Annotated in this window: 39 protein-coding genes; 35 read left to right on the plus strand and 4 right to left on the minus strand. The window is 53.2% G+C overall.

The features are described 5' to 3' along the window. Positions 1-771 precede the first annotated feature (771 nt). The 6 genes from CGZ75_RS20425 (at position 772) to CGZ75_RS20450 (ending at position 8,064) form a co-directional block, all read left to right on the plus strand. Positions 772-2,505, plus strand: a complete 1,734-nt coding sequence (locus tag CGZ75_RS20425; protein ID WP_089526128.1) for a DUF4127 family protein — start codon at positions 772-774, stop codon at positions 2,503-2,505. A 4-nt stretch (positions 2,506-2,509) separates the two neighbouring features. After that, a complete protein-coding gene (locus CGZ75_RS20430; RefSeq protein WP_089526129.1) occupies positions 2,510-3,220 on the plus strand; it encodes an N-acetylmannosamine-6-phosphate 2-epimerase in 711 nt (236 codons plus the stop codon). Further along, positions 3,198-4,037, plus strand: coding sequence for a MurR/RpiR family transcriptional regulator (locus tag CGZ75_RS20435; protein ID WP_089526130.1), 840 nt, complete (start codon positions 3,198-3,200; stop codon positions 4,035-4,037). Before CGZ75_RS20430 ends, CGZ75_RS20435 begins: the two co-directional genes overlap by 23 nt. 42 nt (positions 4,038-4,079) lie before the next feature. Then, positions 4,080-5,021: an ROK family protein gene (locus CGZ75_RS20440; protein ID WP_089526131.1), complete on the plus strand. Its 942-nt coding sequence runs from the start codon at positions 4,080-4,082 to the stop codon at positions 5,019-5,021. Beyond that, on the plus strand, positions 5,018-6,775 hold the full coding sequence (locus CGZ75_RS20445) for an FAD-dependent oxidoreductase (protein ID WP_089526132.1): 1,758 nt from the start codon (positions 5,018-5,020) through the stop codon (positions 6,773-6,775). The genes CGZ75_RS20440 and CGZ75_RS20445 overlap by 4 nt, the downstream gene beginning before the upstream one ends. A 98-nt stretch (positions 6,776-6,873) precedes the next feature. Continuing rightward, positions 6,874-8,064 carry a hypothetical protein gene (locus tag CGZ75_RS20450; RefSeq protein WP_089526133.1) on the plus strand — a complete coding sequence of 397 codons (1,191 nt, stop codon included), beginning with the start codon at positions 6,874-6,876 and terminating at the stop codon, positions 8,062-8,064. Between the two features lie 102 nt (positions 8,065-8,166). On the opposite strand, the gene CGZ75_RS20455 is transcribed toward CGZ75_RS20450, so the two are convergent. Next, positions 8,167-11,997 (minus strand): DUF7507 domain-containing protein, encoded by a 3,831-nt coding sequence (locus CGZ75_RS20455; RefSeq protein WP_425436530.1) that lies wholly within the window; start codon positions 11,995-11,997, stop codon positions 8,167-8,169. A gap of 345 nt (positions 11,998-12,342) precedes the next feature. On the opposite strand from CGZ75_RS20455, the gene CGZ75_RS20460 reads away from it, so the two are divergent. From CGZ75_RS20460 to CGZ75_RS20485, 6 genes are all read left to right on the plus strand, one after another. Beyond that, positions 12,343-13,992 (plus strand): copper amine oxidase N-terminal domain-containing protein, encoded by a 1,650-nt coding sequence (locus CGZ75_RS20460; RefSeq protein ID WP_089526135.1) that lies wholly within the window; start codon positions 12,343-12,345, stop codon positions 13,990-13,992. A gap of 183 nt (positions 13,993-14,175) precedes the next feature. Continuing rightward, on the plus strand, positions 14,176-14,637 hold the full coding sequence (locus tag CGZ75_RS20465; RefSeq protein WP_089526136.1) for a hypothetical protein: 462 nt from the start codon (positions 14,176-14,178) through the stop codon (positions 14,635-14,637). 434 nt (positions 14,638-15,071) lie between these two features. After that, positions 15,072-15,797, plus strand: a complete 726-nt coding sequence (gene pdaA / locus CGZ75_RS20470; RefSeq protein WP_245851063.1) for a delta-lactam-biosynthetic de-N-acetylase — start codon at positions 15,072-15,074, stop codon at positions 15,795-15,797. A 92-nt stretch (positions 15,798-15,889) separates the two neighbouring features. Next, a complete protein-coding gene (locus CGZ75_RS20475) occupies positions 15,890-16,318 on the plus strand; it encodes an SRPBCC family protein (RefSeq protein WP_089526137.1) in 429 nt (142 codons plus the stop codon). A gap of 4 nt (positions 16,319-16,322) precedes the next feature. After that, entirely contained in the window at positions 16,323-16,694 is a 372-nt protein-coding gene (locus CGZ75_RS20480) for an ArsR/SmtB family transcription factor (RefSeq protein ID WP_089526138.1), read from the plus strand. 119 nt (positions 16,695-16,813) lie between these two features. Next, positions 16,814-17,548, plus strand: a complete 735-nt coding sequence (locus CGZ75_RS20485; RefSeq protein WP_089526139.1) for a DsbA family oxidoreductase — start codon at positions 16,814-16,816, stop codon at positions 17,546-17,548. A gap of 118 nt (positions 17,549-17,666) precedes the next feature. On the opposite strand, the gene CGZ75_RS20490 is transcribed toward CGZ75_RS20485, so the two are convergent. Then, a complete protein-coding gene (locus CGZ75_RS20490) occupies positions 17,667-18,437 on the minus strand; it encodes a ZIP family metal transporter (RefSeq protein ID WP_089526140.1) in 771 nt (256 codons plus the stop codon). Between the two features lie 189 nt (positions 18,438-18,626). On the opposite strand from CGZ75_RS20490, the gene CGZ75_RS20495 reads away from it, so the two are divergent. The 21 genes from CGZ75_RS20495 (at position 18,627) to CGZ75_RS20595 (ending at position 38,947) form a co-directional block, all read left to right on the plus strand. Further along, positions 18,627-19,250, plus strand: coding sequence for a TVP38/TMEM64 family protein (locus CGZ75_RS20495; RefSeq protein ID WP_245850998.1), 624 nt, complete (start codon positions 18,627-18,629; stop codon positions 19,248-19,250). A gap of 184 nt (positions 19,251-19,434) precedes the next feature. Beyond that, positions 19,435-21,075 carry an MDR family MFS transporter gene (locus CGZ75_RS20500; RefSeq protein ID WP_089526141.1) on the plus strand — a complete coding sequence of 547 codons (1,641 nt, stop codon included), beginning with the start codon at positions 19,435-19,437 and terminating at the stop codon, positions 21,073-21,075. Positions 21,076-21,295: 220 nt separating this feature from the next. Then, positions 21,296-22,456, plus strand: coding sequence for an MFS transporter (locus tag CGZ75_RS20505; protein WP_089526142.1), 1,161 nt, complete (start codon positions 21,296-21,298; stop codon positions 22,454-22,456). Between the two features lie 396 nt (positions 22,457-22,852). Continuing rightward, positions 22,853-23,632 (plus strand): DeoR/GlpR family DNA-binding transcription regulator, encoded by a 780-nt coding sequence (locus tag CGZ75_RS20510; RefSeq protein WP_089526143.1) that lies wholly within the window; start codon positions 22,853-22,855, stop codon positions 23,630-23,632. A 2-nt stretch (positions 23,633-23,634) separates the two neighbouring features. Continuing rightward, positions 23,635-24,633: a histidinol-phosphatase HisJ family protein gene (locus CGZ75_RS20515; RefSeq protein WP_089526144.1), complete on the plus strand. Its 999-nt coding sequence runs from the start codon at positions 23,635-23,637 to the stop codon at positions 24,631-24,633. Positions 24,634-24,640: 7 nt separating this feature from the next. Next, a complete protein-coding gene (locus CGZ75_RS20520; RefSeq protein WP_245850999.1) occupies positions 24,641-25,402 on the plus strand; it encodes an MgtC/SapB family protein in 762 nt (253 codons plus the stop codon). A gap of 79 nt (positions 25,403-25,481) precedes the next feature. Further along, on the plus strand, positions 25,482-26,132 hold the full coding sequence (eutL, locus tag CGZ75_RS20525) for an ethanolamine utilization microcompartment protein EutL (protein ID WP_089526521.1): 651 nt from the start codon (positions 25,482-25,484) through the stop codon (positions 26,130-26,132). A gap of 17 nt (positions 26,133-26,149) precedes the next feature. Beyond that, positions 26,150-26,536: a BMC domain-containing protein gene (locus CGZ75_RS20530; RefSeq protein ID WP_089526146.1), complete on the plus strand. Its 387-nt coding sequence runs from the start codon at positions 26,150-26,152 to the stop codon at positions 26,534-26,536. Between the two features lie 50 nt (positions 26,537-26,586). Next, positions 26,587-28,068: an acetaldehyde dehydrogenase (acetylating) gene (locus tag CGZ75_RS20535; RefSeq protein WP_217900092.1), complete on the plus strand. Its 1,482-nt coding sequence runs from the start codon at positions 26,587-26,589 to the stop codon at positions 28,066-28,068. Positions 28,069-28,094: 26 nt separating this feature from the next. After that, positions 28,095-28,382, plus strand: coding sequence for a BMC domain-containing protein (locus tag CGZ75_RS20540; RefSeq protein WP_089526147.1), 288 nt, complete (start codon positions 28,095-28,097; stop codon positions 28,380-28,382). A 6-nt stretch (positions 28,383-28,388) separates the two neighbouring features. Continuing rightward, positions 28,389-29,144: a phosphate propanoyltransferase gene (gene pduL, locus CGZ75_RS20545; protein ID WP_089526148.1), complete on the plus strand. Its 756-nt coding sequence runs from the start codon at positions 28,389-28,391 to the stop codon at positions 29,142-29,144. 23 nt (positions 29,145-29,167) lie between these two features. After that, positions 29,168-29,998, plus strand: a complete 831-nt coding sequence (locus CGZ75_RS20550; RefSeq protein ID WP_089526523.1) for a hypothetical protein — start codon at positions 29,168-29,170, stop codon at positions 29,996-29,998. Between the two features lie 5 nt (positions 29,999-30,003). Continuing rightward, positions 30,004-30,276, plus strand: a complete 273-nt coding sequence (locus CGZ75_RS20555) for a EutN/CcmL family microcompartment protein (RefSeq protein ID WP_089526524.1) — start codon at positions 30,004-30,006, stop codon at positions 30,274-30,276. A gap of 12 nt (positions 30,277-30,288) precedes the next feature. Further along, complete coding sequence (gene eutS / locus CGZ75_RS20560; RefSeq protein WP_089526149.1) at positions 30,289-30,624, plus strand: ethanolamine utilization microcompartment protein EutS; 336 nt, start codon at positions 30,289-30,291, stop codon at positions 30,622-30,624. Then, entirely contained in the window at positions 30,625-31,086 is a 462-nt protein-coding gene (locus CGZ75_RS20565; protein WP_089526150.1) for a EutP/PduV family microcompartment system protein, read from the plus strand. Positions 31,087-31,089: 3 nt separating this feature from the next. After that, a complete protein-coding gene (locus CGZ75_RS20570; protein ID WP_089526151.1) occupies positions 31,090-32,505 on the plus strand; it encodes an ethanolamine ammonia-lyase reactivating factor EutA in 1,416 nt (471 codons plus the stop codon). 11 nt (positions 32,506-32,516) lie between these two features. After that, on the plus strand, positions 32,517-33,887 hold the full coding sequence (locus CGZ75_RS20575) for an ethanolamine ammonia-lyase subunit EutB (RefSeq protein ID WP_089526152.1): 1,371 nt from the start codon (positions 32,517-32,519) through the stop codon (positions 33,885-33,887). Between the two features lie 15 nt (positions 33,888-33,902). Beyond that, complete coding sequence (gene eutC, locus CGZ75_RS20580; RefSeq protein ID WP_089526153.1) at positions 33,903-34,814, plus strand: ethanolamine ammonia-lyase subunit EutC; 912 nt, start codon at positions 33,903-33,905, stop codon at positions 34,812-34,814. A 156-nt stretch (positions 34,815-34,970) separates the two neighbouring features. After that, the gene (locus CGZ75_RS20585; RefSeq protein WP_089526154.1) at positions 34,971-35,903 is read left to right on the plus strand and encodes a manganese-dependent inorganic pyrophosphatase; all 933 of its coding nucleotides are present in this window, start codon (positions 34,971-34,973) and stop codon (positions 35,901-35,903) included. A 176-nt stretch (positions 35,904-36,079) separates the two neighbouring features. Then, positions 36,080-37,078 (plus strand): ABC transporter substrate-binding protein, encoded by a 999-nt coding sequence (locus CGZ75_RS20590; RefSeq protein ID WP_089526155.1) that lies wholly within the window; start codon positions 36,080-36,082, stop codon positions 37,076-37,078. Between the two features lie 192 nt (positions 37,079-37,270). Further along, positions 37,271-38,947, plus strand: coding sequence for an AraC family transcriptional regulator (locus CGZ75_RS20595; RefSeq protein WP_089526156.1), 1,677 nt, complete (start codon positions 37,271-37,273; stop codon positions 38,945-38,947). 20 nt (positions 38,948-38,967) lie between these two features. On the opposite strand, the gene CGZ75_RS20600 is transcribed toward CGZ75_RS20595, so the two are convergent. Further along, positions 38,968-39,366, minus strand: coding sequence for a helix-turn-helix domain-containing protein (locus CGZ75_RS20600; RefSeq protein WP_176444941.1), 399 nt, complete (start codon positions 39,364-39,366; stop codon positions 38,968-38,970). 177 nt (positions 39,367-39,543) lie between these two features. Between CGZ75_RS20600 and CGZ75_RS20605 the strand changes: the two genes are divergently transcribed. Both CGZ75_RS20605 and CGZ75_RS20610 read left to right on the plus strand, forming a co-directional pair. After that, the gene (locus CGZ75_RS20605) at positions 39,544-40,368 is read left to right on the plus strand and encodes an imm11 family protein (RefSeq protein ID WP_089526158.1); all 825 of its coding nucleotides are present in this window, start codon (positions 39,544-39,546) and stop codon (positions 40,366-40,368) included. Positions 40,369-40,473: 105 nt separating this feature from the next. Then, entirely contained in the window at positions 40,474-40,995 is a 522-nt protein-coding gene (locus CGZ75_RS20610; protein WP_089526159.1) for a hypothetical protein, read from the plus strand. Between the two features lie 64 nt (positions 40,996-41,059). On the opposite strand, the gene CGZ75_RS20615 is transcribed toward CGZ75_RS20610, so the two are convergent. Beyond that, the gene (locus tag CGZ75_RS20615; RefSeq protein ID WP_245851001.1) at positions 41,060-41,530 is read right to left on the minus strand and encodes a helix-turn-helix domain-containing protein; all 471 of its coding nucleotides are present in this window, start codon (positions 41,528-41,530) and stop codon (positions 41,060-41,062) included. Positions 41,531-41,897: the final 367 nt, after the last annotated feature.

Below are 41,897 nucleotides of genomic sequence, written 5' to 3' on the forward strand. Positions count from 1 at the left end.
GGTTTGGAGCGGATCAAGTAAGTTTGACTACTTGGTTGCAGCTGCGAGGCTGGTTTGGAGCTGATCAAGTAAGTTTGACTACTTGGTTGCAGCGGCGAGGCAGATTTGGAGCGGATCAAGTAAGTTTGACTACTTGGTTGCAGCTGCGAGGCTGGTTTGGAGCGGATCAAGTAAGTTTGACTACTTGGTTGCAGCGGCGAGGCTGGTTTGGAGCGGATCAAGTAACTTCGACTACTTGGTTGCAGCGGCGAGGCAGATTTGGAGCGGATCAAGTAAGTTCGACTACTTGGTTGCAGAGACAAGGCTGGTTTGGAGCGGATCAAGTAACTTCGACTACTTGGTTGCAGCGGCGAGGCTGGTTTGGAGCGGATCAAGTAAGTTTGACTACTTGGTTGCAGCTGCGAGGCTGGTTTGGAGCTGATCAAGTAAGTTTGACTACTTGGTTGCAGCGGCGAGGCAGATTTGGAGCGGATCAAGTAAGTTTGACTACTTGGTTGCAGAGACAAGGCTGGTTTGGAGCGGATCAAGTAACTTCGACTACTTGGTTGCAGCTGCGAGGCTGGTTTGGAGCGGATCAAGTAAGTTTGACTACTTGGTTGCAGCGGCGAGGCAGATTTGGAGCAATGCAAGTAAGTTTGACTACTTGCATTCACCGACGAGGCTGATTTTAAGCCAATTAAGAGAAACAAGCGAGTTTCGCTGTTAGTTTGAGTTGGTTCGCGCAGCGAGTTTCGCTGTTAAATTTCCATCGAAGCTAGAAAGGAGAGTACCATGAGCAAGCCGAAGCGATCACGAGCCAAAGTGGTTTATCTGCCTTTAGACGAACGGCCGTGCAACTATGACTTTCCGTGGCTGCTAGCCCAGGATACCGATCTGGAGCTGGTTCGACCGCCGCGAGAGTGGATGGGGGACAAAAAAAGGCCAGGCCGCATAAGAGAGCTGTCCGACTGGCTGGAGCAAGAGGCAGCAGATGCAGAAGGAGCTATCGTGTCAATCGACACGCTGCTCTACGGCGGCATCGTTCCGTCCCGGCTTCACCGCCTCGGAGAGCATGAAGCCGCAGCACCGCTGGAAAGGCTGCGCAATATGCGGAAAAACAACCCGCGTCTGAAGCTGTACGCCTTTCACCTCATTATGAGATGCCCGCAGTATTCCAGCGCTGACGAAGAGCCGAGCTACTACGCTGACTGGGGCAGGGAGTTGTTTCGGCTGGGCTGGCTTAGTCATCGAGAGCAGCTTGGCCTCGCCATTACGGAAGAGCTGCAGGAGCTGGCTAGAATCCGCATGGAGCTGCCGGAGGATGTGCGAGATGACTACTTGGAGCGGCGCGCCGTCAACGCTGCGGCGAATCGTGCGTCCCTAGAACTGGCTGCTGATGGAACACTCGACTTTTTAGCGCTGCCTCAAGACGATGCGGCTCCCTACGGTTGGACTGCGCTGGATCAGCAAGGAGTCCGCCAAAGAATCCGGGAGCTCGGTGCGGAGCTCCAGACGCTTATGTACCCCGGCGCAGATGAGGCGGGCTGTACACTGTTGGCGCGACTTATAAACGAACGTCGAGGCGTGCAGCCGCTTGTATATGCAAGATATTCTAGTGTGTTTGGTCCACAGGTGATACCGCTTTATGAGGACCGGATGCTTGGTGAGAGTGTAAAATCTCAACTGCTGGCAGCCGGAGGCCTTCTGGTAGAGAGCGCATCCGATGCCGACCTGATCCTGCTCGTGAACTCTCCGGGAGGGCGAATGGGCGAGGCGAACGGCCAACTGCAGCCAAATGCCGATTATGATGTGCAACGTAACACACAGGAATTGGTGGAATACGGGAGTTACGCCTTGAACCGGCTCGGCAAGCCAGTGGCGCTGGCGGACGTCGCTTTTGCTAATGGTGGAGACCTGCAATTACTGAGGCTACTGCGTCGCAAAGGCATGTTACCGAAGCTCGCCGGATTGGCCGGCTGGAACACAAGCGGCAACACGCTTGGCACAACGATTGCGCAACTGATGATTTACGGGCAGTTTGGTCAAACGAAGGGGCAGCTGGATTTTCTCGGCTTGCGCATTGCAGAAGACTACGGTTACTGCTCCGCGATCCGGCGCAGACTTGCTGACGGCCCGGTGAAGGCGCTTGGCATGGACTATTTTTCAGTGGATGGTCAGCGAGGCCGGGCTGCTGGTATGGTGCGGGAAGCGATGGAGCATTTCTTGATGGAACAGACCGCTGGCTCGGGCATAAACATCGTTGTGGAAGATTGCTGGATGCCATGGAGCAGGATGTTCGAGGTGGGGCTGAAGGTTCAGTGTGAGCTGAGCAAGCTGAACAAGCAGGGCAATCAGGTCCAGCAGGTTGAGAAAAGCCAGAAGAGCAAGCAGGGCAAGAGGGCCGAGCAGGATGAACGGACAGACCGGTTCATACAAGAAATCGCGCAAGCTGGACATTCAACGGAAGCTGGAAATGAAGGATGCTCTAATGCGGATGCGGCCGACAACAGGAAAGACAGGAGTTGAAGCCATGGCTACAATCTGGGAGAAGACGCAAGGGGGGCTAATCGTCTCCTGTCAGGCGCTGCCGAATGAGCCATTGCATGGAGCGGGCATCATGGCGCGCATGGCGCTTGCGGCGGAGCAAGGCGGAGCTGCGGCGATTCGGGCGAACGGAGCAGACGATGTGCGGAGCATCAAGGCGCAGACTGGACTGCCTGTAATCGGAATCGTAAAAAGGGATTACCCCGGCTATCCAATTTATATCACGCCTACGCTTCGGGAAGTAGATGAACTGTTAGATGCGGGGGCAGATATGATTGCCTTTGACGCGACGCTGCGCAAGCGGCCGAATGGCTGCACGGCTGAGGAACTGATTCAGCGCATGCACAGCCTGGGCGTTCCCGCCATGGCCGATGTGTCCACGCTCGAAGAGGCTGAGCAAGCAGAGCGGCTCGGTGCCGACTGTGTTTCCACGACATTGTCGGGGTATACACCTTATTCGGTCAGTCGGACTGGACCCGACTATGATCTAGTGGAGCAGGCCGCTGAGCGGCTGCGTATTCCGGTGTTTGCGGAAGGGCGAGTAACTGAGCCGGAGCAGGTTGCGGCGCTGCTGCAGCTTGGCGCTCATGCGGTCGTAGTTGGATCAGCGATTACGCGCCCTCAGCTGATTGCGGAACGTTTTGCCGCTGCGGCGGGAAGGAGATGGCAAAGGGATGGATTTAAAGCTAAAGGTTAGCTCGTACTACCCCTCGCTCACGAAGTCGGAACAGAAGGTCGCTGACTATATGCTCAACGCTTCGGAGGATATTATGTATCGCTCCGTGACGGAGCTTGCGGATCTGTCTGGCGTCGGGGAGACGACGGTGATGCGTTTTTGCCGGGCCATCGGCTTCAAAGGATACCAGGATTTCAAGCTGGCGCTTGCCCAGGATTATAGTCCGCGACGCCAGGCGGGCGGAAGGGATGCCCAAGGTGCGGAAGATGATGGCGATTACCCGGCACTGGTGTACCGTGAGCTGACCTCGATTTTGTCGGACACGATGAGCCTGATTGATCGTTCCAAGCTTAATGAAGCCGTGCGGCGAATTCATGAAGCGTCTTATCTGCAGTTTTTTGGAGTGGGGACGTCGGGACTCACAGCACTGGACGCCAAAAACCGCATGCTCCGCATCGGGCGCCGGGCAGAAGCAATTACAGATGCACATATCCAAGCGATGATGGCCGTTACGATGGGACTGGGCGATGTAGCAGTAGGCATAAGTTTGAGTGGCAGCACGCTGGACACGGTTGATTTACTGACGAAGGCGCGCCAGCAAGGTGCGTATGTCATCGCGTTGACGAATTACGCCAAGTCACCGATTACATCGGTCGCCGACCTGGTGTTGCTAACCGCAGGCAAAGAGTCACCGCTCGAAGGCGGTTCAATCGGGGCGAAAATGTCCCAGTTGCTCGTTATCGATCTTATTTGCGAAGGACTGGCGCGCCATGATCTTTCCTACACGCGGGAGATGCGGGAGCGCACCGCCAAGGCGGTCATCGAACGAATTTATTGAGTGGGCCACGGTCAACGGGTGCGAGTGGAAGGGAGAGTGGCGATGCAAGCGGTAGGGCCGACAATTGGAGTGGACATTGGTGGGACGGGCATCAAGGGCATCGTGTTGGATGAGGAAGGTTATATTTGGGCAAAAGCGACCGTGCCAACGGAAGCGTCCCGTGGCAGGGAGGCAGTACTGGCTTCCGTGGAGGAGCTCGTAAGTGACCTCCTGGAATGCTGCCCTTCAGCCGGGGCAATAGGACTTGCCAGCGCCGGACGTATTAATGCCGACTCCGGAGAGGTCGTTTATGCCACGGACAATTTGCCCGGCTGGACGGGACTGCGGCTTGCTGAATGGGCAGGTCTACGCTTCGGCCTGCCGAGCTGCGCTGATAATGATGCCAATGCCGCGCTGCTCGGTGAATGCCGACTCGGCGCAGGCCGGGGCTTGCGCAGCGCCGTCTTGTTGACGCTCGGCACCGGAGTTGGCGGTGCGAATATGGCAGAAGGCCGCATACTGAGGGGCGCCGGCTGGAGCGGCGGCGAGTGGGGACATAGCGTGCTCGTGCCAGGCGGCCTTCCCTGCAATTGCGGGCGCAGGGGCTGCGCGGAGCAGTATCTCTCCGGCACAGCTCTGATGCGGACAGCGTCTCAGGCGATGGGCCGTGCGGGTTTGTCCCCGGCTGAGCTGATGGAATGCGTGCGCAGCGGAGACTCTCAGGCTGTTCAGGTGCTGCGGGAGTATGCTGGATGGCTCGCTTTGTTCGCTGCCAACCTGAGGGTAGGCCTCGACCCGGAGGCGATCCTGCTCGGTGGCGGGGCAGCGGATTCGCTGGAGGTATGGCGTCCGTTGCTGGAGGAGGCGCTCGCGGCTGAAGGGGCAGCAGCATTTCCCATGATGAAAGCGCTTCTTGGCAACAACGCCGGCTGCATAGGCGCTGCTATGATGGCGGCTGATTTGCTGCATAGAATTTCTGCCAACCAGGAGGAGGAAACAGCATGAACGAGATTCGAAAAGAAGAACTAGAAGCTTCGTCCCAACCGATCCAGCCGGTAATCCAGCCCGATGGCCGGCTGGCGTCCGAGCCGGCATCCAAGCTCGATGGCCAACTAGCGTCTGAGCCGGCATCCAAGCTCAATGGTCATCCGGTGTCCCAGCCGGCATCCGAGCTAGAGGCCGATGTCATCATCATCGGCGGCGGGCTTGGCGGCACAGCTGCGGCGCTGGCTGCGGCGCGCGAAGGACTGAACGTCATCATGACGGAGGAAACCGATTGGATCGGTGGCCAGCTTACCTCGCAAGCGGTGCCGCCGGATGAGCATCGCTGGATTGAGTCGAGCGGCTGCACCGCCTCTTTTCGCGAGCTGCGAGAGCGCATCCGCTCGTACTACAAGGAAAACTACCCGCTCACACCGCAAGCGCAGGACAATACGCTGCTCAACCCCGGCAATGGCTGGGTCAGCCGCCTCGCTCATGAGCCGCGCGTTGCGTTGGCAGTGCTGCAGGCGATGCTCTCGCCCTATGTAAACAGCGGACGGCTGCGCCTGCTGCTTGAGACGGTCCCTATTTCCGCGGAAACAGTCGGCGACGATGTTCGCTCGGTGACGGTGTCCGGCCGGAATGGCCGTCTGTTTCGCCTTTCCGCTCCCTATGTGCTGGACGCGACGGAAACCGGAGATCTGCTGCCGATGACCGGGACGGAATACCGGATCGGAGCGGAGTCCCGAAGCGAGACGGGAGAGCCTCATGCTCCCGAGGAGGGAATTCCCGAGGATGTGCAGGCGTTTACGCATGTCGCTGCAATGGAATACTTGCCAGAGGGGAACTTTATCCCATCGCGGCCTCCGGAAATGTATGAGTATTGGAGCCGTCTTGTGCCGCCTTTTTCCCCTTATCCGCTGCTGAGCTGGTTCGCTACCGATGCCAATGACACCACCAAAAAGAAAGAGTTCACCCTTCTCCCGAACAAACGAGGCGTTACTTCGCTGTGGGATTACCGACGCATCCTCGATCCGCGGCATCTGGCCGTACCCTTGTATGAGGGGGAGCTGTCGCTTCTCAACTGGGCGCAAAATGACTACTATCTCGGAAGTATTATGGACGTTCCTGAACATGTGCGTCGAGACAGGCTCTATGCGGCTCGTCAGCTGACGCTGTCCACGGTGTACTGGCTGCAAACCGAAGCGCCTCGGCTGGACGGCGGCAAAGGTTATCCCGGTGTGCGGCTGCGCGGCGATGTGCTTGGTACGGGGGACGGTCTTGCCAAGTCGGTGTATATTCGCGAATCGAGGCGCATTTGCGCGTTGCAGACGATTACGGAGGCGGATGTAAGCAAGGAGCTGCGCGGTGAAGCCGGGATTAAGCGCTACGAGGATAGCGTCGGCGTGGGCAACTATCATTTGGATTTGCATCATACTACGGTGACGTACAGGAGCTTTTACATTCCAAGTTATCCCTACGAAATTCCGCTGGGGTCGTTGATTCCAATCCGCATGAACAACCTTCTGCCCGCCTGTAAAAATATCGGAACAACCCAGATTTCCAACGGCTGTTATCGGCTGCATCCGACGGAATGGAATATCGGGGAGGCTGCGGGCATGCTGGCCGCTTATTGCCTCCGCACAGGAAGGCTCCCCCGCGAAGTCCACGGCGACGCTGCTCTGCGAGCAGGCTTCCAGGAGCTGCTGACGTTGCGCGGCGTAGAGTTTCATTGGTCGGAAGAAATCGCGAAGGAGGTGGTGGGGGCGCCGAAATGAGGGGAGCATTTCGTTCAGCGTGACGCGCTGAAGGAAGGACAGCACAGCGCGGAGCAAGTGGATGAGTCTGCATTGGAATCCGATGAGGAGGAATGATGATGGGCAAAAGGATTAATAGGCTTGTGCCGGCCGCAATTGCGGCTGTGCTGTTAGTTGGCGGGACAGTCGCAGCTTCACCGAATACGGTGTTGGAAGCGGGAGGCTCGCCGCCGTCTGGAGCTGCTGCGGGCGGTTCGGTGAGCTCTTCGCTGCAGGCTGAGGCAGCGTCCGGGCTGCAGACGGCGGCTCTGACAACGCCGGATCTGGTCGTGCCGATCGCGACGCTGAAGCCGGCCGTCGCTATGGTCAAGCCAGTGCTGACACCATCGGGAGGCACGCTCGTGTTGAGCAACTCCCCCGAGTCGCCGACGACAACGGGAGGTTTTTACCGAGATACGGTCAGCGGTTCTTTTCGCGTATTTTCCCATCAGGCCAATCTGACAGGTGCGGGGCTCAATGTGGCGACCGCCGTGACCAACACGAGCGGTTACAAAGTGAAGCTGTATCTAGAGGGAGCGGGAGCAGGCATCGATTATTATCCTGATGTAGCAGGTCAGAACGCGTTGGACGCTTTCTTGAAATCTCGTGGATCGAAGCGGCCTATTGCTGTATTGCAACCGGGAGAGACGTACTGGAAAATCCATGCCGTACCCGCGAATGATACGCTCACGGGATACTTGCAGCTGCGGGCGGAAACGATGTATGGCGGCAGCGCGCCTGTGACTGTCACAACGCTCGGTTATGCGGCTAAACGACCGTCGGACCCACTTGTAGAGCCGATTCTTCCACCCGACAAACATGTCCGGGGTACGTTTCCGAATTTTGACCGGACCGGCACCCTCGTCTACAACACCTCCGCCGGCAACTCCTTGATTCGTGTTTCATCCGCTCCGTCCGGCCAATGGGCAGACTTTATGCCGGGCGAATACGAGCAAGGCCGGGACGCCATAACGGGAGCAACGGTGGCCAACAGCGGCAACTACGGCGTTATTTATGATATGTCTGTGCAGATTAATAACCAGAGCGATAGTAAGCGCACGATTGGCGTGTACCTCAATCCATCCGGCGGCGCAGGCCACTATACGATTGGCTGGGGAGGCAAGCTGCTCAACTCCGGCTTCTTGAACTATACGATGGCGTGGCAGTTCGCGGAGCTCAAAGTTGGCCGCAAAGGCAAAACGGTTCCGTCCCGGCTCAGTTTGACCGGAGGTTCCTCCGGGCCGCAGACGCTTTATTTTACGAATAATTGAAGCTTTGCTACTGCAATAGAATAAGCCATAGCGGAACAGGACGGGGATCCTAGTTCCGCTATGGCTATTTTTGCTACTTGTTTCAATTGACCAAGCAACCCCTTACTCTTCCTCTTCCGTAACGATAACACGCGATATATTCGATAGGGCTTGCACCGTTACATTACGTCCTGATGGCGACAGGACATGAAAGGTGACGACGGCCTGGTTGAGCAGCACTCCGCTTTGCGGATCAGCCGATTGAGTCAAGCTGGACCCGGTGGAACGCGGGATAGACAGATTTTTGACGGTAAAGCGGACGACGACCCGCTGTCCCGGTCCGATGGTGCCGAGCTTAACTCCGCTTCTAAGCGAGCTGTCCGGCTGGACGACGTCATTAACGGTAACGCTGCCGGGTACAAGCGCAACGGAAGGAGCGAGCACATCCTGCAGGACGCTGTTTACCGCGTTGAAGATGCTGCTGTTTTCGACGAGAATGGTAAAACGGATTGTGTCGCCCAAAAAGCTTTCTTTTTTGTTCGACTTTTTGCTCACATCCAACACGCGCAAAACCTTAACGGAGGCGCTTGCCTGCTGAGCTACGCCAGAACCTTCAAAGAAAGCGGTGTTGGTAATTGTGGCTCCGTTCAATGTCTCCGGTGGAATGACAAACGGTACCGAAACAGTAAACCTGTTTTGAGGGGACAACGTGATCGGGCCAATCGCCAGCTGCAACAGCGGGTCGGTTAATACACCCGTTAAGACGGTATTTCCTATGTTGACAGCTTGGATTTTGAAGCGAACCTTCTCGCCGGGGACCGCCTCCGGAGCTCTGACCGTTTTGGAAAGTGCAAGCACAGGTGCGGGCTGCACGATGACAAGCACTTGCGCGGCGGTAGTCGGTGTTTGATCCGTGTTCAAAATGGCCAAGCTGGACAACTCCGTGCCTGCCGGCGTCCCAGCCGGAATAAGCACCGTTCGAACGATGGAAAAGGAACCCCCTGGCGCCAGTGACGGCACAGTGATATTGATGCCCAAAAAATCGTTGACGAGCACAAGATTGGTCAAGGTCACACTCGATGGATTGGTTACGGTAACGGTCACCGTTACTTCTCCTCCTGACAACCCGAATGCCGGAAAGGGTGATACAGTCACCGTCGCTTGCGGCGGTGGCAGCACAAACACCTCGGCGGAAGCCTGCACTGGAGAGGTTTGATCGCTTGTTGCGGTAGCCGTGTTCGTAAAGACGGACCCCGGAGCAAGGGTGAACGGCAGCTGGAACGGAATAGACTGGCTGCGGGATTGCCCGGGTTGCAGCTGGCCAACCGGAATGGATAACGAGAGAGTTGGATCGGACACGGTCGTATTGGTGAGTACGGTGTTGCCGGTATTGGTGACAGTGATCGTATAGATCACAATTCCTCCCGCAGACGTGGAACCAGGCGTTGCCGATTTGGTAATGGACAATGACGTCCCCACGGCTACGGTGACGCTGACAGAATCTGATGCGGGCAAGGTCGTCGGGGATCTCACTGTCGCCGTGTTCGTTATGATCGTCCCTGCCGGAGTACCGGCGGGAACGGTGAACGACGCAGGAACATTGACGGAGTCTCCGGGGCCGAGGGTGCCGATAGCTACCGATAAGCCCAGTACAGCGTCTGTGAGTTGAATACCGTTAATGGTGCTCACTGAAGAATTGGTCACCGTAATTGTATAAAAAATCGTTTCTTCCGGCGCGGCGCTGGAACGGTCGGCGGTTTTGGTAATGGCAAGTACAGGAGCCGACAGAACGGATACCGAGGCGGAGCTTTGCGTAGGACTTGTTAACGACGAACTGGCCGTTGCCGTATTGGTTATAATCGTTCCGGCCGGGGTGCCGAGCGGGATAGTGAACGATCCCATCACAACTTGACTGCCGCCGATGGCGAGCGGAGCTGGCGGGGTGGAGATGCCCAGCAGCGGATCCATTACGCTAACATCCGGAAGAACAACATTGCCCGTGTTTTGCACGGTTATCGTATACGTAATGGTATCTCCAGGCGCTGCGCTTGCTGTATTGGCTGTTTTTAAAATAGATATTGCCGGAACAGAGTTTACGGTCACTGTAGCCGAAACTTCCTCCATGACGCCGTTTCCCGTTAATGTCGCCGTATTGGTAATAACCGTTCCTCCAGGCAAAGCGGGGATTACAAACGTTGATGTATCGGAAGCAAAGCCGCCAGGATTCAAAAAAAATCCAACATGAACATCCAAAAGTTCGTCGTCAAGCTGCACAAAAAAATTAGGTTCAGTTCCGAAATAATTTATCGTTATCATAAAAGTGACGGTGTCTCCGGGATTGGCGCTGCTATGGTCTACTGTTTTAGTAAAATCGATGATAGGTCTGTTAACGGTCAAAGTAGCCATGGCCTGAGCCTGGACGGTTGTCCCGGAAGCATCGCCGGTTACTGTGGCCGTATTTATAATCGTAACGAGCGCATCCATAGGGACGACAAAGTCAATCATCTGGGTATTGGAAGCTCCAACATCCAGGTCAGGAATATTGAGCGAAATACCGAGTGTTGGATCTGTTAACATGATGCCTGTGAGCGGCACATTGCCGTTATTGGTTATGACAAAAGTGTAAATGACGGTATCGCCGATGGAAGCGGAGGTCGGCAATACGCTTTTATCTAAAGAGATGGAGGGGGCAGCCTGCACGGTGACCGTCGCAGACGATTGAATCGGAGCCAGTTGATCGGTTGTCACCGTCGCTGTATTCGTAAATTCGGTGCCTGGGAGTGAACCAGCAGGAATAGTGAATTCATCAAGGAACTCGAGTCCAAAGTCCATTCCGGGTAGAAGGGTCTCTATGGACTGAGCAATTCCCAGTGTCGGATCGGTCAAAAAAACATTCGTTAATGTGATATTCCCGCTGTTGAAGAAATTAAACGTATACGAAATAGAGTCGCCTGGAGACGCCAGCGTTTCGGAGGCTGTCTTCATAAAAGTCAAGCTGGCAGATGGAGAAATCATCACTACTCCAGATCCAAAACCCTCTGCTCCCTGATCGCTAGTAACAGACGCATTGTTGGTGAATGTACCCGCAGGCGTTCCGAATGGAATCATGAAGTCTGCCGTTGGCTGGACACTCATCCCGACGTCCAAGCTGCCGATCGGAATAGAAACTCCAATATCAGAATCCGTCAAAACGATTCCGGTAAGCGGTAGATTACCTATATTCGTAATCGTGAAGGTGTACTGGACGATGTCTCCGGGCACAGCAGTGCTAACGTCCGCATCTTTTTCGAGCAAAATTTCTGCTTCGGCACTCACTGTTACCGTCCAACTGCTCTGCGACGTCACACCGTTAGCGGTAGCGGTAGCCGTATTGGTGATTAATGTTCCTGCAGCAGTTCCAAACGGTACCTGGAAAAGGACAAGTTGAGTTGTAGATTCGCCGGCAGGGAGGTCGATTGTGGCGCTGAAGCCCAAGGTTGGATCACTGACAACGACTGAGCCAAGATCCGTCGTTCCGGTATTGGAAACAACGAGTGAATATTCCACGATTTCGCCTGGCGGTGCGGTAATGTGGTCTGCGCTTTTGGATATGCTGATTCCAGGGACAGAGTCATTAATGTCGATAAATACATTTGATTCGGCAGCTACGGAGGAGAGGGGGGCATTGGCAGTAAGAATATTGTTCAGAAAACCAGCAGGAGGCGGATCCGGGATCGTATAGGCAATCTGTTGGCTATTCGTTACTCCAGGGGGCAGGCTGTCAAGCGTAATGTCCAAAAGAACCCCGCCTGGGTCCAGTACATCTTTGACCTCAATTTGGGTCAATGTCGTATCTCCTGTATTGGTGACTAACAACTGAAAGTATATGGTTTGGCCCGCCATTGCAGTAAAGCCTTCTGCTCCGTTAACAAATTTCTCTGCTGATAGGGAGGGACCTAGATTAAACCTAGGCACAGTAACGATACCTGCCAGCTAAATACCAGTTGGAACTACTGTTTGCTTCATATACACTCATCCTAGACCAGCCCTCCTTACAAGCTCATAATCATCATCTTAAATATATGGAAGGAAGACTTGTCATTATTCCCTCTATTAAATTGGAATATAATATCCAATATTTTTTAATCTTGATAGATAAAAGAGTCAAATTACCCATCCAGCTCCCCCTTTGAAACACCAAAAATAATATATTTTCTTTTTTATAATTTTGTAATCCAACTCGTAGAACCGCGCGTTTCACTTACTGAAGACAGGATGAATATTCCTTACAATCCCCCCATTCAGAAGGAGTGAACGTTTATGAATATCAAAAAAGTTCTAGCACCAGTATTGACTCTGGCCCTCGTGGCTCCTGCCGGCATCGTAGCCTCAACACCTGTTTCTGCAAAGGCTGCTGCAATGGCAACGGTTAATACGCCAGCCGCTGAGCTCAGAGCTAGCCTAGATTATCTACTGTCTGAGCATTTCGCACTCGCTGTAGTAGCTATGACTAAGGCTTATGATGGAGCGAAGGACGCTCCAGCGGCGCTTAAGGCATTGGATCAAAACGCAGTTGATATGCTGCCAGCCATTGAGTCCCTGTACGGTAAAGCCGGAGCAGACGAGTTCGGACGCATCTTCCGCGCTCACAATCAGTCCACGGACGAACTCGTGAAGGCCGTTAAGATGAATAACGGAGACGCAAGAAAAGCAGCGGAAGCCAAAATCAGTACCTTTGTTGACGAGTTCTCCAGCTTCCTGGCAACAGCAACAGGCAACAAACTTCCTAAAGCCGCAGCGATGGAAGCACTTCGCCTTCATGAGGATCAAGTGCAGCAAGTATTCAATGAGTATGTAGCAGGCGACTATGCTGATGCTTACAAGGCTTACCGCGAAGGTTACAAAACGATGTTCACCGTGAGCAAAGTATTGTCCGGAGCAATCGTTGCCCAGATGCCGGAAAAATTCGCCAACACGAAGCCGGACACCAAAGCAGCTGATCTGCGCTCTGCCCTGAATATGCTCGTCTCGGAGCATGTGTCGCTGGCCGTGCTGCAAATGCAGAAGCAATTTGACGGCGGTAAAGACTCCGCATCGCTGATAAGCGTGCAAGCAATGAATACAGCCGATTGGAAGGCTGCAATCGTCTCCCTGTACGGAAACGCTGGTGGAGAAGGCTTCGAGAAACTTTGGACGCCAGATCATATCAACGCGCAGGCCGACTATGTGACCGCCGTCAAAAACGGTGATGCAGCTGCCAAACAAGCCGTTCAAGCTCGAATCAACAAATTCACGCAAGACTTTGGTGCTTTCCTCGGCACTGCGACCGGAGGCAATCTGCCTGGCGCAGCGGCAAGCGATGCGCTGAAAAAGCATGAAGGCCAGATCCAAATGACGCTGGACCAATATGCTGTTGGCAACTATGATGCTTCTTACGCGTCAAGCCGCGAAGGGTTCAAGTTCGTATTCGGTGTAGGGCAAGCGCTCGGTGGAGCGATCGTGACGCAAATGAACGATAAATTCCAAGAGACGCCAGCTCCGACACCTATGCCAACACCAACTCCAACGCCAGTTCCATCCGAACCAACGATGACGACGGTATGGATGAAGCTGAACAGCAAACAGCTTAAAGTGAACAACTCGACGATTCAAATGGACACAACGCCAGTTATGTGGAAGGGCATGACGTATATCCCGCTCCGCTTCCTGAGCGAAGGTATCGGTGCTACGGTTTCTTATGAAAACAAAACTAAAGCAGTATGGGTCATGGCCGGCGACAACAAACTCGGCTTTTGGGTCAACAAAAACAGCTACTCCATGAACAATGTGACGAGCAAAGCTCCAGCTGTACCTGTCATCGATAAAAACGGACGTACGCTTGTGCCTATGCGCTTCATTGCCGAGCTGCTGAACTGGAACGTCATGTACAACGCGAAAGATGGTTCCATTACGCTTACTTCCGCTAGCTAAACCGTCCCATAATTGTAGACAGACAGACGGAATACAAACGGAATGCCGCAGAGAAAGTAGCTGAAGCGGGAGTGTCCCCGCCATCATTTAGATGGCTTCGGCGGGCACCCCGTTTTTTTGCCGCATGGTAAATGGAACTATTGGGCTTGGCAGTTCGTTATATAGGGTGGAGGTGTTACTATCATGAACAAGCGTACATCCAAAAATCGAATCTATTCGCTATCCAGCGCAGTGTTGCTGCTCGTACTCGCCGGTTGCTCCGGCGCATCCGATCCTAAAAATGGAGCGTCACCAACACCGAGTTCCAGCCCGGCACCAAGTATGTCTCCAGCACCGAGCATGAGCCCATCTCCATCCGCTTCTACTTCGCCTACACCAGCTCCGACCGCCGAGGCATCAACGCCTCCGGCAGAATCCGAGGTTAAGAAGGCTGAAGGCAAATTTGTCGGATTGGCAGATTCCCATACGGTAGAGATTGAGATCGACGGACAACCACAATCGTTTCAGCTAAGTGAAGCTACGCAACAAGTAGCGGGTGAGCTAGAATCCGGAGTTTCAGTGGAGTTCGAATATACGGAAAAAGCGATAGAAGGAGATGCTTCTGCGAAGGAGCTAACATTAATAACCTTGGTTAAGGCCAAGTAACAGCGCAGCGCCATAGCGGAGGCACTATCCGGACAGCATACCAGCTGTTCGGATTTTTTTATGCGCCAATTAGGAGTTATACACAGAGTTATCCCCACTATAAACAGGCCGAATCGGGCTAAAATAAAGAATTTGAAAATGTTGCTCACTTATCCACAGGCTAAGTTATGCACATGTAAACAACTTAATTCGTTTTTCCAGTCTCAGGAAACGCATAAAATTCCTCCCTGCCGAGCATACCAAGGTGGATTGTGTATAGACAGGGCAGGAGGTAATCAACGATGAATAAAAGCATTTTGGCAGCCGTTAGCTGCTTGTTGCTGACAGGCGCCCTTGCTTACTCCGGTGCGCCGGGAATGTCGGCGCTTTCCGCGCTTGATGATGTGGTAGGACGGGCGAACAAATCTGCACATGCCGCGTTGCCTGTCCACGATATGCAGGCGGCGGCTTGGAGTAAGCCGTACCACTTTGGCTTCAAAAAAAGCAAAAACGGAGTGCTGCCATCCATCGCGGAAGAGGGCTTTCAGCCGCTAATGGAGAAACATGGCGCGGTATTCCTCGGCGATACGGCCATGAAGGAGTTGTATCTGACCTTCGACAATGGTTACGAGAAGGATGGCTTAACCGGCAAAATTCTTGATGTGCTCAAGGAAAAGCAGGTACCGGCGATATTTTTCATTACAGGGCATTATGTCAAAACCGAGCCTGAGCTTGTGAAGCGGATGACCACAGAGGGGCATCTGGTCGGCAATCACTCCTGGAGCCATCCGGACATGAGCACGTTGCCGCAGGAGAAGGTGAAACAGGAGCTTGCGGATGTTAAAAAAGCGGTTGCTGATTTAACTGGTGTACAGAAGATGGATTATTTGCGACCGCCGCGGGGAATTTTCAGCGACAGCATGCTTGCGGCAAGCGCCTCAGAAGGCTACCGCAATATATTCTGGTCGATTGCATACAGGGATTGGGACACCTCTGCCCAAAGGGGAGCGGACTACGCCTATCAGAACGTAACGACTCAGCTTCATCCTGGCGCGGTTATTTTGCTGCATTCGGTATCCAGCGACAACGCGCAAGCTCTGGGCCGGATCATCGATGAGGCGCACAAACAGGGTTATACGTTCAAAAGCTTGGATCAAATGGGTAAGCGGACGTACCGCTAATAGGATGTGTTGTCAAATTAGGATACCATATGGTATCCTAATTTTTGTCTTGGAAGAGCATTTATAAACTCAATCTACAGGAGGATTCCATCATGAGTACATCATCATCCCGGTCGCTGCCGGAAATTCGCCAAGTTCAGGTGATTAAAGCTCCGATTGAGAAAGTTTGGCAGGCAACCGCGACTTCAGAAGGAATTGCATCCTGGTTCATGCCTAATACATTCCGTCCCGAGGAAGGCGCGGAGTTCGTCCTGCAATCCGGCCATTTCGGCGATTCCCCTTGCCTCGTAACCGAGTTCTCACCGCCGAACAAGCTGCAGTTCAACTGGGGCAAGGATTGGTCGGTCACATTTTTGCTGAAGGAGCTTGAGCCTGGTGTGACAGAATTTACGCTGATTCACTCTGGATGGATGGAAGATGGCTTGACTGAGTTTGGACAGCCGCATAGCGAAGTGCGCGGAAACATGAACGGCGGCTGGACTGGAATCGTGAAAAAGCTGGCTGCTGTTCTGGAGAACTGACGTTATGGGGCTGCAGAAGCCGAAGCATGATGTCTACCAGGCAATAGCCGATCCGACGCGACGGCAGCTGCTGCTGTTGTTGCAGGATGCTGGTGAGCTGCCGCTTAAGGAGGTTACGCCGCATTTTGCGATAACGAGAGCTGCTGTGTCCAAACATCTGCATGTTCTGACGGATGCTGGACTCGTCCGCGAGCGCAAAGTGGGCAGGGAAACTCGCTACAGGATGGACCCCGACCCGCTGCTGGAACTGAGGCGGTGGTTAGCTTTCTTCGACCTCTATTGGGAGAACAAGCTTTCCGCGCTGAAGTTGCTCGTTGAGGAACCGGAAGGTGAAGGGCCAGCTGAGATCGGATCGGATGGAGGCAGCTCGTCTTGACTATTATTCCATGGGTATGGGTACAACGGGTTTGCTCCTGCGACGCTCGCTGTGATAAGATGTAACCATTATGGTTACAGTTTATTGGCGGCCCGCATGCTGCCGGAAAGAGGTTTAAAATGAAGGTTGAAATTTGGTCTGACTATGCTTGTCCGTTTTGTTATATCGGTAAGAGAAAATTCCAAGAGGCTTTGGAATCTTTTGAGCATAAGGATGATGTAGAGGTCGTTTATCGGAGCTTTGAGCTCGACCCTGGAGCGGAATATGCGCCAGGCACCAGCATTCATGAGCTGCTATCCCGTAAATATGGCATGTCTGTAGAGCAAGCCATCGCGAACAATAACAATTTGGGGCGCCAGGCTGGCGAGATGGGTCTGAACTTCAATTTCGATGCGATGAAGACCGGCAATACGTTTGATTCTCACCGCCTGATGGCTTGGGCAGTCGAGCAAGGCAAGGGAGATGAGCTGTCGGAGCGTCTGTTCAAGGCCTACTTTACAGACGGTCTGTTGCTGCAGGACCGTCAGGTGTTGGTGACTCTGGCTGGCGAGGTCGGCCTGTCGGCCGAGGAAGCGGAGCAAGTACTCGTTTCCAACCGTTATAGCGAGCTGGTGCGCGCCGAGGAGCAGGTCGGCTCCGAGCTGGGCATTCGCGGCGTGCCATTTTATGTAATGGACCGCAAGGTAGGCGTATCCGGCGCGCAGTCGCCTGCCTCGTTCCTACAAGTGCTGCAGCAGGCATGGGCAGAGAAGCAGGCAGGTGCTAATGCTCCTGCAACGGCTGAGCCCGGCGCGAACACAGCCGCAGGGGACAACTGCGCTGACGGTTCCTGCGAAGTGCATGCGCGGGATTAACGAGCTCTCACCCACGGAAATGCCGGAACGTGATTGTTCCGGCACTCTGTATCCAGCATAGCCTAGTAAAGGGACGTCCTTCATTCCGCGAGCTGCGGTGGAGGGCGTCCCTTTCATTTTAAGTCAGAGTATGCGTCATCGCGATCATCACAATTAGGCCGACAATGAAGGAGAAGGTCGCCGCTCGTTCGTTGCCGTCCCCGTGGCTCTCCGGAATCAACTCCTTGTAAACGACGAAGAGCATAGCGCCGGCTGCGAAAGCGAGGCCATAAGGCACGATTGGATCTATAACAGCAACGAAGCTGACGCCGACAAGAGCTGCAAGCAGCTCCAGTAGTCCGGTGCCGACCGACATTAACACGGCGTAGCCCCGGCGCATTCCTTGCGTAATCAGGAAAAGTGCGGTTAAAAAGCCTTCCGGAATGTTCTGCATACCGATGCTAACGGCCACGATGGGACCGAGCTGAGACTCGCTGCTGCCGTAGCTGACGCCAACAGATAGACCTTCTGGCAAATTATGCAGCGCCATGGCTGCCAAGAAGAGCAAGGAGTTGCGATCCATCCCCAGCCATCCCCGTGAAGCTGCCGCCGAGCCAGACGAAAGATCAACCTGAGACTCATGTGAGGGATCGGTATGGGGGATGATGAGCTCCAGCAACATGAGCACGACGGTGCCTAGCAGGATGCCAACGGTGAGCGTGAAAAGATTCGACAGCTTAAGAGCGCTCGGGATGAGCCCATATATTGATGCGGCAACCATAATGCCCGCTGTGAAGGCGAGCAGGATATCTTTGCCTCGATGGGTAATATTAGTGAAGAAGAAGGCGGGCAGGGCGCCGATGACCGTGCATACCGCCGTTGCCAAGCTGCCGAGAATGATTGGATTCATATAAGCTCCTCGCTTCGGAGCGGACTCCGGTTATCTCCCACTAGGGTATGCTTTAAATGACGGGTTATGCCAACGAGGGAAATATCGAGGCAATTTCCTTTTCTCTCCACCTTGATGGCGTTACAATATAGCACAGATGCTGCGGAGGGACGAAGCTTGCTGCAACCCCCTCCTGTGAGGAGAATGACAATGCTGAATGACCTGATGTCCTACATGACAGAAGAGCGATTGCTGGAGCTGCTAGACCGCTATCGGTCCTTTGGGCCGCTGCCAGGCATTCTGCTGACTTTTCTTAAATCCTTCGTTCCCCCTTTACCAACGCTGCTGATCGTAGGTGTCAATGCGGCGGTGTATGGTCTCTGGGCTGGATTTCTGTATTCCTGGATTGGTCTTGTGGCTGGCTGTATGACGACATTCCTGGCTGTGAGAGCGGCTGCGGGGCATCGGATCGCCAGGCGCTGGGCTGAGAAGCCTAAGGTGCAAGCCAGCATGAGCTGGATTCGCCGTAACGCATTCAGCTATGTATTCATCCTTAGTCTGTTTCCAGTTGGCCCCTTCGTACTGGTTAATATGGCTGCGGCCGTCTCCCGTATGGGCATAGCCCGCTTTTTCACAGCGGTTGCTGTCGGCAAAGGAATTATGGTGCTCGCTGTTTCCTATGTCGGCCACGATGTCGGACGCTTTTACCGGGATCCGCTCCAGCTCCTGTACGTTTTGCTGTTCGTCATCCTGTCTTGGTATGTATGCAAGCGTATTGAAGCAAAATACATGAAGGCTCCCGAGGAAAATAAGACAGGCACGCTGCCTGCTTAAATCGGCGAGAACTTTTTTCTCCAATCCTGACAGACAGCTGTCAGGGTTGTTTTGTTAGAGTAAAAAAGCCGCATTTTGAATCCGTCTGGAGGCTGATTTTAAGCCCTTGGGACCTGGCTATAATGGGGAAGAATGTGTCCGACAGTGAAGTCGGCAACAGACAGAAAGGAAGAGGATGGAACGTATGAATCAAGCCTCCCGCAACAACACAGGCCTGGTCATCGCCGGGCTGCTGCTAGGCATGCTCATGGCATCGATGGACCAAACCATCGTGTCAACGGCTATGGGTACGATCGTAGGTGAATTAGGAGGTCTCGACAAGTTTGTCTGGGTTACCTCTGCTTACATGGTCGCCGAGATGGCCGGCATGCCGATTTTTGGTAAGTTGTCTGACATGTATGGCCGCAAGCGATTTTTTGTTTTTGGATTAATTGTGTTTATGATTGGGTCAGCCCTTTGCGGCATCGCCCAGACGATTGAGCAACTCGCGATGTACCGGGCCATTCAGGGCCTTGGCGGCGGCGCGATGATTCCAGTCGCCTTCACGATTATGTTCGATGCTGTGCCTGCGGAGCAGCGGGGCAAGCTCGGAGGTCTGTTTGGCGCTGTGTTTGGCCTGTCCAGTATTTTCGGACCGCTGCTTGGAGCTTATATCACAGATTATATCCACTGGAACTGGATTTTCTACATCAATCTTCCGCTCGGCCTGCTGGCTCTTGTGTTCGTATGGGCATTTTACAAAGAGTCACAGCAGCATAGCCGACAGGAAATTGACTGGGGAGGAGCGGCGACGCTCGTCGGTGCCGTTGTCTGTCTGATCTTTGCACTTGAGCTTGGCGGCAAAACGATCGGGGGTCGCACTTTCGCTTGGGATTCCGCGACGATTCTTGGTCTGTTCGGAGGTTTCGCCGTGCTGACCGTGCTGTTCGTCATGTTCGAGCTGCGAGCTAAAGAGCCGATTATTACATTCCGCATGTTCCGCAGCAGAGTGTACGCCTCAAGCAATCTGATCGGCATTTTTGCCGGAGCGGCGTTTGTCACGGCTTCTATGTACATCCCAATCTTCATCTCTGGCGTCATGGGCGGTAAAGCGACCAATTCTGGACTTGTGTTGCTGCCGATGATGGTCGGTTCCGTCGTCACCGCTACGCTTGGCGGTTTCCTGATGACCAAGTTCAAGTACCGCACTCTGATGATTCCGACGCTTGCGTTGCTCGTGATTGGCCTTGGGCTACTGACGACAATTACAGCGGATACGAATATCTGGATCATGCGACTGTATATGGTACTGGTTGGTCTTGGCATCGGGGCATCATTCTCGGTACTAAGCAATGCCTGCATGTTCTCTGTGCCCGTACAGGATCGCGGTGCGGCGAGCTCGACGCTGAATTTCCTGCGTTCGCTTGGCATGGCGCTGGGTATCACAGTATTCGGTATTATCCAAAGCCATCTGTTCAGCAAAAAGCTGGCTGACGCTCTTGGCAGCGGTGCTGGAGGGGAGCCTGGAGCTGCGGCTGGCGCGGATGCGGCTGGAGCCGGCGGTACTGCTGGTGGTGCTGTAGCTGGAGCAGCGGACGGAGCAGGCTTGCCGGGCTTCACGCTTAATGATCCCCGTGAGCTTATGGACCCGGATCTGCGCGCCAATATTCCACCTATGTTATTGGAGAAACTTTCAGATGGACTGTCCTCAACGATCGTCCAAACGTTCGCCTGGGCGCTCATCCCGGCAGCTCTGGCGCTGTTCTTCGCATTCTTCATGGGTAAAAGTAAGATGGATCCCCAAGCTGTCGCCGAGCAGGAACGGGAGTACGCTTCCGGTCATTGATCGATGCTCGACTCGGCTCTAGCGGGTTCCTCCAGCATGTTTTGTGCTGAAGTTATACTGTGCTTGCCAAAGGCTGCTTCCTGTCCGAACTCGGGACAGGAAGCAGCCTTTTATAATGTCAATCCCGGAGGCGGCCCAATTTCCGCTTACCTGTGGTAAGCTAGGGGAACGCTATCCAATATGCAAGCGAATAAGCACGAAAGAGGCCTGACGAATCCCTATGCAACAAGGAACTGCAACTCTCAAAGCTTACAATTTTATTTACTTCGCTCTGCTCGCCGTATTCGTCTCCTTCATGCCGGTCTACCTGGATCTTCAGGGCTTGTCCACGGTTCAAATTGGTCTCATCACAGGAACAGGCGGTTTTGTCACGATCATCTCCCAGCCCCTTTGGGGCATGATCAGCGATAGGATGCGTACCGTACGCAAAGTCATGCTGCTGCTGACCGTTTGCGCTACGCTTACGGGTTATTTGCTGTACGGGACGTCCAGCTTCCCCATGCTGCTTGGCTTGGCGATGATTCTCTACTTTTTCTTAATGCCGATCGATCCTCTGTTAGAGAGCTTGAACTTCCGCACGGCGGAAAGCGCTGGTGTCAGCTACGGCTCGATCCGTACTTACGGTGCATTCGGTTATGCGGTCATGTCCCTGATCGTCGGGTATGTGATGACTGGTCTCGGCTCAAAAAGTTTAGGGCCGCTGTTCGCCGTTGTCGGCGTGGTAGGCATTATCATCTGCTTCAAGCTGCCGGATGCCAGGGCAACGGGCCAACCCGTTAAGCTGGCCAGCTTGGGCCAATTTCTGCGCAACCGCCAGACGGCGCTTTTCCTGCTGCTGATCTTCATCAGCGCCGTGCCGCAGCGAGTCAATGACACGTTCCTCGGCGTATACATTCGCGATCTTGGAGGTAGCCCAGAGCTACTGGGACAAGCTTGGTTCCTTGCTGCGGGCAGCGAAATTGCTGTTTTTGCCCTCAGCTTCTGGTGGCTGCGCAAGGGTAAAGAGCTCATGCTCATCTCGATTGCTGGCTTTTTCTATTTCATCCGCTTCTTCTTAAGTGCATGGATAACGGAGCCGTACGGGCTTGTGCTGCTGCAGTTATTGCAGATTGTCACCTTCCCGGTGTTCTACGCGGCAGCCATTCAATATCTGTATCGAATCGTCCCGACGGAATGGAAAGCAACCGGTCAGACCGTGCTGGCGCTATTGTTCTTCGGCGTATCCGGTATCGTCGCTTCCTATGCAGGAGGCTGGATGTATGATGCACTCGGCGGCAAAACGCTGTACCTTTATATTTCAGGACTTTCCTTGCTTGGCCTGTTGCTTGGCCTTTATTTATCCCGCAGCAGTAAGGGGATGCAAGAGCCGGTAGCGGAGTAACAAGTTGCAAGTGAATAGAAACACCTAAGCTGTCGCCGAGCGAGCAGGAACGGGAGTACGCTTCCGGTCATTAATCGCGTTAAGCCGCCTGTCCGATTGTGGACAGGCGGCTTTTTTTGAAATCCAATGCCGAGGCGGATGAAGTTGAGCTCTGGATTTATGGAAGTTTGTTGACTACACGTATGTAAGCGCTTATAATTTAATGAAGAAACAACAACAATCAACATAAATCCAAATGGAATGTTTGTGTTAAGGCGGAAGCCATTCAGGCGGTCAGCGCAGTTGAAACGGCTGCTGGCGGGGCTTATTCGGAGGAGGACAAGGTTACGCTTGCTTCAATAATTGGCCATGTCATGCATTTTGAAAAGCCTTAAAAAATCGGAATAGGGTGGCGTTATGTCTTTATCCTTTGAGAAGAGAAAGAAAAAAATATTGGAGTACGTGAGCAAAGAAGGCAAAGTCGAGGTGACGGTGCTCGCCGACGAGTTTAACGTATCCGCCGAGACAATCAGACGCGATTTGGAACGTCTGGACAACGATGGAAAGCTGAAAAAGGTATATGGCGGGGCCGTCAAAGTAAGAGCCGATTCGTCGGAACTGCCGTTCGAGCAGAAAACGCTGATCAATGCCGCCCAGAAGGCGGCTATCGGCAAATATGCCGCTGCCATGATCAATTACGGGGACACGGTCATGCTCGGCAATGGGACAACGATGCTGGAAGTGATTCGCAACCTCGGCGACCGTTCGGATGTAACGATCGTCACCAATTCGGCGCCGGCGATGCTGCTTGCGATGGAAGTGTTTCCAGGTCGGATTATTTTTACCGGCGGGGAGCTGAACAAACATCAGAAAACAACGTCCGGCCCGCTTTCTGAGTTGATGCTGGACCAGCTTAGGGTGAACAAAACGTTTCTCTCGGCAGGCGGCTTGTCGCTGAAGGACGGCGTTACGGATTACGAGCTTTCGGAAGCTACGATTTCCCGCAAGATGATCGAAAGAGCCGATGAGACGATTTTTCTCGCAGATTCGTCCAAATTTGGCAAAGCGACGTTCGCCAAAATATGTTCGCTGGATGACGTCTACTCCATTGTGACCGATCGCGAATGTCCGGAGGAATGGCAGAAAAACCTGAACGAAAGAGATATTGAAATTTTCATCGCAGACAAGGAGGACTAACAGTGAAAGTAGATTTTCATTTCCATCTTGAGGAAGGCCCTTACTCCTTTTCTTGGCTGCAGAGAACGGCAAGGGCGCTGGAAACCGTGCCTGGGGAAACGAAGCCGGACAGCAAGCCGAATACGCTGCCATGGATTGAGCATACGATAGATCGACTGAAACTAAGATTGGACGAAGGATGCTTCTCCGAAAGATGGCTGGAGGCGTACATGATCGAAGGCCAGAAAAAAGGGATTCAACGCTTCGGGATGGTCGATCATCTCTACCGGTTCCAGGAGTTCCGCGATTATTACGAGAAATATATTTTGATGGACGACAGCGAGCTCGGAAAACTTCAGCGTTACTGGTATGACCGGGTTCGCATTGGCTCGATTGACGAGTTCCTCACAGCCGCGCGCAACTTGCAGAGGAAGGGCTACCCATTGTCCGTCGGCGTGGAAGCCGATTATTTTCCGGGAGGGGAGGAGGAGCTAAAGTCTCTTCTGGACAAGTATGAGCTGGATTACGTCATTGGAAGCGTTCATTTCCTGGATGGCTGGGGTTTCGACAACCCGGAGACGAAGGAAATTTATGAGAGCAAGGATCTGCTAGGCTTGTACAAGTATTTATTCGAGCATGTAATCAAAGCAGCCAACTCCGGAATGTTCAATATTATAGCCCATCTCGACAATTTGAAAGTGTTCGGGTACAGACCGGACGAGAAGCTGCTGCTGGATCTGTATGACGAAGTAGCCGCCGCGCTTAAAAAAGCGAACGTCGCTTCGGAAATCAATACGGGTCTTGCTTACCGATATCCGGTTAAGGAAATGTGTCCAAGTCCCGCGTTCCTGAGCAGGCTTCATGCGCACGGCGTGCCGATTACGCTAAGCTCGGATTCACATTTTCCGGACGATATCGGCACGTTGCTGGATGAGGCGATGGCGTTAGCCAAGCGCACAGGTTACGAAGAAATCGTGTATTTCGAGAAAAAGCAAAGAATAAGTGTGAAATGGGACGAGTGAAATGCACATGACGCCTGGCATATGGGAGATTAGCCATGCCGAACTGACGATTCGGATCGTGTCCGCGCTGATTATCGGCGGCTTAATCGGATTAGAGAGAGAATGGGGAGATCATGCGGCGGGTTTCCGCACCCATATTCTCGTTTGTCTGGGCTCCGCGCTCATTATGCTGTTGTCGATTTACGGTTTCAGCCAATTCGCCTATGAAGCGAATGTCCGTATGGACCCTGCTCGTCTGGCCGCCCAAGTGATCAGCGGCATCGGTTTTCTCGGCGCGGGAACGATTTTGCGCACGGGCTTGTCGATCTCGGGCCTGACGACGGCCGCGTCGCTGTGGGTTGTCGCTGCGCTAGGCCTGGCCGTAGGCGCTGGTTTCTACTATGGGGCGCTGCTTACCGCTTTTCTCGTTCTTGTCAGTTTGTTCCTGCTGAACAAGCTGGAGAAGTATTTTACTCGAAACCGCAAGCAGATTGAGGTTGGCCTGGCGATGACGGACGGGCCGTCCTGCTTGCAAACGGTAATAGCGCGAATGGAGCAGTACGGGGCGACGATCACTCACATTTCAACGGATTACCTGGCAGATAATCATGCGGGTTCGCTGGTGAATCTGCGGTTGAATCTGAAAGTCGAGAAATTCAAGAAGATTCCTTACTTGCTGGATGATTTAAGAACGACCGATGGAGTCGTGAAAGTCGACTATCAGTGTATCGCTACTAAAGCGCAGAAAATACCGAAAGACAGCAAAGGAAAGCTGGAAGCTACCAGCTGAGTCGCGGAAACCAAGCATGGGGCGCGAAACTTATAAATTCGTAAGCGGTGAACAAACGGATGATAAGGTGGTTGTCAGGATGGATCGAGAAGTACGGGCAGTGCCTCTCACCGTGCGCGTCATTCCGAACGTGGACCCCGAGCTTGGCGCGCAGCTGCAGGTCAAGCCGCATATTCGCAGCCTGGGCATATTGACTTGCACGATTGATGATGTCGGGTATACCGCGATTGACGAAGCGACAAAAAAAGCCGACGTGGAGGTTGTGTACGCAAAGTCGTTTTACGGGGGTTCGGCGCATGCTTCCGGCCCGTTATCGGGTGAGTTCATCGGCATTCTCGGCGGGGCCAACCCGGAAGAAGTGAAAAGCGGCCTGGACGCCGCGGTGGAAACGATGCGGCGCTCGGCCTGCTTTTATTCCTTGAACGAGGAAGGCTCTCATGCCTATTACGCTCACGTTGTTTCCAGGACGGGAACGTATTTGTCGGAGCTGGCGGGCATTCGCCCGGGCGAGCCGCTCGCTTATTTGATCGCGCCGCCAGCGGAGGCGATGATCGGTCTTGATCTCGCGATGAAGGCGGCGAACGTCAGGCTTTGCCGGTTTTTCGGCCCGCCGACGGAGACAAACTTTGCGGGCGCGCTGCTGACCGGCAGCCAGTCGGATTGCACAGCGGCTGCTGAAGCATTCGCTGCAGGCGTTAGAAACGTAGCGATCAAGCCGATAGACTTCTAGCGAGAAAGGAGAGGCGAATGACAGAAGGGAATGGGCAGGCGCTCGGCATGATTGAGACGATGGGGCTTGTCGCTCTGATTGCGGCAGCAGACGCGGCGGCCAAGACCGCTGATGTGAAAGTGCACACGTATGAGAAGGCGGATGCCGGCATTATGACCGTTTACATCTATGGGGATGTATCCTCCGTACAGGAGGCCGTTCGTGCGGGTATGGAAATGGCGAAGACGCTTGGCAAGCTGCTCCATTACAGCGTTATTCCGAGGCCGGCGTTTGATTTTACGGAATGGATCCAAAAAAAGACGGCGGTCAAGGGGGCGACGGCAAGCGGAGCACCTGCTGCGGCTGCGAAAGCGGCAGGCGCAACCGATGCCCCCAAGTCCCCAAAGCCGGCGCAGGAAAGCTAACCATTGGAAGTTGGCTGACGTGAATATCGGCACGTAAGGGGTGAAGAGGTTTGGCTATCGAAGATAAGGATCTTAGATCGATTCAAGAAGCCCGCGAGCTGCTGCGCAAAGCGAAAACGGCGCAGAAAGCGCTGGAAGCGCTGTCCCAGGAAAAGGTAGACGCGATTGTCGGCACGATGGCGGAGGCCGGAGAGCGCGAAGCGGAACGTCTGGCTCGAATGGCGGCGGACGAGACTGGCTTTGGCAATGCAGCGGACAAAGAAACGAAAAACCTGTTCGCGGTACGCACGATCTATTCAGCCATTAAGGATATGAAGACGGTTGGTATTATCCGCAAGGACGAGGCAAACAAGCTGTGGGAAATCGCTCAGCCGTTCGGAGTCATCTGCGGCATTGTCCCCTCCACCAATCCGACGTCGACAACGATGTACAAAGCGTTGATCTCGATTAAAACAAGGAACGCCATCGTGTTCAGTCCGCATCCTTCGGCGCTTGCTTGTACGCTGGAGGCGGCGCGCATCATGCAGAGCGCGATCGAGCGGGCGGGTGGTCCGAAGGATGCGGTCGCCTGCATAACTGAGCCGACGATGGAAGCGACGCAAGAGCTGATGAAGTCGAAGCTGTCCGATTTGATACTAGCTACCGGAGGCACGCCAATGGTGCGTTCCGCGTACAGCTCGGGCAAGCCGGCCTACGGCGTGGGACCCGGCAACGTGCCGGCGTACATTCATCAAAGCGCAAAAGTCAAAGAGGCGGTTCGGCGAATTTTTGAAAGCAAAACGTTCGACTACGGAACGATCTGCGCTTCCGAGCAAGCGATTGTCACCGATCGAGCGGTTAAAACGCAAGTCATGGAGCAAATTCGCGCTAATGGCGGGTACATGCTGAATTCGGAGGAGAAAAGCAAAGTTGCTTCCGTCATTTTGGCGGGCGGCAGGCTTAATCCCAATATCGTCGGCCGTTCTGCGACGCTTATCGCAGAAATGGCAGGTATTGCGGTTCCGGCAGGCACCCGGGTCCTCGTCGCCGAAGAGACGGAAATCGGCAAAGCGGTTCCGTTCTCGCTCGAGAAGCTGTGTCCGATTCTGGCGCTGTACACATGCGACAATTGGCGCGACGGTTGCCTGACGTGCACGAAGCTGCTGGAAAACGGCGGGCTGGGACATTCGCTCGGCATTCATTGCGAGGAGATGGACGTCATTGAAGCTTTTGGCCTGGAGAAGCCGGCTTCACGGATTATTGTGAATGCCGGGACGACGTTCGGGGCGATCGGTGCGACTAGTGGCATTTTCCCGTCGCTTACGCTCGGATGCGGCTCTTACGGCCACAACATCACTTCCGACAACGTAGGTCCGATGCATCTAATCAATATCAAACGTGTCGCCTTCGGCCTCCGGGAAATGGAGCTGGACAACCGAATCGACCAGGCTGCCCGGCAAGTCGAAAGTAAACTTGCTGCGGAGATCAGCCGCGACGAAGTAAAGGACATTATTCGTAAGGTGCTGGAAGAAATTCAAGCTGGCAATTCATAACTTGATCCTATGAGGAGGAATTACAAATGGCAGGAGAATACACAGCATTAGGCATGGTTGAGACAAAAGGGCTGGTAGGCGCAATCGAAGCGGCGGACGCAATGGTGAAAGCGGCCAACGTCAAATTGATCGGCAAGGAACACGTAGGCGGCGGAATCGTGACCGTTATGGTGCGCGGAGACGTAGGCGCTGTTAAGGCTGCTACGGATGCGGGCGCAGCGGCTGCCGAAAAAGTGGGCGAGCTGTTGTCCGTTCATGTTATCCCAAGACCGCACACGGATGTTGAGGGCATTCTGCCGCGCGTTCAAGGATAATCAACTATGCCCTTCATTACGGAAATGCAATTGCGGGCTTCGCTGAGCAAAGGAGGATTGCCGAATCCTTATGTACTCAGCGAAGGCTGCCAATTAACGCCGGCGGCGAGAGATTTCTTACAGAGCCGGGGCATTACCGTCGGAAAGTCAGGCGCGATGTCGGGGAAGCAAGCTTCACCGGCATTGCCGGACATCCCGATTGGCGTATCCAACCGGCACATTCATCTGTCCGTCGAGCATATCGAGAAGCTGTTCGGCCCTGGGTATGCGCTTAGCCCGCTTAAGGAATTGTCGCAGAGGGGCCAATTCGCCGCAAAAGAGACCGTGTCGCTTGCCGGTCCAAAAGGCATGCTTAAGGACGTTCGCATACTGGGCCCGTCTCGGGGCGCTTCTCAGGTGGAAATCAGCCGAACGGACGGGTTTCAGATCGGGATTCATCCTCCGCTGCGGCTGTCTGGTGTTATCGCGGATACGCCGGGCATTGCCGTCTACGGCCCGAAAGGCTTCGTTTATCTCGAGCAGGGGGTCATTGTGGCCAAGGCTCATATCCATATGTCGCCCGGAGATGCCCAAGCTTACGGGGTGAAAAACGGGAATCGCGTGCAAGTTCGAACGCATGGACAGCGTCCGCTCGATCTTCATGAGGTCGTCATCCGTGTTGACCCGCGTTTCTCGCTTGATCTCCATATCGACACCGATGAAGCGAATGCCGGATTTATCAATCAGGGAGACCGCGCGTCAATTATAGGCCTCTCGACTTAATGATACAGAAAAGCGGTGAAAACGTGGACATTCGACAGCTTGTCCAAGATATTGCCAGGGAAATAATGAGCTTGTCCGACAAGCCGAATCTGCAGCGGAAAGCGCCGAAACTGCTTTTTATTTTCTGCGACAGCCGCGCGCATGAGGGGCACTCAGACCAATTCATTTTATTAGACAATCACGGAATCGAATATGATCTCGTGTTCCTGGACGGCGTAACGTCAGCTTGGATCGGGATGAGCCGTATGGAGTCGTCCGGCGCAGGCAAGACAATTGCCATTGATGAATATGCGCCTGCTCCGATTGAGCTGCCCAAAGATTACGACGGCGTCGTCATTCCGGAGATCGATCTGGATAACGCCTCGCGTATAGCTGCGGGCTTGAAAGGGTCGGTTAAAGCGGAAATCGTTTTCTCCGCGCTGCTGCTGAACAAGCCGGTGTGGGTTGGGAAGGATAGCCCGGGAGTTAAAAGGAACGATCGCAAAACGTTAAAGGTGTTGAGCCTATCCCCAGGTTACACGAAGCTGTTTCAAAAACGGCTGGCTGAGCTGGAGGAACTGGGCATTATGTTCGGGCCGGGACAGGAGTTGTCACGAGAAGTTGTCCGTTACTTTGAACTGCTGAAGAGCGATGGGGTCGGCTATGAGGCTGACGGCTCGTCCGCCGCAGCAACGGCCTCCCGTACGGCAACAACGAGGCCGGATGTCGCGTTGATTACGGCGGATTGGGTGTCCGCCCAGGCGGCTTCGCTCAACGGCTTGCTTGAAGTGGAGCGCGGGACGATCGTGTCCCCTTTGGCTAAAGATTTGTTAAGGGACAAAGGGATTGTCCTGCACTTTTCGGATAAAGGATGATGGAAATGCTCCTGGGCAAAGTGGTCGGCAGCGTGTGGGCGACGCAGAAGGAAACCGGCATGGAAAACTTGAAGCTGATGATCGTTCAGCCGATCGACTGCTTCGGCAACAGTTCCGGTCAGACGGTAATCGCCGTTGACCGGATCGGCGCCGGTGTGGGAGAGCGAGTCATTGTCTCCCGAGGCAATCCCGCACGCATGCTGTTTCCGCAGAAAGTTGTGCCGATTGATGCAATTATCGTCGGAATCGTCGATTCGTTGGAGGTCGGGGAGCCGTAAGGAGGCCAAGCTATGGAAAAGCAACGAGTCATTCAAGAATATGTACCGGGCAAACAGATCACTTTGTCTCATATTATTGCGAACCCCGATCCCATCCTTTATGAGAGACTGGGGCTCGAGGAAGCGGGCGCGATCGGCATTATGACGCTTACACCGACGGAAACGGCGATCATCGCCGCAGACATCGCGACAAAAGCAGCCGTAGTCGGGATCGGTTATCTGGATCGCTTCACCGGCTCGCTCGTCGTTAGCGGCGAAGTGTCGGCGGTAGAGATGGCCATGGTAGCCGTCAATGAATTTTTAAGCGGGAAGCTGGACTTTACCCCGGCTTCCATCACCAGATCGTAGATGAAGCGTGCGATGGTCATCGGTTCGGTCGGCGCCGGCAAATCTACGCTAATCCGGGCGCTGCTTAATGAGGAGCGGCCTGCTTCCAAAACCCAAAGCCTCGTATTCCGGGACTGGCTCATTGATACGCCTGGGGAATACTGCGAGAATCCGCTGCAGTACCGCTTTCTGATCGCAACCTCCTTCGACACGCGCCTGCTCGTACTCGTTCAGGACGCGACGCGGGAGCGCAGCTATTTTCCGCCCGGCTTTGCCGGAGGGTTTCCGGTTCCATCGCTCGGTGTTGTGACGAAGATCGACAGTCCGAAGGCGGATACGGCCAAAGCGAAGCGTTTCTTGCGGCAAGCGATGCCGAAAGGAGACATCTTCGAAGTGTCCTCGATGACGCTGGAGGGCATAGAAGAGCTGCGCGAACGGATCGAAAGCCTGGTTCAGCCGAAGGGAAAGAGCGATAGGGGATAGCTTATGGATGAACAATGGATCATAAGCGTCGGCATCGATCTCGGCACAAGCACGATGAAGCTCATTGTCAGCCGGTTAAAGCTGGCCCGCAAATCGAGCCCTTTCGGCTTGCCGCGATTTGAAATTGTCGAGCGGCTGCTCGCCTACGAGAGCGAGGTTACATCAACGCCGCTTCTTAGCGAGACTGAAATTGATATGGCCGAGGTGTCGATGTGGCTGCAAAAAGAATATCAAGCGGCGGGCATCCGGCTGTCCGACATTAAAACGGGCGCGGTGATTATTACCGGAGAAACAGCAAACAAGGGCAATGCTAAGCAATTGCTGCACTCGCTTGCCGACAGAGCTGGTGATTTTGTCGTCGCGACTGCGGGCGCTGATCTGGAGTCGCTGCTTGCGGGTAAAGGCTCCGGGGCGATGAAGCGATCACTGCAAATGCGCGGAGTCGTCTGCAATGTCGATGTCGGCGGGGGGACGGCGAACACCTCGTTTTTCCGCCGGGGACATATGGTGGAGACGGTGACGTTCCATGTCGGGGGAAGATTAATTCGGCTTCGCCCGGACGGCGAAGTGACGTATTTATCCGCAGCGATCCGGCCATGGCTGGATGCCAACGGGTTCAAGCTTCAGGCTGGCCAGACGGTAAGTTTCGGTTACCTGAAAGAGGTTGCAAGGCAAATGAGCCGCAGTATGCTTGATTGCTTGGCAGGGGATACGAATTCAACCGGTGCACTGCTGAGCGTGAATGGGAAAGTGCCGATCATGCCGCCGGTCGAAGAGCTGATGGTTTCCGGCGGCGTAGGGGGCATGTTAATTTCCGCCAACCCGCGAAGCTTGCCGGAAACGGCTGTGTACGGCGACTTCGGCCCGCTTTTGGCAGCTTGTTTGCGCGAAGAAGCGAGACATTATCCGTTCGCGCTTGCTGTTCCCGATTATACTTTCAGGGCGACGGTAATCGGAGCGGGTATGCAGAGCACGGAGATAAGCGGTGCTACGATTCATATTTCCCCGGGGCTGCTGCCGATGAAAAACATTCCTGTCTTAAAGCTGGACAACTTAGAGGTGAAAAAGGCGATCGAGCTCGGCTTGCAAGTATACGATGCCGATGCTTGCCCGCCTTTTGCGCTGTTTATTCCCCAGTTGCAGACAGTCACTTACGAACTGATCCGACAGCTTTCCGAATCGCTTGTTGCCCATTACCGGACGATGATTCCGGGCTGCCGGACGTTGATCGTGTTATGCGAGAACGATATGGGCAAGGCGCTCGGCCAAGCGCTGAAGCTGCGCTCATCCGGAGAATTATCCATTGTGTGCGTAGACCAGATCAAAGTCGAGTTTGGAGATTATTTGGATTTGGGGGAACCGATCCGGGATACGATGATTCCGGTTATTGTGAAGACGCTGGCGTTCCACAGCGGTTAGGAGGAGTACGGATGAATCTATCAACGACGGTGCTCGGCAAAACGTATTCTTTTCGTCATTTAAAGGAAGTGATGGCGAAAGCCAACGAAGAGAAGTCTGGGGACCAGCTCGCAGGCCTTGCGGCCGAAAATGCCAAAGAACGAATGGCGGCGAAGTGGGTGTTGGCCCATTTGACCTTATCCGATATTCGCGAAAACCCCCTTCTGCCACCCGAAGACGATGAAGTGTCCCGGGTAATTGAGGAAGATATAAACGAGAAAATCTATGCCGAAATCCGCAATTGGTCCGTTGCCGAATTGCGCGAGTATTTGCTTGCTTCCACGACCGGAACGGACGAGATCAGGCGCATCTCCAGAGGACTGACAAGCGAAATGATCGCGGCTGCCGCCAAGGTGATGAGCAATCTGGATTTAATTCAAGCCGCCGCTAAAATCGAAGTCATTACCCACTGCAACACTTCCATCGGCCAGCGCGGTGTGTTATCAGGAAGGGCGCAGCCTAACCACCCGGCCGACGATGTGACCGGCATTCAGGCGGCCCTGTATGAGGCGTTGAGCTATGGGATCGGAGACGCCGTGATCGGCATCAATCCCGTAATCGATACAACGGACAGCGTAAAAGCGATTATGAACATGACGAAAGAAGTCATGAACAAATGGAGCATTCCGACGCAAAACTGCGTCTTGGCGCATATTTCCACGCAAATGCGGGCGATCAGGAATGGCGGTTATGCGGATCTCATCTTCCAGAGTCTTGCGGGATCGCAAGCCGGGAACACGTCATTCGGCATCGATCTTGCGCTGCTGAACGAGGCGGACGCGCTTGTTCGCAGCCAAGGCACATCCGCCGGGCCAAACTTCTGGTATTTCGAGACGGGGCAAGGCTCGGAGCTGTCCGGAGGCGCTCACCACGGCATCGATCAGGTGACGCTGGAAGCGCGCTGTTACGGATTGGCGAGAAGGTTTAAGCCGTTTCTCGTAAACACCGTTGTCGGTTTTATCGGCCCGGAATATTTGTATGATGGCAGACAAGTTACCCGCGCAGGGCTGGAAGACCACTTTATGGGCAAGCTGCATCTACTGCCGATGGGCGTTGACGTCTGTTATACGAATCATATGAAGGTGGATCAGAACGACATGGATAACTTGTCGGTGCTGCTGACGTCGGCAGGCGTTAATTTCCTAATCGGAGTTGCGATGGCGGACGACTGCATGCTGAACTATCAATCGACAAGCTTCCACGATATCGCGACTTTAAGAGAAACGCTCGGGCGCAGGCCGGCGCCTGCATTTGAGCAATGGCTGGAGAATATGGGGATTATGGCAAACGGCAAGCTGACGGCAGATGCTGGAGACCCGACGTTATTCCATTCATTTCGATAGGGAGGTGCAGGCGGCATGGATTCGTTAGATTTGGAGGAAATGACCACCCGAATTATGCAGGAGCTCCAACAGCGGCTTGGCACGACATCGGAGGAAAAGGGGACGAGTCAAAGCCGCATCAATGACGAATTCCATCAACAGGAACAGTTGCCGTCTGCCGTGGTGGAATCAAACGAATCGTTTACTGGGCCAAGGCATAACCGGAGAAACAATATTCCGCAGCCGCGTTCGGCGGAAATGCTGGAGGAGCTGCAAGCTGCGACGCCTGCCCGAATTGGCGTATGGAGAGCGGGGACGCGGCCGTTAACCCGGGAAATGCTGCTTTTCCGCTGCGATCACGCTGGAGCTGTGGACACAGTTTATGGCGAAGTTAGCGATAAGCTGATCGAGAAGTTTCAGCTTTTTCAAGTAGAAACGCTCTACGAGAACACGGAAAACTATTTGAAACGCCCCGATATGGGCAGGCTGCTGACGGACGAGAGCATCGACCGGTTGCGGTCAGGATGCCAGAAGCGAGCGCAAGTGCAAATTGTCGTCTCGGACGGGTTGAGCGCCAACGCGATTGAGCATAATCTCTCTGACGTGTACCCCTCGTTGATGGACTCTCTTAACGCTTATGGGCTGAAGGCGGGCACGCCGATATTCGTCAAGGGCGGACGTGTGGCGGTGATGGATCATATCGGAGAAATATTGGAACCGGATGTCCTCGTTATGCTGATTGGCGAGCGGCCTGGGCTCGTGTCTTCCTCATCGATGAGCGCTTATATGTGTTACCGACCTAGAAAGGGAATGGTGGAATCGGCTCGTACCGTGCTGTCCAATATTCATCAGGGAGGAACGCCGCCCGTTGAAGGAGGAGCGCATATCGGCACAATCGTCTCCAAGATGCTGGAGCAAAAAACGAGCGGAGTAAAGCTTGTCATATAGCTGCAAGGCGAGGCATTTGGATATGCTTATTAGGCCAGAGATGAATTAACCATCGGAATTGTCGGTTTTTCGCTGTAAAGGTATGGTTTGCCGAGCGGGTTTGAGGTATAATCGGGGACAGGTCTTATACGAATTTATTTGCGGAGGAGTACGATGATGGAAAAAGTACTAGTTTTCGGTCATAAAAACCCTGACACCGACACGATCTGCTCGGCGATTGCCTATGCAGAACTGAAAAATCAGATTGGCCTGAACGCAGAAGCAATCCGCCTTGGCGCGGTAAGTAGTGAAACTCAATATGCATTGGATCAATTCGGCGTGGCTGCGCCTCGTCTTGTTGAAGCAGTAGCTGCTGAAGCCAAACAAGTTATTCTCGTTGACCACAATGAGCGCCAACAAAGCGCCTCCGATATCGATGATGTGACGGTTATTGAAGTTATCGACCATCACCGTATCGCCAACTTTGAGACGAAGGCTCCGCTGTACTACCGTGCTGAGCCAGTCGGCTGCACAGCGACGATTCTGCTCAAGCTGTACAAAGAGCATGGCGTAGCCGTGAAAAAAGAGATTGCTGGCCTGATGCTGTCGGCGATCATTTCCGACTCCCTGTTGTTCAAATCCCCAACTTGCACGGAGCAAGAAGTAGCGGCAGCTCGCGAGCTGGCCCAAATCGCTGGAGTGGACGCCGAGTTCTACGGTCTCAACATGCTCAAAGCCGGCGCTGATCTCAGCGACAAAACGATTGCTCAGCTGGTCAGCCTCGACTCCAAGGAGTTCTCCATGGGCGCGGCCAAAGTTGAGATCGCTCAAGTCAACGCTGTTGACCTGAACGATGTTTTCTCCCGCGAAGCTGAAGTTGAAGCAGCGTTGAACGACATCATCGCTTCCAAAGGATTGGACCTGTTCGTATTCGTCACGACGGATATTCTGAACAATGACTCCGTAGCGATCGTTCTTGGCAAACATGCGGCAGCTGTGGAGGAAGCATTCGGCGTCAAGCTGGACGGCAACAAAGCGACGCTGAAAGGCATCGTGTCCCGCAAGGCTCAGGTTGTTCCAGTTCTGACGGAAATTCTTTCTAAGAAATAATTGAGTTGAGAAAAGCGCCTACCCTGCGAAGGGAGGCGTTTTTTGTTTGTTAACTTCGAGATTGTATAAAAATCCGTCGGAGAAAGTGCATTGCCCGTTCGGACGCTCTCCGGTACGATGGGAACAGGCTTTAATGAGAATGAATCTCAATTAATTCATCAGGAGAGGGATACATAATGAGCAAAAAATGGGTCATAACTGCGTTGGCGTCACTGCTGCTGGTTGGGCTGGCGGCCTGCGGCAGCGGGCAGAACGAAACTTCCAACAATAACGCCACAGCCGTAGAAAATACACAGAAAGAAAATGCGGCGGGCAATAATAGCGAGGAAGCAACAGCGACAACGAAAAAGATGCAGGACGAGTTCGGGGAGGTTGAAATTCCGATGAATCCGCAGCGGATCGCCGGATTATACGTAGAGGATTATTTGAAAGCGTTGGGCGTTACGCCGGTCGTTCAATGGTACAATCCGATGTGGGGCAAACAGGATTATCTGAAGCTGGACGTCCCAACCTTTAATTATACCGGCCAGGTGGAAGCACTGCTGAATTACGATCCCGATCTCATTATAGTAGACGGCGGCGCGGACAAGGTGAAATACGATCAATTTGCCAAAATCGCTCCAACCTACCGCTTGCAGGAAGACGTGCTGGACGATCCGAAAGAAACGCTGCTGAAAATTGGTGAAGTGCTCGGCATGGAGGATAAAGCGCGGGAGGTCGTTCAAGCCTATGATCAAAAAGTTGCGGACGGCAAGGCCAAGCTCCAGGCTGCAGTAGGAACCGATAAAGTAGCCGTGTTGCGCATTAATGTGGCGGAAAAAACGATCGCACTGTTCGGCGTGAAAAACCGTTTCACCGGAATCGTATTTTCCCAATTCGGATTAACGCCTATCCCGCTTGCGGCTAGCATGGAGGAGTACCAGCAGGTGCTGTCGCCGGAATTCATCCCGCAGCTGGAGGCAGATCGCATTATTATTTTCCCATCCAACGGGGGCTGGGATTCCGCTGAGAATGCAGATGCGTTCAAACTGCTGGACGATCCGCTGTTTAAGTCGCTGCCTGCGGTCAAAAACGGCCATGTATACAAAATGGATCGCACCTACTGGCAGTCCGGCGCCATTTTATCGAACCAGATGAAGCTGGATGATTTGCTGAAGGCGATTGTAAAAGAATAGGGAGAGAGCTCTCGGCCGGAAACAGCGGCTGTAGAGCTCTTTTTTTAGTTAAAGTCGTATGATCCATGTTGATTTTGCCCATCAACCGAGTTGGTTTATTTTCAAGGATATCGATTTTCTTTCGCATGTTGCGATATACTGATATTAATTGAGAATACTTCTCATTGGTTGGTGGATTAAGGAGGAGACGGGATGGAGTCTGTTGTCAGCGGGTATCAACCGTCTTGCTATTTGTATGAATATGGGGATATCCGATTGTTCGGCAAAAGGCAGGATGTGCTCCGGCTTCCCCAGCTGGACGGATGGGACACGCTTCTGATTGCAACTTCGGACGGTGGAAAAGTCCACTGGGGAAGCGGAGAAGCCCGTTTGCTGAAGCGTGGAACCGGCCTGTATATTCCGGGAAAAGCAGAAAGCTCGGACGACGAGCTGGAGCTGGAGGGGGCGAGCGGATATTTGCTGCGCTTTCGGCAGCTGCGCCGCAGCGGCATTTTCTCCGATAAGGCGGGGGATGAAGCGAAGGAAGCACGGGTTCAGGATCCAGAAATCACTGGCATAGAGCCGCAGTCTGGTACCTGTTCCAACGCGTTGTTAAGGTTTTCCGAAAAGCTGGAGCTGTTATCCTTCAGGCCGTTTTCCCGTTGTTTGCTGCTGCTCGAAACGCTGTTCAAGCTTAAAGGAAGCACGGAACCGCTTGCATGCCTCGAATGCGATATTTGTTTTCAAGAGCTGATGTGGCAGCTGCTCCAATATCGGGCGGCAGAGCCAAGCGAAGCGGGACATGCTTCGGCGGTTGAACGGACTATTGGATATATTGAGAAGCGATACGCGGAAATATTAAGCGTCGGAGAGCTCGCGGAGGTTGCAGGAATGGAGCGGGGGCGCTATACTCGTCAATTCAAAGCTGAGACCGGTCGGCTCCCGCTCGAATATGTGAACGAGGTGCGGATCGGGCGAGCGCAGCAGATGCTTCTGCTCACGGGGGATCGCCTATCGGAAATTGCGCTCTGTTCCGGGTTCAATAATGAGTATTATTTTAATCGCCGCTTTAAAGGCGCAACAGGGGTGTCCCCAGGCCGATATCGCCGCCTTTACCGGAGTGGAACAAGAATGTTTGCTCCATTTCTAGAGGATTATTTGCTGGCACTAGGCCAGTTCCCTGTTATGCAGACAGTCCATCCGCGCTGGGGCAAGCAAGACTATTTGAAGCTGGAGGGCGTGCCAGAGTACGATGTCACCTCTCCGGATTTGGCGCGGCTCGCTTCTTTGGAGCCTGAACTGATATTGCTAAACGACGGGTATCGGCGATGGGGGCTCGATGAATGTCGTCAGGTCGCGCCGCTGTTCAATCTGCCGTATTTTCACGAGGATTGGAGAGCGACGCTTCGCTCTCTTGCCGCCGTTATCGACGTCGAAGAGCTGGTGGATGACATCGTGGCGGATTACGAGCGCAAGGCGGCAAATGCCAAACGCAGATTGAGCCGGCACATCGGCTCTCAAACGGCGGCGTTTCTGCGGATCAGCGGGAACAAAGCGTCGTTGTACGGTTATGAACGGGGGTTTACCGCCGGGGTGCTTCATCGCGATTTGGGATTAAGTCCCGATCCGCTTGTTGTCCGCCTGACCGCCGGGAAAAGGATGGCGGAGTTGAGTGAAGTCTCAATAGCGGATCTGAAGGCTGACCATCTGTTCATTGCTTATGACCGGGATGCGGGTGAGCCGGACGTGCTGACCGGGAGCGCTCCATGGAGAAGGCTTCCGGCCGTGGCGGCAGGCCGCGTGTATGAGGTCGATTTTATGGCCTGGATGAACTACGGCATTCTATCTCATCACCGCAAGGTGGAGGATGTTATAGAGGTTCTGCTGTAGCTGAAGGATGGACGGCTCCGTTAATTAGTAACGAATCCGTCCACGTATTCTCTTCTGGAGCGAGAAGCGTCGTCCAGCCAGCGCATAAGCCCATCGCGTGCTATCAGAATTTTGTTTCCGATTTTAATATGGGGAATCATCTCTCCGGTAAAGGAGCCAGTACGATTGAACTTACTCTGCTCGGCGGCTAGCATTTGTCTAAACTCTTGCTCAGTCAAACCAAGCAGTTCGGCCGCTTCCTCAATTGTAATTAACGGCTTATCGTCAGCTGCCGAGGCGGACGGCACAGGCGCAGGCGAGGCAGCAGTTGTCACAGCCGTATCGGATGAAACGCCTTTACCAAGAATAATGCTGCTGGCAACTAGCGATACTCCGAGGACAACGCTCGCAAGCAATAGCGAATAAGATTGAAGCTTCATAATAGCTAGTAACCTCCTTTGATTTTCCATATATTTAAGAGTATAACAAAAGAGAAGAGATCACGCAGCAGCAGGGGCTGTTGCGTGATCTCTTTTAACTATTTCAAAGATCAGAAAATAAGACCGTTAATAGTGTTATAGATGAAAATATATTGATAGAAAGGTATGAGGTATATTATGAAAATTTGGACACTAAAGTCAAATGCTAAATATTCAGTTACTTTTAAAGAAAGAAAGGCAGATCTAGACTTTTGCACAGGCGAGTATATAAATAACTGGAATAGGACGGAAATGAATGTAGTGAGGAAGGGATTTGGAAATAATTACCCTAGATTTTTACAGAGGATTCCTGCAATGAGCAAGAAAGTTTATGAAATTCTTAAGGAATATATGAAGGATCAAATACAGCCGCTAGAAGTTCTTGTTGGGGATAAGGAATATGTTCTAATTAATGTTTTGAATATAACAAATGCCGTTAATTACGATCAATCTGACACGGTAAGATACGAAGATGGTACAGTTGTTGCATTCAAAAAAATTGTTTTTGTTGAAGAGCGTATTGAGGGAAATATTTTTAAAGTTAAAGAATCGGCAAATACAGACGTCTTCGTAACTGATGTATTTCGTGATGCCGTGCTGAAAACCAAAATAAAAGGTATAGATTTTGAACTCGAGTGGGACTCGGAAGAAGATGTAGAAGAAACAGCCAGAATTGAAGCGGAGAGAATACGTAATTACGAACGGCGTATTGCCGAGATCGACAGCTATCAAGGACCTCGATTTAGTTGGTCGGAAGCCTACCCAATGGTAGAGCAAGGAAGGGCAATGGTGAGCGGGAAGTGGAAGCTGCAGGCCGATTCCAAGGGAGAAGTGCTGATCGGCAGCATTATTCACGATGGAAGTTATACCTGGAATAACCCGATTTTTATCCCGCCTGTTCTTCTCTATCTTCCATGGCATGAAGCAGAAAAATCTGCCAACCTCGATTATTCAGCTACATAAAAATATAAGTTTTACCATGCTAGGTTTGCGCCGCCACCTTCTCCCTGTTGCTCTCATAGTCTATTTAATGGAATCTAAAATTGAGACTAGCAGGAGTGAATCAATATGATTCTCAACGCTGGGCAGGCCGAAACTAGCGGATTTGGCGGCAGCTCCAGATTAAGTATGGTACTAGTACTTTTCATTCTTCTTTGTATTGTCGTTTCCACCTTCCTGCCTAACACTATCGTAGCTGAAGAAGCTGCCAATATTGGAGCGGGTTCGGTGGAATTCCACGTCATTAACAATACCGGCTACGCTTTTTTTATGTATAAAATATCGGGAGATATCGCTCAGAATCCAACATCCTTTAACCTTCGTCCTAATGGAGGCAGCACTACGGTATTTGTAGTCAATCCTTCTCCTGTTGGATTAACTAAGGTCACTTCTAGTTTCCTGGTTCATAATCCTAGATTTGGCGGGGACTTTGATCGGGATGGGCTAGTAATTGTAACGATGGCAGTCCGCGAAACTACAATTGGCATTCCTTACAGAAGATTTGATAGCGTGCAGATTGCGCGAGCCCCGCTTTATAATCCGATTGGCTACCTGATCAGCGGCTTAACTTTAACGTTTAATAACCTGTAACGCTTCTGCTTCTAAAATCAAAAGGCGAAAACGGCTCCTCATAGCCGTTTTCGCCTTTACTATTTCACCCTGCGCCATCCCATTTCTGTGCATACTCGCCCGGCTTGATTCCCTCGTATCGGGCAAAGGCGCGCTTAAACGAGTATACATTTTCGTAGCCGACGGTTGAGGCGATCTTCTCCATATCGCCACTGTTTTCGCGCAGCAGCTCCTTGGCCCGTTCCATCCGCAGCCGGGACAGATAATCGTAGAAGTTGACGCCTGCCACTTCTTTGAACGTTTTTGATACGCTGGAAACCGACATGTCGATCATCGCCGCCAGCGATTTGAGCGATACGTCGGACTCCGTGTAGTTCCGGTTGACGTAGTCCAGCAGCTTGCTTCCGATCTCCATTTCTGACGGCGTGTTGGAATATTGAATTCGCTCGCAAATGACGGTGCTGACCTCCAGTACATAACTCCACATTTCCTCCGTATCGCCCGATTCGGCGCGGCTGCGAAACTGCTTTGCGTAGAGGGTCGAGTTTATGTTCATCTCGGAAAGCACGCGCAACATCGTTTCCATCAGCAAAAGGGTAAAGTTACAGTATCTTGGAACGGCAGAATCACTAAAAATCAAGATTTATATGGCATACAATATAATAACCCGATGGGGCCATATCAGCCCGTATATTGGGCAAAAGATGGCATATATAAAGTTAATGTTTTTTCTGTAAGCGACAGTGGAAAAACTACTAATGCAAGGCAGGCTGAGGTAGTAGTTTCGAATGATTTTGCAAATCCAATAGCATTGATTCCTACTCCTCCCAAAAAGGCATTTATTAAGGCTCTTCGCTCTATTGGATGGGCAATGCTCGAAAAAATAGTGTAATAGCCATGCAAATTCGTAAGAGTTTCTTTAA

Source organism: Paenibacillus herberti (genome assembly GCF_002233675.1).
GTDB lineage: Bacteria > Bacillota > Bacilli > Paenibacillales > Paenibacillaceae > Paenibacillus_O > Paenibacillus_O herberti.

Excerpts from the sequence above, each read along its gene's own strand:
- CGZ75_RS20555 (WP_089526524.1), top strand. The coding sequence starts at position 30,004 with ATGCTCCTGGGCAAAGTGGTCGGCAGCGTGTGGGCGACGCAGAAGGAA.
- CGZ75_RS20585 (WP_089526154.1), top strand. The coding sequence starts at position 34,971 with ATGGAAAAAGTACTAGTTTTCGGTCATAAAAACCCTGACACCGACACG.
- CGZ75_RS20610 (WP_089526159.1), top strand. The coding sequence starts at position 40,474 with ATGATTCTCAACGCTGGGCAGGCCGAAACTAGCGGATTTGGCGGCAGC.
- pdaA (WP_245851063.1), top strand. The coding sequence starts at position 15,072 with ATGCAGGCGGCGGCTTGGAGTAAGCCGTACCACTTTGGCTTCAAAAAA.
- CGZ75_RS20565 (WP_089526150.1), top strand. The coding sequence starts at position 30,625 with ATGAAGCGTGCGATGGTCATCGGTTCGGTCGGCGCCGGCAAATCTACG.
- CGZ75_RS20595 (WP_089526156.1), top strand. The coding sequence starts at position 37,271 with ATGGAGTCTGTTGTCAGCGGGTATCAACCGTCTTGCTATTTGTATGAA.
- CGZ75_RS20425 (WP_089526128.1), top strand. The coding sequence starts at position 772 with ATGAGCAAGCCGAAGCGATCACGAGCCAAAGTGGTTTATCTGCCTTTA.
- CGZ75_RS20485 (WP_089526139.1), top strand. The coding sequence starts at position 16,814 with ATGAAGGTTGAAATTTGGTCTGACTATGCTTGTCCGTTTTGTTATATC.
- CGZ75_RS20520 (WP_245850999.1), top strand. The coding sequence starts at position 24,641 with ATGACGCCTGGCATATGGGAGATTAGCCATGCCGAACTGACGATTCGG.
- CGZ75_RS20590 (WP_089526155.1), top strand. The coding sequence starts at position 36,080 with ATGAGCAAAAAATGGGTCATAACTGCGTTGGCGTCACTGCTGCTGGTT.
- CGZ75_RS20480 (WP_089526138.1), top strand. The coding sequence starts at position 16,323 with ATGGGGCTGCAGAAGCCGAAGCATGATGTCTACCAGGCAATAGCCGAT.
- eutC (WP_089526153.1), top strand. The coding sequence starts at position 33,903 with ATGGATTCGTTAGATTTGGAGGAAATGACCACCCGAATTATGCAGGAG.
- CGZ75_RS20600 (WP_176444941.1), bottom strand. The coding sequence starts at position 39,366 with ATGAAGCTTCAATCTTATTCGCTATTGCTTGCGAGCGTTGTCCTCGGA.
- CGZ75_RS20495 (WP_245850998.1), top strand. The coding sequence starts at position 18,627 with ATGCTGAATGACCTGATGTCCTACATGACAGAAGAGCGATTGCTGGAG.
- CGZ75_RS20605 (WP_089526158.1), top strand. The coding sequence starts at position 39,544 with ATGAAAATTTGGACACTAAAGTCAAATGCTAAATATTCAGTTACTTTT.
- CGZ75_RS20500 (WP_089526141.1), top strand. The coding sequence starts at position 19,435 with ATGAATCAAGCCTCCCGCAACAACACAGGCCTGGTCATCGCCGGGCTG.
- CGZ75_RS20465 (WP_089526136.1), top strand. The coding sequence starts at position 14,176 with ATGAACAAGCGTACATCCAAAAATCGAATCTATTCGCTATCCAGCGCA.
- CGZ75_RS20450 (WP_089526133.1), top strand. The coding sequence starts at position 6,874 with ATGGGCAAAAGGATTAATAGGCTTGTGCCGGCCGCAATTGCGGCTGTG.
- CGZ75_RS20430 (WP_089526129.1), top strand. The coding sequence starts at position 2,510 with ATGGCTACAATCTGGGAGAAGACGCAAGGGGGGCTAATCGTCTCCTGT.
- CGZ75_RS20540 (WP_089526147.1), top strand. The coding sequence starts at position 28,095 with ATGGCAGGAGAATACACAGCATTAGGCATGGTTGAGACAAAAGGGCTG.
- CGZ75_RS20510 (WP_089526143.1), top strand. The coding sequence starts at position 22,853 with ATGTCTTTATCCTTTGAGAAGAGAAAGAAAAAAATATTGGAGTACGTG.
- CGZ75_RS20575 (WP_089526152.1), top strand. The coding sequence starts at position 32,517 with ATGAATCTATCAACGACGGTGCTCGGCAAAACGTATTCTTTTCGTCAT.
- CGZ75_RS20475 (WP_089526137.1), top strand. The coding sequence starts at position 15,890 with ATGAGTACATCATCATCCCGGTCGCTGCCGGAAATTCGCCAAGTTCAG.
- pduL (WP_089526148.1), top strand. The coding sequence starts at position 28,389 with ATGCCCTTCATTACGGAAATGCAATTGCGGGCTTCGCTGAGCAAAGGA.
- CGZ75_RS20615 (WP_245851001.1), bottom strand. The coding sequence starts at position 41,530 with ATGAACATAAACTCGACCCTCTACGCAAAGCAGTTTCGCAGCCGCGCC.
- eutS (WP_089526149.1), top strand. The coding sequence starts at position 30,289 with ATGGAAAAGCAACGAGTCATTCAAGAATATGTACCGGGCAAACAGATC.
- CGZ75_RS20530 (WP_089526146.1), top strand. The coding sequence starts at position 26,150 with ATGACAGAAGGGAATGGGCAGGCGCTCGGCATGATTGAGACGATGGGG.
- CGZ75_RS20460 (WP_089526135.1), top strand. The coding sequence starts at position 12,343 with ATGAATATCAAAAAAGTTCTAGCACCAGTATTGACTCTGGCCCTCGTG.
- CGZ75_RS20435 (WP_089526130.1), top strand. The coding sequence starts at position 3,198 with ATGGATTTAAAGCTAAAGGTTAGCTCGTACTACCCCTCGCTCACGAAG.
- CGZ75_RS20570 (WP_089526151.1), top strand. The coding sequence starts at position 31,090 with ATGGATGAACAATGGATCATAAGCGTCGGCATCGATCTCGGCACAAGC.
- CGZ75_RS20445 (WP_089526132.1), top strand. The coding sequence starts at position 5,018 with ATGAACGAGATTCGAAAAGAAGAACTAGAAGCTTCGTCCCAACCGATC.
- CGZ75_RS20440 (WP_089526131.1), top strand. The coding sequence starts at position 4,080 with ATGCAAGCGGTAGGGCCGACAATTGGAGTGGACATTGGTGGGACGGGC.
- CGZ75_RS20490 (WP_089526140.1), bottom strand. The coding sequence starts at position 18,437 with ATGAATCCAATCATTCTCGGCAGCTTGGCAACGGCGGTATGCACGGTC.
- eutL (WP_089526521.1), top strand. The coding sequence starts at position 25,482 with ATGGATCGAGAAGTACGGGCAGTGCCTCTCACCGTGCGCGTCATTCCG.
- CGZ75_RS20505 (WP_089526142.1), top strand. The coding sequence starts at position 21,296 with ATGCAACAAGGAACTGCAACTCTCAAAGCTTACAATTTTATTTACTTC.